This is a genomic window from Pseudomonas sp. RIT-PI-S (assembly GCF_025642975.1).
Taxonomy (GTDB): domain Bacteria; phylum Pseudomonadota; class Gammaproteobacteria; order Pseudomonadales; family Pseudomonadaceae; genus Aquipseudomonas.
Genome location: NZ_JANZKJ010000017.1, coordinates 1 through 57,671, shown reverse-complemented (window position 1 = coordinate 57,671; position 57,671 = coordinate 1). Strand labels below are relative to the sequence as shown.

45 protein-coding genes (1 of these 45 running past the window's edge) are annotated in these 57,671 nt (G+C 65.2%); 17 read left to right on the top strand and 28 right to left on the bottom strand.

Annotation, left to right across the window (positions count from 1 at the left end; genetic code table 11):
* Both OGL93_RS19690 and OGL93_RS19685 read left to right on the top strand, forming a co-directional pair.
* Positions 1 to 259, top strand: partial view of a hypothetical protein gene (locus tag OGL93_RS19690; protein WP_263264590.1) — the final stretch only. 479 nt of this gene lie to the left of the window's left edge; the window shows 259 of its 738 coding nt (coding positions 480-738); its start codon lies beyond the left edge, outside the window; the stop codon is at positions 257 to 259.
* A 99-nt stretch (positions 260 to 358) separates the two neighbouring features.
* On the top strand, positions 359 to 1,081 hold the full coding sequence (locus OGL93_RS19685) for a FadR/GntR family transcriptional regulator (RefSeq protein ID WP_263264589.1): 723 nt from the start codon (positions 359 to 361) through the stop codon (positions 1,079 to 1,081).
* A gap of 79 nt (positions 1,082 to 1,160) precedes the next feature.
* Here OGL93_RS19685 and OGL93_RS19680 read toward each other — a convergent pair whose 3' ends face one another.
* The 8 genes from OGL93_RS19680 to OGL93_RS19645 all read right to left on the bottom strand — a co-directional run bounded on the left by OGL93_RS19680 (position 1,161) and on the right by OGL93_RS19645 (position 11,191).
* Positions 1,161 to 3,521 carry an MMPL family transporter gene (locus OGL93_RS19680; protein WP_263264588.1) on the bottom strand — a complete coding sequence of 787 codons (2,361 nt, stop codon included), beginning with the start codon at positions 3,519 to 3,521 and terminating at the stop codon, positions 1,161 to 1,163.
* Entirely contained in the window at positions 3,518 to 4,507 is a 990-nt protein-coding gene (locus tag OGL93_RS19675) for a YCF48-related protein (RefSeq protein ID WP_263264587.1), read from the bottom strand. The genes OGL93_RS19680 and OGL93_RS19675 overlap by 4 nt, the downstream gene beginning before the upstream one ends.
* A gap of 143 nt (positions 4,508 to 4,650) precedes the next feature.
* Complete coding sequence (gene pepN, locus OGL93_RS19670; protein WP_263264586.1) at positions 4,651 to 7,323, bottom strand: aminopeptidase N; 2,673 nt, start codon at positions 7,321 to 7,323, stop codon at positions 4,651 to 4,653.
* Between the two features lie 12 nt (positions 7,324 to 7,335).
* On the bottom strand, positions 7,336 to 8,166 hold the full coding sequence (locus OGL93_RS19665; RefSeq protein WP_263264641.1) for a DUF2797 domain-containing protein: 831 nt from the start codon (positions 8,164 to 8,166) through the stop codon (positions 7,336 to 7,338).
* Positions 8,167 to 8,177: 11 nt separating this feature from the next.
* Entirely contained in the window at positions 8,178 to 8,438 is a 261-nt protein-coding gene (locus OGL93_RS19660) for a DUF1315 family protein (RefSeq protein ID WP_263264585.1), read from the bottom strand.
* Between the two features lie 22 nt (positions 8,439 to 8,460).
* Positions 8,461 to 9,333 (bottom strand): rhomboid family intramembrane serine protease, encoded by an 873-nt coding sequence (locus tag OGL93_RS19655; protein ID WP_263264583.1) that lies wholly within the window; start codon positions 9,331 to 9,333, stop codon positions 8,461 to 8,463.
* Positions 9,330 to 10,301, bottom strand: a complete 972-nt coding sequence (locus OGL93_RS19650) for a metallophosphoesterase (protein WP_263264581.1) — start codon at positions 10,299 to 10,301, stop codon at positions 9,330 to 9,332. The genes OGL93_RS19655 and OGL93_RS19650 overlap by 4 nt, the downstream gene beginning before the upstream one ends.
* Entirely contained in the window at positions 10,301 to 11,191 is an 891-nt protein-coding gene (locus OGL93_RS19645; RefSeq protein ID WP_263264579.1) for an NAD(+) kinase, read from the bottom strand. The genes OGL93_RS19650 and OGL93_RS19645 overlap by 1 nt, the downstream gene beginning before the upstream one ends.
* A 130-nt stretch (positions 11,192 to 11,321) precedes the next feature.
* Between OGL93_RS19645 and OGL93_RS19640 the strand changes: the two genes are divergently transcribed.
* Positions 11,322 to 12,251, top strand: coding sequence for a DUF1853 family protein (locus OGL93_RS19640; RefSeq protein ID WP_263264578.1), 930 nt, complete (start codon positions 11,322 to 11,324; stop codon positions 12,249 to 12,251).
* A gap of 92 nt (positions 12,252 to 12,343) precedes the next feature.
* Here the strand turns inward: OGL93_RS19640 and OGL93_RS19635 are convergent, their stop codons facing one another.
* Entirely contained in the window at positions 12,344 to 13,663 is a 1,320-nt protein-coding gene (locus tag OGL93_RS19635; protein ID WP_263264576.1) for an MFS transporter, read from the bottom strand.
* 164 nt (positions 13,664 to 13,827) lie between these two features.
* On the opposite strand from OGL93_RS19635, the gene OGL93_RS19630 reads away from it, so the two are divergent.
* Complete coding sequence (locus OGL93_RS19630; protein ID WP_263264574.1) at positions 13,828 to 14,364, top strand: PaaI family thioesterase; 537 nt, start codon at positions 13,828 to 13,830, stop codon at positions 14,362 to 14,364.
* A 219-nt stretch (positions 14,365 to 14,583) separates the two neighbouring features.
* Entirely contained in the window at positions 14,584 to 16,032 is a 1,449-nt protein-coding gene (locus OGL93_RS19625) for a sodium:solute symporter family protein (protein ID WP_263264573.1), read from the top strand.
* Between the two features lie 38 nt (positions 16,033 to 16,070).
* On the opposite strand, the gene OGL93_RS19620 is transcribed toward OGL93_RS19625, so the two are convergent.
* From OGL93_RS19620 to OGL93_RS19605, 4 genes are all read right to left on the bottom strand, one after another.
* Positions 16,071 to 16,820, bottom strand: a complete 750-nt coding sequence (locus tag OGL93_RS19620; RefSeq protein WP_263264571.1) for a class I SAM-dependent methyltransferase — start codon at positions 16,818 to 16,820, stop codon at positions 16,071 to 16,073.
* A 117-nt stretch (positions 16,821 to 16,937) separates the two neighbouring features.
* Entirely contained in the window at positions 16,938 to 17,663 is a 726-nt protein-coding gene (locus OGL93_RS19615; protein WP_263264570.1) for a gamma-glutamyl-gamma-aminobutyrate hydrolase family protein, read from the bottom strand.
* 273 nt (positions 17,664 to 17,936) lie between these two features.
* The gene (locus tag OGL93_RS19610; protein WP_263264569.1) at positions 17,937 to 19,259 is read right to left on the bottom strand and encodes an ATP-binding protein; all 1,323 of its coding nucleotides are present in this window, start codon (positions 19,257 to 19,259) and stop codon (positions 17,937 to 17,939) included.
* Entirely contained in the window at positions 19,256 to 19,939 is a 684-nt protein-coding gene (locus OGL93_RS19605) for a response regulator (protein WP_263264568.1), read from the bottom strand. Before OGL93_RS19605 ends, OGL93_RS19610 begins: the two co-directional genes overlap by 4 nt.
* A 134-nt stretch (positions 19,940 to 20,073) precedes the next feature.
* Between OGL93_RS19605 and OGL93_RS19600 the strand changes: the two genes are divergently transcribed.
* Positions 20,074 to 20,880, top strand: a complete 807-nt coding sequence (locus tag OGL93_RS19600; protein ID WP_263264566.1) for a TlpA disulfide reductase family protein — start codon at positions 20,074 to 20,076, stop codon at positions 20,878 to 20,880.
* A gap of 25 nt (positions 20,881 to 20,905) precedes the next feature.
* Here the strand turns inward: OGL93_RS19600 and OGL93_RS19595 are convergent, their stop codons facing one another.
* The 6 genes from OGL93_RS19595 to OGL93_RS19570 all read right to left on the bottom strand — a co-directional run bounded on the left by OGL93_RS19595 (position 20,906) and on the right by OGL93_RS19570 (position 26,973).
* Complete coding sequence (locus OGL93_RS19595) at positions 20,906 to 22,435, bottom strand: DHA2 family efflux MFS transporter permease subunit (RefSeq protein ID WP_263264565.1); 1,530 nt, start codon at positions 22,433 to 22,435, stop codon at positions 20,906 to 20,908.
* 52 nt (positions 22,436 to 22,487) lie between these two features.
* Positions 22,488 to 23,732, bottom strand: coding sequence for an HlyD family efflux transporter periplasmic adaptor subunit (locus OGL93_RS19590; RefSeq protein ID WP_276583612.1), 1,245 nt, complete (start codon positions 23,730 to 23,732; stop codon positions 22,488 to 22,490).
* Between the two features lie 16 nt (positions 23,733 to 23,748).
* Positions 23,749 to 25,194: an efflux transporter outer membrane subunit gene (locus OGL93_RS19585; RefSeq protein ID WP_263264564.1), complete on the bottom strand. Its 1,446-nt coding sequence runs from the start codon at positions 25,192 to 25,194 to the stop codon at positions 23,749 to 23,751.
* Between the two features lie 8 nt (positions 25,195 to 25,202).
* Entirely contained in the window at positions 25,203 to 25,676 is a 474-nt protein-coding gene (locus OGL93_RS19580) for a MarR family transcriptional regulator (protein ID WP_263264563.1), read from the bottom strand.
* 176 nt (positions 25,677 to 25,852) lie between these two features.
* Positions 25,853 to 26,452: a tRNA isopentenyl-2-thiomethyl-A-37 hydroxylase MiaE gene (gene miaE, locus OGL93_RS19575; RefSeq protein WP_263264561.1), complete on the bottom strand. Its 600-nt coding sequence runs from the start codon at positions 26,450 to 26,452 to the stop codon at positions 25,853 to 25,855.
* Positions 26,453 to 26,505: 53 nt separating this feature from the next.
* On the bottom strand, positions 26,506 to 26,973 hold the full coding sequence (locus tag OGL93_RS19570; protein WP_263264560.1) for a DUF1289 domain-containing protein: 468 nt from the start codon (positions 26,971 to 26,973) through the stop codon (positions 26,506 to 26,508).
* A gap of 390 nt (positions 26,974 to 27,363) precedes the next feature.
* On the opposite strand from OGL93_RS19570, the gene acnB reads away from it, so the two are divergent.
* Both acnB and OGL93_RS19560 read left to right on the top strand, forming a co-directional pair.
* Positions 27,364 to 29,973: a bifunctional aconitate hydratase 2/2-methylisocitrate dehydratase gene (acnB, locus tag OGL93_RS19565; RefSeq protein WP_263264638.1), complete on the top strand. Its 2,610-nt coding sequence runs from the start codon at positions 27,364 to 27,366 to the stop codon at positions 29,971 to 29,973.
* 133 nt (positions 29,974 to 30,106) lie between these two features.
* The gene (locus tag OGL93_RS19560) at positions 30,107 to 31,099 is read left to right on the top strand and encodes an aldo/keto reductase (RefSeq protein WP_263264559.1); all 993 of its coding nucleotides are present in this window, start codon (positions 30,107 to 30,109) and stop codon (positions 31,097 to 31,099) included.
* A 129-nt stretch (positions 31,100 to 31,228) separates the two neighbouring features.
* Here OGL93_RS19560 and OGL93_RS19555 read toward each other — a convergent pair whose 3' ends face one another.
* A complete protein-coding gene (locus OGL93_RS19555) occupies positions 31,229 to 36,088 on the bottom strand; it encodes an NAD-glutamate dehydrogenase (protein ID WP_263264558.1) in 4,860 nt (1,619 codons plus the stop codon).
* Between the two features lie 534 nt (positions 36,089 to 36,622).
* Between OGL93_RS19555 and OGL93_RS19550 the strand changes: the two genes are divergently transcribed.
* The 3 genes from OGL93_RS19550 to OGL93_RS19540 all read left to right on the top strand — a co-directional run bounded on the left by OGL93_RS19550 (position 36,623) and on the right by OGL93_RS19540 (position 38,812).
* Complete coding sequence (locus OGL93_RS19550) at positions 36,623 to 37,645, top strand: GlxA family transcriptional regulator (protein ID WP_263264557.1); 1,023 nt, start codon at positions 36,623 to 36,625, stop codon at positions 37,643 to 37,645.
* Positions 37,646 to 37,714: 69 nt separating this feature from the next.
* Positions 37,715 to 38,062: a hypothetical protein gene (locus tag OGL93_RS19545; RefSeq protein WP_263264556.1), complete on the top strand. Its 348-nt coding sequence runs from the start codon at positions 37,715 to 37,717 to the stop codon at positions 38,060 to 38,062.
* A gap of 6 nt (positions 38,063 to 38,068) precedes the next feature.
* On the top strand, positions 38,069 to 38,812 hold the full coding sequence (locus OGL93_RS19540; RefSeq protein ID WP_263264555.1) for an amidohydrolase family protein: 744 nt from the start codon (positions 38,069 to 38,071) through the stop codon (positions 38,810 to 38,812).
* Positions 38,813 to 39,434: 622 nt separating this feature from the next.
* On the opposite strand, the gene OGL93_RS19535 is transcribed toward OGL93_RS19540, so the two are convergent.
* On the bottom strand, positions 39,435 to 39,902 hold the full coding sequence (locus tag OGL93_RS19535) for a hypothetical protein (protein WP_263264636.1): 468 nt from the start codon (positions 39,900 to 39,902) through the stop codon (positions 39,435 to 39,437).
* Between the two features lie 119 nt (positions 39,903 to 40,021).
* A complete protein-coding gene (ligD, locus tag OGL93_RS19530) occupies positions 40,022 to 42,682 on the bottom strand; it encodes a DNA ligase D (RefSeq protein WP_263264554.1) in 2,661 nt (886 codons plus the stop codon).
* Between the two features lie 175 nt (positions 42,683 to 42,857).
* On the opposite strand from ligD, the gene OGL93_RS19525 reads away from it, so the two are divergent.
* From OGL93_RS19525 to OGL93_RS19515, 3 genes are read left to right on the top strand one after another with little or no spacing between them, the layout of a single operon-like run.
* Positions 42,858 to 43,490, top strand: coding sequence for a 2Fe-2S iron-sulfur cluster-binding protein (locus tag OGL93_RS19525; RefSeq protein ID WP_263264552.1), 633 nt, complete (start codon positions 42,858 to 42,860; stop codon positions 43,488 to 43,490).
* 10 nt (positions 43,491 to 43,500) lie between these two features.
* The gene (locus OGL93_RS19520; protein ID WP_263264551.1) at positions 43,501 to 44,514 is read left to right on the top strand and encodes a xanthine dehydrogenase family protein subunit M; all 1,014 of its coding nucleotides are present in this window, start codon (positions 43,501 to 43,503) and stop codon (positions 44,512 to 44,514) included.
* A gap of 14 nt (positions 44,515 to 44,528) precedes the next feature.
* Complete coding sequence (locus tag OGL93_RS19515) at positions 44,529 to 46,748, top strand: xanthine dehydrogenase family protein molybdopterin-binding subunit (protein ID WP_263264550.1); 2,220 nt, start codon at positions 44,529 to 44,531, stop codon at positions 46,746 to 46,748.
* A 333-nt stretch (positions 46,749 to 47,081) separates the two neighbouring features.
* Here OGL93_RS19515 and OGL93_RS19510 read toward each other — a convergent pair whose 3' ends face one another.
* From OGL93_RS19510 to OGL93_RS19500, 3 genes are all read right to left on the bottom strand, one after another.
* A complete protein-coding gene (locus OGL93_RS19510) occupies positions 47,082 to 47,537 on the bottom strand; it encodes a transposase (protein WP_263264548.1) in 456 nt (151 codons plus the stop codon).
* Positions 47,538 to 48,410: 873 nt separating this feature from the next.
* A complete protein-coding gene (gene aroA, locus OGL93_RS19505) occupies positions 48,411 to 49,667 on the bottom strand; it encodes a 3-phosphoshikimate 1-carboxyvinyltransferase (protein WP_263264546.1) in 1,257 nt (418 codons plus the stop codon).
* Positions 49,668 to 49,824: 157 nt separating this feature from the next.
* Positions 49,825 to 50,730 (bottom strand): EamA family transporter, encoded by a 906-nt coding sequence (locus OGL93_RS19500; protein WP_263264545.1) that lies wholly within the window; start codon positions 50,728 to 50,730, stop codon positions 49,825 to 49,827.
* Between the two features lie 177 nt (positions 50,731 to 50,907).
* Between OGL93_RS19500 and OGL93_RS19495 the strand changes: the two genes are divergently transcribed.
* Positions 50,908 to 51,813: a glycosyltransferase family 2 protein gene (locus OGL93_RS19495; RefSeq protein ID WP_263264543.1), complete on the top strand. Its 906-nt coding sequence runs from the start codon at positions 50,908 to 50,910 to the stop codon at positions 51,811 to 51,813.
* On the opposite strand, the gene OGL93_RS19490 is transcribed toward OGL93_RS19495, so the two are convergent.
* The 3 genes from OGL93_RS19490 to OGL93_RS19480 all read right to left on the bottom strand — a co-directional run bounded on the left by OGL93_RS19490 (position 51,788) and on the right by OGL93_RS19480 (position 55,279).
* A complete protein-coding gene (locus OGL93_RS19490) occupies positions 51,788 to 52,840 on the bottom strand; it encodes a hypothetical protein (protein ID WP_263264541.1) in 1,053 nt (350 codons plus the stop codon). The two genes, OGL93_RS19495 and OGL93_RS19490, sit on opposite strands and share 26 nt — an antisense overlap.
* Positions 52,833 to 53,927, bottom strand: a complete 1,095-nt coding sequence (locus tag OGL93_RS19485) for a glycosyltransferase (RefSeq protein WP_263264536.1) — start codon at positions 53,925 to 53,927, stop codon at positions 52,833 to 52,835. Before OGL93_RS19485 ends, OGL93_RS19490 begins: the two co-directional genes overlap by 8 nt.
* Positions 53,928 to 54,058: 131 nt before the next feature.
* Positions 54,059 to 55,279 (bottom strand): zinc-dependent alcohol dehydrogenase, encoded by a 1,221-nt coding sequence (locus OGL93_RS19480; RefSeq protein WP_263264533.1) that lies wholly within the window; start codon positions 55,277 to 55,279, stop codon positions 54,059 to 54,061.
* Positions 55,280 to 55,439: 160 nt separating this feature from the next.
* Between OGL93_RS19480 and OGL93_RS19475 the strand changes: the two genes are divergently transcribed.
* Positions 55,440 to 55,655, top strand: a complete 216-nt coding sequence (locus OGL93_RS19475; protein WP_263264532.1) for a hypothetical protein — start codon at positions 55,440 to 55,442, stop codon at positions 55,653 to 55,655.
* 158 nt (positions 55,656 to 55,813) lie between these two features.
* The coding region (locus tag OGL93_RS19470) for a hypothetical protein (protein ID WP_263264531.1) at positions 55,814 to 57,671 on the top strand (1,858 nt) is incomplete at its 3' end.

Sequence of the window (57,671 nt, the reverse complement as noted above, 5' to 3'; positions counted from 1 at the left end):
GGTGCTAACCATGTTGAGATCAGATATCGAAGACCGTGGCTTCGACATACCCCTTAGGCACTGCAACAAGATCCGTTACCGATGGCTTGGTAGGGAAAAAAACACTGCTTACGGCGCGATCTGTGAGATCGACGAGGCAGGTAAAAAAGCTTTGATCTGCTTTGATCATCTGGTCGGGCACTTAGGCTTGTTTACCCGCTATGAAGATACCTCCAAGTGGGTGGAATACACGATCTACAGGCACTGTTGGGGCGGCTAGTTTAGCCTCTCAGGGTGAGCCCCTACCAACGCCACCCTTCGGCATGCAACCCGCTTTGCGCTATCATTGCCGCTTCGCCCGCGCAGATGCCGATACCCCATGGATTACCGCAAACCCTCCGAACGCAAGAGCATGCACGCAAGGATCGTTCAGGAGCTGGGCATGCAGATCGTTTCTGGCCGGTTTCTACCGGATCAAAAACTCCCGCCCGAGGCATCGTTGTGTGAAGACTACGCCGTCAGCCGCCCGGTGTTGCGCGAGGCTACCCGGGTGCTGGTCGCCAAGGGGCTGGTGTATTCGCGCCCGCGGGTGGGCACGGTGGTCAAGCAACGACGTGAATGGCATCTGCTCGACCCAGACGTGCTCAATTGGGTGATGCAGACCACCCCGCAGACTGAATTCTTCGCCTTGCTGACCAGCGTGCGGGCAATCATCGAGCCGGCGGCTGCTGCCCTGGCCGCCCAGCACGCCACCGCCGAAGACGTCGCCGCCATTGGCGAGGCATACCAACGGATGGAACAGGCGCAAACGCCGGACGCGTTGCTGCAGCCGGACCTGGACTTCCATAGCCGCATCTTCGACGCCACCCACAACGACCTGCTCGCGCATTTGTGCAACATGTTGGCCGTGGCCCTGCGCGAAGCCTTGCGCCATTCCAACCAGCGGCCGAATTCGCACGAGTTCGCCATGCCGCGGCACAGGGCGATCCTTACCGCCATCGAAAGCCGCGATCCGCTGGCCGCGCATCATGCCGCCCTGGTGCAGCTGGACGACGCCCGCCATGCGTTGAGCGTGGTGTTGGGGCAGAAGCTCGGCCTGTAGGGTAGCCTTGCCGGCGATCGCATTGTGAATGGGGCGAAGGCGCCAGCCGGCGAACCCGGCTGGCGCCTTCGCGAACGGGTCAGTTCCCCGCCCGCCTCACCACCAGGAACCGCGCCAGTGCCGGCAGCAGCCAGAGCGCCCCGAACATGTTCCATAGCAGCATGAAAGTGAGCATCAGGCCCATGTCCGCCTGGAACTTGATGGCGGAGAACATCCAGGTAGCCACACCGATCGCCAGGCACAGGCCGGTGAACAATACGGCTTTGCCGGTGGAGCGCAGGGTTTGGTAATACGCCTCCTGCAGCGGCATGCCGGCGCGCAGGAAGCTCGATAGGCGGCTGTAGATATAAATACCGTAGTCCACGCCAATGCCCACCCCGAGGGCAATCACCGGCAGGGTGGCTACCTTTACCCCTATCCCCATGGCGGCCATCAAGGCATTGCCCAACACCGAGGTCAGCACCAGCGGCAGGATGATGCATAAGGTGGCAGCCAGGGAACGGAAGGTGATGAAGCACATGATCGCGACGCACAGGTACACCAGGCCGAGGATGATCATTTCCGCCTGGGCAATCACTTCGTTGGTGGCCGCTTCCACCCCGGCGTTGCCCGCCGCCAGCAGGAAACTCAAGCCCTCGCGGTCGTGCTCGGCGGCGAAGGCCTTGACCGTGGCCGTCACGGCCTTGAGGGTCTGGGCTTTGTGGTCGTTGAGGAACACCAGCAGCGGGGCCAGCGAGCAGTTGGCGTTATACAGGCTATCGGCACGGGCGATGGAGTTGTTCAACACATCCTGGTTGCGCGAAAGGCTCTCCCATTTCAGGCTGCCTTCGTTCATGCCCTTGATGACCTGCTTGGACACCGTGACCAGCGACACCGCGGACTGCACCCCGGGGGTGCCTTGCAACGCCCAGCTCAGGTCGTCGATCGCCGCCATCACCGGGTAGCTGGAACACTGTTCGGCGCCGGTTTTCACCATCACCACCAGCACGTCGGAGCTGGTGGAGTAATGCTCGATGATAAAGCCGTTGTCGCGGTTGTAACGCGAATCCGCCCGCAGCTCGGGGGCACCTTGGTCAAGGTCGCCGATCTGCAGGCGCTGGCTGTACCAAAGCCCGGCGCCGAAGGCGAGCAGCGCCAGCAGCAACGAGATTGGCGCCACCTTCGGGCTGGCAAAGCCGGACAACACCCGCCAGAAACGATGATCGCGATGCGCATCGCGCCGGCTGCGCTCGATCGCCTTGCCACTGATGCCGGCGTAGGAAATCGCCACCGGAAGCAGAATGAGGTTGGTGAAGACGATGACCGCTACGCCCACCGACGCCCCTATGGCCAGCTCGCGGATCACCCCGATGTCGATCACCAGCAGGGTGATGAAGCCCACGGCGTCAGCCAGAATGGCGATCATGCCCGGTAAAAAAAGCTGCCTGAAGGTTCGCCGAGCCGCGATCAACGCGTTGTCCGCGTTGCCGGATTGCAAGGCGATGCCGTTGATTTTCTGCACCCCGTGGGAAATGCCGATGGCAAAAATCAAGAACGGCACCAGCATCGAATACGGGTCCAGCCCGAAGCCCAGGGCATGCATCAGCCCAAGCTGCCATACCACCGCCACCAGGGTCGCCAACAGCACCGCCACCGTACTGCGCACGCAGCGGGTGAAGGCCAGCAGCAGCACCAGGGTCACGGCCAACACCACGGCAAAGAACGCTACCACCATCACCAGCCCATCGATCAGGTCGCCAACCTTTTTGGCGAACCCAACGATATGAATCCGTACATGGGGGTTCTGCGCTTGGTACTTGTCGCGCACCTTGGCTTCGAGTTCATGGGACAGCTGGCGATAGTCGAGCTGCAACCGCTTGCTGGGGTCTTGCGGGTCGGCATATTGCTCCAGCAGCGGCACTTCTACGATGGTCGAGCGAAAATCGTTCGCGACCATACGCCCCACTTGCCCGGACTTGAGCACGTTGTCGCGCAGGCGGTCGAGGCTGGCGGGGGACCCGTCATAGCTGGGCGGGATGATTTCGCCGCCGGCGAAGCCCTCTTCGGTGACTTCGGTCCAGCGCACGCTCGGGCTCCACAAGGACTTAAGCCCTGCGCGGTCCACGCCAGTGAGGTAGAACAGCTCATCGTTGACCTCACGCAGCGTTTCCATGTAGCCGGCCTGGAAGATATCCCCGTCGGTGGTTTCCACCGAAACCCGCAGGGTATTGCCCAGGTTGGCCAGGTCGTTACGGTGGGCCATCATGTTCTGGATGTACGGGTGCCCCAGGGGGATCATCTTCTCGAAGCTGGTTGAGGGGCGAATCTGCAGGGCCTGCCAGAACAGCACCACGCTCGTCAGCAGGCATAACCCGATCACCACCAGGCGATGGTCGAAGATCAGCCGCTCCAGCAGCCCTGGCTTGGCCTCGATCGGTGGCGGAACAGTCGCTTGGTTCATTGCATGCCCTCCCCTTTACCGCTGCTGTCGGCCCGCCTGGCGCCACCCTGCCCTACCAGCCAGAGTTCACCCTTGGGGGCCTGCACGACTGCCGCCAGCGCTTGCCGGTCGGGGCGGATGAAGGCGCTGAAACTGCGCCCGTCATCCTCACTGTGCAGCACAGTGCCGGCGTTGCCGACGATCACCAGGCTGCCGTCGGCGAGCAAGGCGCCGCCGGCCAGGCCGCTGTCCACTCGCGTTTCAGCGCCGCCCAGCGGTACCAGCTGCCAGCTGTCGCCGCTGTCGGTGGAGCGCAGAAGGTTACCGCGCAAGCCATAGATCAACAGCGTTCCGGGCTCTCGAGTGGCCAGCACGCCGAACAACGAACCCTGGTAGGGGCTGTCCAGGTGCTCCCAATGTTCGCCGGCGTCTCGCGACCGGAACAGGGTGCCCTGCTCGCCGACGATGAACAGGCTGCCGTCGCCGCTGGCGCCTATGGCGTTGAGGTGCAGCTGGTCGGGGTTGTCCAGCCGCTCGCTGGCATCGTCCCAGTGGGCGCCACCGTCGGTGGTCACCAGCAGCTGGCCGTAGGCGCCAATGGCCAACCCGCGGTCGGCATCGGCGAACCATAGGTCCAGCAGCGGCGCCTCTCTGGCGGGGTCGTCATGCTGCACTTGCCAATGTTCTCCGCCGTCGGTGCTGGCGAGCACCTGCGAGTCATGGCCCACCGCCCAGCCGTGCTGGGCATCGGTGAAGAACACCGCGGTCAGCAGGGCATGGCTGGGCACTTGCCCCAGGCGCCAGTGCTGGCCCTGGTCATCGGACAACAACACTTGGCCGCGGTCGCCCACGGCGACCAGCCGTTCACCGGCGGTGGCGATGTCCAGCAGCAAGCCATGGAGGGCCCGTTCAGGGGTATCGGAAGCGGCTACAGGCTCGGCGGCAGGTGCCGCACCAGCCAGCAGTGGGAACAGTAGCGAAAACGCGAGCAGAAGGGTTTTCCCCATGAAGCCATTCCTGTTTTATTTTTTGTTAGTTGGCAGGCTGGGGAATGTATAGCGCAAAGTGGCCGCCAAACGGCGGCCATTCATGTTGGCAATGGGGCGGGTATGGCCCGCCACATGGTGCGCGGGCGCTGTTCGCCTGGCGGCTAGGCCAGGCTCTTGCTCACTACTTCGAACACATCGCTGGACAGCTGGCCGCTGGCCTTGATCCGCTCCAGCTCGCCCTTCATCAGCGCCTGGCGGGCACCACCGAACTTGCGCCAGCGGGTCAACGGGGTCAACTGGCGCGAAGCGATCTGCGGGTTGAGCGCATTAAGCTGGATGACCAGGTCTGCCAGGAAGCGATAGCCGCTGCCGTCGGGGGCGTGGAAGTTGATGTGGTTCTGCCCGGCGAAGGCACCGATCAGCGCACGGACCTTGTTGGGGTTGCGCAGGCTGAAGGCTGGATGCTCCATCAGCGCCTTGACCCGCTCCAGCCCGCCCGGCAGGGTGCTGGCGGCCTGCACGCTGAACCACTGGTCCATCACCAGCGGGTTGTCCTTGAAGTGCTCCGCGAAGCTTGCCAGTGCCTTGGCTTTTTCGTGCTCGAACGGCGAATTGACCAGCACGGCAAGGGCCGTGAGCCGTTCGGTCATGTTGTCGCAGTGCTCGAACTGTTCCAGGGTGGCGTCCAGCACTTCCTGGCGCTCGCTGAGTATCAGGTAGCTCAGCGCGATGTTTTGCAGGCTACGACGGGCGAAGTGCTCGGCGCTGGCTTCATAGGCGGTGTTGCGCGAGCGCTCGCGGTTGGCCTGGTAGCGCGCCCACAGGGGCCCGAACAACTCGTCGGCGATGTGCTTGCGCACGAACTCTCGGGCCGCATGGATCGCCTCCACGTCGGCGACCTCGCTCAGTTCCACCAGATAGGCCTCGCCCGGCAGCGAGAGCATCTCGGCGACCATCGCCTGATCAAGGCTGTGGTCGCTGAGCAAGGTGCCAAACGCGGTGATCAGGCGGGCGTCTACCTGGAGCGGTTGGCCGGCCTGATGTTGGCCGATCAGCTCTTGCAACACCTGCACTGCCAGTTGCTGGCCGGCGTCCCAGCGGTTGAAGCCGTCGCTGTCGTGCTGCATCAGGAACATCAGCTGGTCGCGGTCGTAGGGGAACTGCAGCTTCACCGGCGCGCTGAAGCCGCGCAGCAATGAAGGCAGCGGCTTGGCGTTCACCCCGGCGAAGGTAAAGGTTTGCTCGGCTTCGGTGACCGAAAGCACGCGGCTGGTGCCACCGGCCACGGCCTCGCCTTGCAGCTGCAGAGGGATGTCGCGGCCCTGGGCGTCGAGCAAGCCCAGCTCCACCGGGATCACGAACGGCAGTTTTTCGGCGCTCTCCGGGGTTGCCGGGCAGCTTTGGCGGAAGGTCAGGCTGTAGGTTTGCGCCGCCGCGTCAAAGGCTTCACTGACCGCCAGCCGCGGCGTGCCCGCCTGGCTGTACCACCGCTTGAACTGGGTAAGGTCCACGCCGTTGGCGTCTTCCATGGCCTTGACGAAGTCATCGCAGGTCACGGCCTGGCCATCGTGGCGCTCGAAGAACAGGTCGCTGCCCTTGCGGAAGCCCTCCGCGCCCAGCAGGGTGCGGATCATCCCAACCACTTCGGAGCCCTTCTCATACACCGTCAGGGTGTAGAAGTTGGAGATTTCCATGAAGCTCGCAGGGCGCACCGGATGAGCCATGGGGCCGGCGTCCTCGGCGAACTGGTGGGTGCGCAGGTAGGCTACGTCTTCCACGCGCTTGACCGTGGCCGAGTTCATGTCCGCGGAGAACCCGGCGTCGCGATACACCGTGAAGCCTTCCTTGAGCGACAGCTGGAACCAGTCGCGGCAGGTCACCCGGTTGCCGGTCCAGTTATGGAAGTATTCATGGGCGACTACCGCCTCGACCCGCTGGTGGGCGGCGTCGGTAGCGGTCTCGGCCTTGGCCAGCACGCAACTGGAGTTGAAGATGTTGAGCCCCTTGTTTTCCATGGCGCCCATGTTGAAGTCGTTGACCGCCACGATCATGAAGATGTCCAGGTCGTACTCGCGGCCGTAGACTTCTTCGTCCCAGCGCATGGACTTCTTCAGGCTGTTCATGGCGTGCTGGCATTTGTCGATGTTTTCCGGCTCGACATAAATGCGCAGGGCTACGTCTTTCCCCGAGGCGCGGGTGAAGGTGTCTTCGATGCACCACAGGTCCCCTGCCACCAGGGCGAACAGGTACGCCGGCTTCTTGAACGGATCTTCCCAGGTTGCCCAGTGGCGGCCACCCTCGGCTTCGCCGCTGGCGATGGGGTTGCCGTTGGACAGCAGGATCGGGTAACGCTGCTTGTCGGCGCTCAGGCTGGTGGTGAACTTGCTCATCACGTCCGGGCGGTCCAGGTACCAGGTGATCTTGCGGAAGCCCTCGGCCTCGCACTGGGTGCAGAACATCTTGCCGGACTTGTACAGCCCCTCTAGCGCGGTGTTGGTTTCGGGGTGAATACGCACGCTGCTGTCCAGCACGAAGGCCGCGGCCTTGGGCTGCAGGGTCAGGTGCATGTCATCCAACAGGTAGTCGGTGGCGCCCAGCTCCTGGTCGTCGAGCTTGAGCGACAGCAGCTCCAGTTCCTGGCCGTCGAGCACCAGTGGCGGCAGCCCCTCCCCGGCATCGCCGGTTGCGGCCTCGGGGTTGCGCCGCATCACCAGTTGGGCGTGCACCAGCGTGTGGTCTTCGTGCAGCTCGAAGGTCAGGTGGGTTTCGTCGATCAGGTAGTCGGGGGCGCGGTAGTCCTTCAGGTAGATCGTTTTCGGCTGTTCTGTGCGCATGGCCTTGTCCTTCTACTGGTGCACGGCGAGCTGGTAGGCCGTGTATTTGCGAATGTTGATCACGCCGGTGTCGAATATCAGGTATTGACCCTTGATGCCGGTCAGTGTGCCTTCGACGAGGGGGTCCTTGTCCAGGTTGAAGCTGGTGATCTTGCCCGGGTACGCCGTTACCGGATAGCTGATGCGCACCACTTCGGCGTTCGGCAGCGGCTGGATGGCCTGCAGGCCGAAACGCTCCTGCAGCAGGCTGATGCCCGCGGCGCAGCTATCGAACAGTTGCTCACGCACCGCCAGCAGGTCCACCTCGGCGGCTTCGCCCTTGAGCAGCGCGCGCCAGTTGGTGCGGTCTGGCACCTGGGAACGGAACAGATCCTCGACCAACCCGGACTGCTGGCGCGTGGCGACCCGCAGGATCGGCAGCGCCTGGCTGGCGCCCTGGTCCAGCCAGCGAGTGGGCAGCTGGGTGGCGCGGGTGATCCCGACCTTGATACCGGAGCTGTTGGCCAGGTACACGATGTGGTCGGTCATGCAGAACTGCTCGCCCCAGCTCGGCTCACGGCAGGTGCCGTGTTCGTAGTGGCAGCGTTCGGGGCTCATGATGCACAGGTCACAGGCGGCCAACCGGGTCATGCAAGGGTAGCAGTAGCCTTGGCTATAGCTGCTTTTAGTGCGCTTGCCGCAATTGACGCAATGAATGGCGCCGAGGTACTCGAGCCGAAGGCGCTGGCCCACCAAGGGGTTGAGTGGCACGCGCGCTTCGCCCAGGCGCAGGTCGTAGCACGCCTGGCTACCTTCGATACGAATGGCCATTTTGCTGACAGCACCACGGCCGAGCTCGATCAATGGCTGACCGGTCAATGGATGGCGTCCGACTTGAACAGGATGTTGGCGATCGGTGCGCTCTTGGAGCTGCACTCCTGCAGGCCCATGTAACCGGTGCGTTGCTCTTCGGGCATGTTTTGCAGCTCCCAGGCGATGACCGCCTGCAGCGACAGCTCCTTCTGCTCCTGGGTAAGCTTGCGGCCATCGGACCATTTGCCAATCTCCACCGCCAGCTTCAGGCTTTCGTAGATCTCGGGGGTGATGTTTTCGATCATCTCGGCGAAGGTGGTCATCAGGGCATCCAGAGGTAAATAACTAGCGCATTTTACGGCGTGCGAGCGCGCCGCCCAATAGGCCGGTGATACAACCGACCAACAAGCCTCCCACATGGGCGCCGTTGGCGATCTCGCCGAAGCCCAGCACACTCGCCGCGCCCAGAAGGCACAGGCCAAGCCAGGCCAGCATCATGATCAGCACGCCCTTGGGCAGGCGGTACAGCGGCGACGGCGCCAGCCAGTTGAACAGCCACACATGCCCCAGCAATGCATAGAGCACGCCGGAGAGCCCACCGAACAGCGCAGGGCCGCTCCACAAGTATTGGGTCAGGTTCGAAACCCCCGCATACAGCAGGGTTAGCCCGGCCAGCGCCAAGGATCCCTGCCGCCACTCGATGCGCCGGCCCAGTTCCCAATACCACAGGCCATTCATGGTCAGGTGGAGGATGCCGAAGTGGATGAACATCGGCGTTACCAGCCGCCACCACTGCCCGGCCTCGAGGGTTTCGATCCACGGCTTGAACCAGGCGTAGTCGCCTTCCTGGTGGAAGTCCACGAAGGTCAGCCAGTGCAAGGGTTCCAGGTTCTCGCCCAGCAGGCTGATGGCGCCCACCAGCAGGCACAGCAGCAACACCACGGTAGTGACCGGGCTGGCGCGCAGCTGCCGCCAGGCGCTGATCCCCCGGCCGGGGCCAGGCAGCGCGGGCTGAGCCACCATGGGCGCGCTGTCGCCATCGGGATAGCGGGCGTGCAGTTCGCGCACCTGTTCGGCCATGTCGTCGGTAGGCACCCACAGCACCTGCTCTGGCCCCTCCTCGGTGACCCGATGCGGTACCTGCAGGCGCCGCAGCAGCCGAACGAAGCCGCCAAGGTTTTTCGCCACCGGCAGGCGTAATGCGGCGATAGGCTTCAAGGGCGATGCTCCGGCCGCGTGACATCCACCCACACGAACTTGCGCGGGTCCAGCACCTGCTCGTCGTCCAGCCGGTAAGCCACCAGCTTGCCGTAGAGCACCGCGCTGTAATCCAGGCAGGCCAGGTTCGGGCGGATCGGCGCTGGCCGGCCGCTACGCCAGTAATGACCGACGAACAGCAGCGGCTCGTCGGCGCCATAGCGCAGCAGCGACTGTTTTTCCCGTGCGCTGAGTGGGGTGCGCGCCACGGCGTCGGGCAGGGCATCGGGTTGGAACACCACATCGCCATAGGTTTGTGGGTCGTCTTCCCAGAACTTGGTGCGGAAGAAGGCGCGGGTCAGGCCATCGCCACCGGTGATCGCCATGCCATCGGGCAGGCGCATGTCGGTGCCGCGCAGCAGGCGATCGAACACGTTGGCGGCAAAGCTGTTGGGCACGCTGGAAGCTTGCACGAAGTGCTGGTCCACCCGGCCGTCGGGGAAGGCCTGGCGCAGCGGGCCGATCAGGGTGCTGTCCCAGCAGGCATGCACCAGGCGGAAGCGCCCGGCATCGACGAACAACGGCAGTTGGTAGAACCAGCCGAGAAAATCCTGCCAGTCTTTCGGGTGCTGGGCGACCTGGTCCAGGGTCGCCTCGATCAGCCGCAGGTGGCGCGGCGTATGCTCGCGCACATGCGCCTTGCCACTGCCGGGAAGCGCCGGGGTGACCCAGCCCAGGGCGTTGAACTCGTGATTGCCCATGATGCACCAGGCTTCACCCGCCTCGACCATGTCGTGCACGATGTGCAGCGCCTCACGGATGCGCGGGCCGCGGTCGATGATGTCGCCCAGGAACACCGCCTGGCGCTGAGGGTGGCGCCACACCCCGCCCTGGCGCCTATAGCCAAGCGTATCCAGCAAGTGCTCCAGGGTATGGGCGCAACCATGCACATCGCCGATCAGGTCGTACCTTCGGGAAGGATCGAGCATCACTCGCCTCCGCCGCCGAGCTTGCTGCCCCAGCCAAGCTTGGTGCGGCAGACCTCGTAGTAGTTATGGTCCAGGGGATGGATAAGCCGCAGCTTCTGCGGCTTTTTCTTCACCGTGATGGTGTCCCCAGGGGCACAGGTGAAGTGGTTCTGGCCGTCACAGGACACCTGTGGATAGATGGTCATGTCCTTGGCCACCACGATTTTCAGCTCGCTGTTGCCGTCGACCACGATCGGCCGGCCGCTCAGCGTATGCGGGTACATGGGCACGATCACGATGGCATCGAGCTTGGGGTGCATGATCGGCCCGCCGGCCGAGAGCGCATAGGCGGTAGAGCCGGTAGGCGTGGCGACGATCAGGCCGTCGGCCTTCTGGCTGCACACGAACTGCCCGTCGATGTAGATCTCGAACTCGATCATCCGGGTGGACTTGCCCGGGTGCAGCACCACGTCGTTGAGGGCATCGCCCTGGCCAATGGCCTCGCCATGGCGGCGCACTTCGGCCTCCAGCAGGAACCGGCTTTCTACCAGGTAATGGCCATCGAGTACCTCGGCGACCTTGTGCTCGAGTTCGTCGGGGCGGATGTCCGTGAGAAAGCCCAGGCTGCCGCGGTTCACGCCGAGCACCGGGATATGGTGGCGGGCCAGGGCGCGGGCGGCGCCGAGCAGGCTGCCGTCGCCGCCCACCACGATCACCAGGTCGCACACTTCGCCGAGCAACTTGCGCGTGGAAGTTTGCAGGCCATGGCCGGGGAGCACTTCGGCGATAGTGTCTTCGAGGATCACGTGCAGGTGCCGTTCCACCAGGAACCTTTTCAGCCGGCGGATGGTGTCCAGCACCTGGGTGCTGCCGAGACGGCCGATGATACCGATATTACGAAACTGCTCCATGGGGCTCCCGGGCGTTCTGGTGAGGCAAAGCCACGATTATGAGCCAAAGCGGCGGCCCAGACAAAAACACCACCCCGGGGAACGTAGCTTTGATGCGGATGAAGTACCCAGCAGCAGCTATGCTGCGCAAATGAACCCTTTTGCCTCCCTCTGCGAACTTCCCCGCCTGCTGCGCCGCCCTGCGGTGCGGGACCTGGCGTGGGTGCTGACTTCACCGGCAATGCTCGACCAGGCGCCGTGGGCGCAGCGCCACCCCTTGCAGGGCAGCGACTGGGCGAAGGCGCCCGAAGCCATGGCACGCTGGTTACGCCTGCTCGACGAAGACGACAGCCATTTGAGTGAGTGGCTGGCCACGAGTTCGACCCATCGCCTGGGCCTTTATTACGAACGGCTATGGCAGTTCGCGCTGCGCCAGGCGCCGGGGGTCGAGCTGCTGGCCGCCAACCTGCCGATCCGCGAGAACGGCCACACGTTGGGGGAGATGGACGCGGTGCTGCGCGACCATGACGGGCTGCACCATGTGGAGCTGGCGGTGAAGTTCTACCTGGGCAGGGACGACGCCACAGGAGACAGCACCGCCGACTGGCTAGGCCCCGGCCGGGACGACCGGCTGGACCGCAAGTTGTTTCACCTGGCCGGCCACCAGCTGCCGCTGTCTGGCCATCCGGCGGCGCGGCAGCGGCTGCTCAGCCTGGGGCTGACGGACCCGCAACCCTGGCTGTGGCTAGGCGGTTATCTCTTTTACCCGTGGCATGCCCATGGCCAAGCCCCTGCCGGTGCCAGCGACGATCACCTGCGCGGCGACTGGCTGCACCGCTGCCAATGGCCAGCGATGGCCGCCAACGCCCGGGGCTACTGGCAACCGCTGCCCAGGGCCCGCTGGCTGGGGCCGGCACGCTGCCCCACCGCCGAGCTGTGGGACACCTTCACCTTGCAGCACTGGCTCGACGAATTGCCCGCCGACGCCCCGGCACAGCTGCTGGTTCGCATGGTGCCCCATGGCGAATTCGCCGACGAAGCGCAGCGGCTGTTCCTCGTGAGTGATGGCTGGCCTTCCTAGCGGGCCGTGTGCGTTTCGCAGGCAGGGGCCAGCTTTGCCTGCGCTGGCGATGACCGCAGGCACGTAGAGCGCTGCGCCTACAGGTGCGTGGTTCACGCTCGCCGATAGCTCCCGGCCTCTTCCACCAACCCCGGCCAGCGCAAACGGTGCCGGGCCAGGCAACAGCCCACGCCTACTCCCCCCATGAGCAGGCTGTAGCCCACCAGCACCCATGGGCTCCACGGCACCAGCGCCAGCAGGCCGAGCGGCGTCAGGCTGGCCCACAGCGCGTAGGCGATGTTATAGGTGAGGGAGATGCCCGATACACGGACCGCCGGCGGGAAGAGCGCGACCATCACCGCCGGCACCACCCCCACTACCCCGCTGCACAAGCCGGCCAAGGCATAGGCCACGCCCGCCGTGCCCAGGTCGAGAATCAAGCTCGCATACAGCACGAAGGTCCCTATCGGCAGCAGCAGGCTGTACACCAGCAGCGCGCGCCAGGGGCCGATCCGGTCCGCCAGCAGCCCGGCGAGCACGCAGCCGATGTTGAGAAAAACGATCCCCAGGCTACTCAAGGCAAAGGCTTCGGCGGCCGCCAGGCCGAACCGCTGCTGCATCAAGGTGGGGGTCAGTACCACCAGCACCACCACCGCCGTGGTCAACACGCAGGTGAGCAACACCGCTGGCAACAAGGCGCGGCGGTGCGCCCGCAGCACTTGGGCCAACGGCAGCGGCGCCCCGGCCTCGCGACGTTCGCGCATCGCGAGGAACACGGGGGTCTCGCTCAGCCAGCGACGCAGCCATACCCCGAGCACGCCGAACACGCCACCCAACAGGAACGGCAAGCGCCAGCCAAAGTCCAGCATCTGTTCGGGGGTGAGCAGCCGCGCCAGCGCCGTGGCGATCAGTGCCCCCAGCAGATAACCGAAGGTCAACCCGGCTTGCAGGAAGCCTAGGGCGTAGCCGCGCCGAGGCGCCGGCACGTGCTCGGCAACGAACACCCAGGCGCTCGGTACCTCGCCGCCCACCGCGGCGCCTTGCAGCACCCGCAGCGCCAGCAGTGTCAGCGGTGCCAGGTAGCCGACATCGGCGTACACGGGCATCAGGCCGATAAGCAGGCAAGGCAGCGCCATCATCAGGATGCTCAGGCTGAACACTCGCTTGCGCCCCAGCCGGTCGGCGTAGTGCGCCATCACCAGGCCGCCCAGCGGCCGCGCCAGGTAACCGGTCACGAAAATGCCGAAGCTCTGCAACAGGCGCAGCCACTCGGGCATGTCTGGCGGGAAGAACAGCTTGGCCAGGGTGAGGGCGAAGAACACGAAGATGATGAAATCGTAGATTTCCAGCGCGCCGCCCAGCGCGGCCAAGGCGAGGGTCTTGTGGTCCGCGCGGGACAGCACGACGGGGCGTTCGGTGGCGTGGGCAGGCATAAGGCTCTCGTACTGCGCCACATCCGTGTGGCATTTGTGGAAATGATCCGGCGCCAGGTGCGCGCCAGCGGCACGGAGGATAGCAAACCCTGAGGGCGGTATACGGCTTGCGTAATATTTGGCCTGTAATACTATCAAGGCTCCCTTCCTGCTTGGATCACCCGATGAACGATCAGCTGCTGGAGCAAACCCTGGAACAATGGCGCGCCCAAGCGCAGGCCGCACGTGAGCGGCTAGGCCCACCGGGCACCCTGACCCTGGCGCAGGTAAGCGCGCTCACGCCCCAGGCGTTTTTCGAAAAGATCGCCCAAGGGGAGTTACCCTCCCCGCCCATTGGCGCACTGCTGGACTTCCTGCCCGTGGAATGGGGCGAGGGCCACTTCGTGTTCCAGGGCACCCCCGACGAACGCCACTACAACCCCCTGGGCAGCGTGCATGGAGGCTATGCCGCGACCCTGCTCGACTCCTGCATGGGCTGCGCCATTCATACCCGCCTGCAACAGGGCCAGGGGTATACGACCATGGAGCTGCGAGTGAGCTATGTGCGCGCGCTGACCGCTGACACCGGGCCGGTACGCGCCATCGGCAGCGTGGTCCACCTGGGGCGTTCCTCCGCCCTCGCCGAGGGCCGCATCGTCGACGCCGCGGGCCGCCTGTATGCGACGGCAAGCACGACCTGCATGATTCTCCAACCGCGCTAGGCCCCTGCAGAGGGGCCGTGCCCCGCTTTCCGTCTGTCTATTTTTTTAAGCTGTAACTGCCAATATCGTTTGACATATTTTACAGGCTTGGCAGACTTCCGCTCCGTGCCGCCAGAGGCCTTGCCGCCTCCGGCTGCGTGCCAAACAAAAATAAACAGCCATTCGCGGCAGTGCTTCCCAGCAGGGGTGCACTGCCGGCCGAAACCACGGAAAGAACACATGCTGATCTGGTTTGTTGCGATCTACCTGCTCATTACCGTTGCCGTAGGCTTCTACGCATCTACCCGGGTCAAGAACGCCGGGGACTTCGCATCCGGGGGGCGCAGCATGTCGTTCCCGCTCGTGGTCGCGATGGTGTTCTCCACCTGGTTCGGCTCCGAAGCCGTGCTGGGTATCCCCGCGACCTTCCTCCAGGAAGGCTTCTCCGGCATCATCGAGGACCCGTTCGGTTCCTTCGGCTGCCTGATGCTGGTAGGCCTGGTGTTCGCCCGGCCGCTGTACCGGCTGAACCTGCTCACTATCGGTGACTTCTTCCGCAAGCGCTTCGGCCCACAGGTAGAGCTGCTCACCAGCCTGGTCATCATCGCGTCCTACCTGGGCTGGGTGGCCGCGCAGTTGACCGCGCTCGGGGTGATCTTCAACGCGCTGTCCGATGGCGGTATCAGCCTGACCCAAGGCATGCTGCTGGGCACCTTGATCGTGCTGTTGCATACCTTGTTCGGCGGCATGTGGTCCGTGGCCATGACCGACTCGCTGCAGATGATCATCATCGTTGCCGGGTTGTTCTACCTGACCTGGCTGATCGGCGGCATGGCGGGTGGCCCGGAGGCAGTGATCAGCCAGGCGGCGGCGGAAGGCAAGTTCCATTTCCTGCAAGGTACCTCGGCCAAAGACATCGTTGCCTTCCTCGGCGCGGCCGTGACCATGATGTTCGGCTCCATCCCGCAGCAAGACGTGTATGCACGGGTGATGTCGGCCAAGACCGAAACCATCGCCTCGCGCGCTTCGATGACCGGCGCGGCCCTGTACCTGAGCTTCTGCATGCTGCCGATCTTCCTGATCTTCGCCGCCAAGATGATCGACCCGGCAATGGTCGAGCAACTACTGGGCGGCGACTCGCAGCTGATCCTGCCGCGGTTGATCCTGGAGCGGACCCCGCTGTTCGCCCAGGTGATGTTCTTCGGCGCGGTGCTCTCGGCGATCATGTCCACCGCGTCCGGCACCTTGCTGGCGCCCTCGGTGACCTTCACCGAGAACATCCTGCGCCCGCTGCTGCCGAACATGACCGACAAGCAAGCCCTGCTGGCCATGCGCTGCAGCGTGCTGGCGATGACCGCCGCGACCATCGCCTTCGCGCTGCATTCGGACTCGAGCATCTACGAGATGGTCGGCAACGCCTATAAGGTGACCCTGGTCGCGGCCGTGACGCCGCTGTTCTTCGGGCTGTTCTGGAAACGCGCCACCACCCAGGGCGCCTTCCTCGCCATGTTCACCGGCGTGGCGGTGTGGGGCTCGCTGGAATACACCCAGCAGCCGGATGCCTTTTGGCCACCGCAACTGGCAGGCCTGCTGTGCAGCGCGTTGGCAATGATCGTAGGTTCGCTGATGCCACAGCTCTCCGCCAACCGGGGTGAGAAGCTGGACTTCAACGCCGCCGTGAGCCGCTGATGATCACCTCTGCGCTGCCTGCGGGCAGCGCAGAGGTATCAGCGCCGTGCCTCGATCAAATGGCGGGTAGAGTGCGCAACAAAAGGGGTGCCTCCACGCATCTGGTTATCGAGAGCAAGCAACCGTGCGCGATACGTGCGCACGGAAAAACCCGGCACCCACCACACGCACTTACGCAGCAGCCACACCACTGCGCTTACATCCTCAAAAACCATGCGGCAGCGCGCGGTGCGCAAATCCGTCACAGTCAGCCCCGCGGCCTGCGCCGCTGCAACCTCTTCTTCCGGGTCGCGCAGGCGGCGCTCACGCGGCAGCGGGCCGAGGAAATGTTCGATCAGCTCGAACGCCGAAGCAGGCCCTACATGCTGAGCGAAATAGTGCCCGCCCGGCTTGAGCACACGACGGATTTGCGACCAATCCGGGCGCACCGGGTGCCTTGCGGTAATCAATTGGAAAGACGCATCGGCAAAAGGCAGCGGCGCACCCTCGGCGGTTTGCACAATCTGAACACCTCGCGGCGCCAGGCGCGCCTGGGCTTTACGCGCGTTGGGCGGCCACGCCTCCGTTGCACACATCAAAGGTGGCAACTGCTTCGCCTCGTCCAGTACTTCACCGCCGCCTGTGTCAAGGTCCAACGCGGAGCCCACCTGGGCGAGCCGCTCGGCAAGCAGTCCGGAATAGCCCCAAGCCGGGCGCTCCTCGGTGGCACGCCCCGCCAGCCAGTCAAAGCCCCAACCCGTCACCTCAGCGGCCTCGCCTTCAGCCAGCAAGACATCAAAGGGTTTCATCGCTACGCACCTCTTCAGCGGCCTTTCAAAACACAAACCCTATCGCATTCCTAGCTTCTTGAAACAAAAAACCGCGGGTAGCTCATGAGGCTACCCGCGGTTTTTTATGCCTGAACGTTACTGCGCGCTAAAGCGCCGGCAGGCATCACCGAAGGCTTCGAACAGCTTCACCGATACCGGGTTCTTCGCCGCTTGCCATTCCGGGTGCCACTGCACCCCCACCATGAAGGACGAGATCGCCGGAGCGTGGAACGCTTCGATAGTCCCGTCCGGAGCCCTGCCCAGCACTTCCAGGCCCTCGGCCAACCGATCGATGCCCTGGCCGTGCAGGGAGTTGACGCGGATGCTCGGGCCGCCAACGGCCTCTGCAAGCCAGCTGTCCGGCTTGAGGTCCACGCCATGGCTGTCGCCGTACTGCACCGCCACTGGGTCTTCCGGGTTTTCCCGGTGATCCATCACGCCAGGTACGGTGTAGAGCTTTTGATGGATGTTGCCACCCAAGGCCACGTTGATTTCTTGCATGCCACGGCAAATGGCAAAGATCGGCAGGCCACGATCCAGTGCAGCGCGGATCAGCGGCAGGTCGAAATGATCGCGGTCCGGGTCCTGGGTTTTCTCAGGCGTCAGGTTTTCCTGGCCATACAGCGCGGGGTCAATGTTCGAGCCCGCGCCCGTCAGGTACACCCCGTCGGCCATGTCCAGATAAGCCTCGAGGTCTTCGACGCCGCAGCAAGTGGGCACCAGCACCGGTACGCAACCGGCGATGTCTACGAGAGGAGTGATGTATTTGTGTGTCATCACCTGATACAGGTGACCTTTGCGCTCTTGCACGCCCATTGTCATGAGGACGACCGGTTTAGACCGGTTTTTTGTAGTTACGCTTTTCACGAAGCACCGCCAAGGCTGGTCAGTTGTAAAACATTTCAATCATCTCGCTTCAAGGGTGGCCGGATACAGGGCGCATCCGAAGAAGGGGGGCGATCAATGTCAAACATAATAGACGATCGCCCCATGAGGCGGCAACTTTGTAAAGGCAGGCGGTTGCAGGAGCCGGTAAACCGCGAACCATTGGCCGCGCATCATCGCGGCTCCGTTCGCCAGCTTCGCGGGCTCCTATCAGGCGCGCGACAGTGGCAGGCGCAGGTCTACCTGCAGGCCATCGGGCAGGGCGTGGAAGTCCAGCCGCCCCTGGCAGCGCTGAACGATCGCCTGCACGATGGCCAAGCCCAGCCCACAGCCCTGGCTGTGCGCGGAGCGCCAGAACCGCTCGGTCAGGTGGGCAAGCTCATCGCTGGTGATTCCAGGCCCACGATCACGAACCCGGAACAGCGCATGCTCACCTTCCTGGCTGACCTCCAGCCGCACCGGGCGCTCACTGCCACCATGGTGCAGGGCGTTGTCCAGCAGGTTGCGTAGCGCCGCCACCGCCAGGGTCAGCGGCACGCCGAGCGGCGCCTGGGCACTGCCGTCGGCCAGCTCGGCTTCGATCCGCTGCGAATCGCCGGCGGTGGTGTCATTGATCGCCAACCGCGCGACCTCGGCAATCGCGCAATGGCTGCCTTCCTCGAACGCCAACCGCCCCTCCACCCGGGCCAGCAACAACAGCTGTTCGAGCGTACGGTGCAGGCGGTCGGCACCCTCCTCTGCGTTGGCCAGCGCCGTTTCGCGCGCGCTGCCACCGGTCATGCGCGCGACCTGCAGATGGGTTTTGATCGCCGTCAGCGGGCTGCGCAGCTCATGGGCAGCGTCGTCGGTCAGGCGCCGCTCACGCTCGATCGCCTGGGCGATCCGTAGAAACAGCTGGTTCTGGGTATCCACCAGCGGGCGCAGTTCCGTGGGCAACGGCCGCACCCGCAAGGGTTCGAGGGAATCGGGGCTGCGCCGGGTCAAGGCGTCGCGGATGCGGTTGAGCGGGGCCAACCCCTGGCCGACGCCCAGCCACAGCACGCCGAGGCTGCCGAACAAGGCCATCAGCACCGGCACCGAGGCGGCCAATAACACCGAACGGTTGAGCGCCTCGCGCTCCTGCTGGCGGTCGGCGGTAGTGATGCGCACGTCCCCATGGCTAAGGGTGAAACTGCGCCAATGCTCGCCGTCGATCAGCTGATCGTGGAAGCCGCTGCCCTCCTCGCCCAGCGAGGCTTCGACGCCCTGCTGGCTGGTGGCAAGGATTTCTCCTCGCAGCGAACTGACCCGGCACGCCATGCCGTCAGGGATGCTGGCCTGGTCCGCGCTGATGCGTGCCCCTTGCATGGAGTTCAACGGCTGCGGCAACTGCTGCACCAACCCCGCGACCATCCGCGCCGAGGCGACCAGCCGTTGATCGAGGGAAAACATCATCTGGCCGCGCAGGTCGCGGAACATCCACGCCGCCGCCAGTGCCCAGATCAGCACGAAGGCGCCGCCGAGGATAAGGATCAAGCGCAAGCGCAGGCTCATGGTCGCTCCCGCCCGGGTGTGCTTGCCGGCCCTAGCCGATAGCCCAGCCCACGCACGGTCTCGACGATGCCGTTGCCCAGCTTGCGGCGCAAATAATGAATGTGCACGTTCAGGGCATTGCTCTCGACCTCGTCGCTAAAGCCATAGACGCTGTCCTTGAGCTGCTCGGCGCTGAGCACGCGCCCGCGCTGTTGCAGCAGCGCTTGCAACAGCGCCTGTTCGCGCCGGGAAAGGTCGACCGGTTCGCCGTCGAGCCAGGTTTCCCGGCTGCTGGGGTCATGGCAGAGGCTACCGTGCTCGATCCGGTTGACGGTCCGCCCGGCCATGCGCCGCAACAGGGTATGCAGGCGGGCGCTGAGCTCGCGCAGGTCGAAGGGCTTGAGCAGGTAATCGTCGGCGCCGGCTTCGAGCCCGGCCACCCGGTCGGTGACCGCGTCGCGGGCCGTCAGCACCAGCACGGGCAAGGCCAGGCCCCGTTGGCGCAGGCGCTTGAGCAATTTGAGGCCGTCTTCGTCGGGCAGGCCGAGGTCCAGGATCATCACATCGAACTCGGCCGCCTTGAGCAGGGCTTCGGCGGCGCTGGCGGTGGCTACGCGGTCCACCACCGCGCCTTGCGCGCCCAGGCCGGCGACGATGCCACTGGCGATGAGGTCGTGATCTTCACAAAGCAGTACGTGCATGGGGGTAACCTTTTAACAGGCGCACAGGGTACACCCCGGCTGATTAACCTTGCATTAGCGAACCGGCCAGTGGCTTAACGCCGATTTAACCGCGCGCCCGGACCATGCCCCCGCAACGGCTACTGGAGTCCCCCATGCTGAGCTTGTCGTTGGGCCCGTTGGCCCTGTCCGTGCCACACCTGGTACTGCTGCTGGCACTGGGTGCCGCCCTGCTGGTGGCACGGTGTTGCGCCCCGGTCGAAGGGAAACGTCAGGCTGACTCCAGCCTGTTCTGGTTGTTCGTGCTGGCGGTGGTCGTGGCGCGGCTTGGTTTCGTGGCGCTCTACCTTGAGCAGTACCGGGCCACCCCTTGGCAAGCCATCGACTTGCGCGACGGCGGCTTTATACCCTGGCTGGGCATCGTGGTGGCACTGGCCGCCGCCGGGGTACGCGGCTGGCGCCGGCCCTTGGAGCGGCGCGCATTGCGCTGGGGGCTGGCCACCGGCCTGGCGATCTGGCTCGCCGGCGGCGGGCTGTTGCTTTGGCAGCGCGACGGCAGCCGGCTGCCGCAGCAACCGCTTACCGATACCCAGGGCGTACCGGCGAGCCTGGAGCGCTATCGCGGCCAACCGTTAGTGGTCAATCTATGGGCCAGCTGGTGCCCACCGTGTCGCCGGGAAATGCCTGCGCTGGTAGCGGCGCAGGCGCAACGGCCAGACATACGCTTCGTTTATATCAACCAGCGGGAAAGCCCAGCCACGGCCGCCAGCTTTCTGGGCGCCGCCGGTGTCAGCCCCGACGATGTGCTCTACGACGGCGGCGCAAGCCTGGCGAAGCAGGTGGGCGCCATGGCCCTGCCGACCACCCTTTTCTACGACCGCGATGGCCGCTTGCTCGGCAGCCACCTGGGGGAGTTGTCGCCGGCCAGCCTGGCGCATGCGCTGGAAGTGTTCGGCCGCTGAGGCCAGGAATGGCGTTCCATTCCGATCAATGCCCGCCCGATGCTGGCCCCGCCTTGGCGGTGAATGGCGGCTTGGCCAGCCACACCAGCAGGATCAACCCGGCGAATATCCAGCCGAGCAGGGTGAAGTAATCCACCGTGGACAGCATGTATGCCTGGGCCGTGACCATCTGTTCGAGCTGCGCGTAACTGCGGTCGGTGGCCCCACCCAGCTGCTGCAAGGTCTGCTGGGTGGTGGGGTCGTACACGCTGATGTTTTCGCTCAAGTAAGCGTGGTGCTGGTTGGCCCGGCGAATCCAGATCCAGGTAGTCAGCGACGCTGCGAAGCTGCCGCCTAGCGTACGCAGGAAGGTCGCCAGCCCCGAGCCGTCGGCGATCTGCTGCGGCGGCAGGTCCGACAGCAAAATGCTCAACGTGGGCATGAAGAACAGCGCCACGCCGATGCCCATGAACAGCTGCACCAAGGCGATGTGGGTGAAATCCACTTCATTGGTGAAGTTTGCGCGCATGAAGCAGCTCAGGCCGATGGCGGTAAAGGCCAGCCCTGCCAGCACCCGCAGGTCGAACTTGTGCGCGTACTTGCCCACGAACGGCGACATCAGCACCGGCAATATGCCCAGGGGCGCGACCGCGAACCCGGCCCAAGTGGCGGTGTAGCCCAGCTGGGTCTGCAGCCACTGGGGCAGGATCAGGTTGATGCCAAAGAAGCCCGCGTAGCCGCCCACCAATACCGCGGTGCCTACCCGGAAGTTGCGGAATGCGAACAGCCGCAGGTTGACCACGGGGTGGGCGTCGGTCAGCTCCCAGATCACGAAGAAGGACAGGGATATCGCCGAGATCACCGTGCCGATGATGATGAATTGCGACTCGAACCAGTCCAGGTCATTGCCTTTATCGAGCACCACCTGCAACGCCCCGACGCCGACGATCAGGGTCAGCAGGCCGACGTAGTCCATCGGCTGGCGAGCGGTATGCACCGGCCGCGCGGCCAACTGCTGGCGCACCACCGCGGCGGCGAACAGCCCCACGGGCACGTTGATGAAGAAGATCCACGGCCAGCTATAGCTGTCGGTGATCCAGCCGCCGAGAATCGGCCCGGCAATAGGCGCGACCACCGTGACCATCGCCAGCAGCGCCAGCGCCATCCCCCGTTTCGCCGGCGGGTAGACCGCGATCAGCAACGTTTGGGTCATGGGGTACAAGGGCCCTGCGACCATGCCCTGGATCACCCGAAAGCCCACCAGCTCCGGCATCGAGGTGGAAATCCCGCACAGGAAAGACGCCAGCACGAACAGCAGCGTTGCCCAGATGAACAGTTTCACTTCGCCGAAGCGCCGGCTCAGCCAGCCGGTAAGGGGCAAGGCCACCGCGTTGCTCACGGCGAACGAGGTGATAACCCAGGTGCCTTGTTCGGAGCTGACCCCCAGGTTGCCAGAGATGGTCGGCAGGGCCACGTTGGCGATGGTGGTGTCCAGCACCTGCATGAAGGTCGCCAGCGACAGGCCGATGGTGCTGAGGACCAGGCTGGGGGGCGTAAAGGACGCATTGGAGCTCATCGCTGTATCCCGCAAACAAGAAGGGCGCCCCGGCTGGCGGGGCGCGACAGGGTCAGCGCTGGGCAGTCTTGCCCGCGGCGCTGTTTTCGTGAATCAGCCGAGCGATCAGGGTGTCCGCCTCGTCGAGCTGTTGGTCGTATACCTTGGTCGCGAAGGTCGCCTGCTGCGCGGGCTGCTGCGCCAGCACTGCGCCGCTTTGATCATGCAGGTCCACCGTGGCCACGGTGGACAGGCCGATGCGCAGCGGATGGTCCTTCAGTGGCTGCGGATCGAGCTTGATCCGCACCGGCACGCGCTGGACGATCTTGATCCAGTTACCGGTGGCGTTCTGCGCCGGCAGCAGGGAGAACGCGCTGCCAGTGCCGGCGCCGATGCTCTGCACGCTGCCGGTGTAGGCCACGTCGTCGCCATACAGGTCTGACTCCAGGGTGACCCGCTGGCCGATGCGCATGTCGTGCAGCTGGGTTTCCTTGAAGTTGGCGTCCACCCACACCTGCTCTAGCGGGATCACCGCCATGGTCGGGGTGCCGGGCTGCACCCGCTGGCCCAGTTGCACGGTCCGCTTGGCCACGTAACCGGTCACCGGCGCGACCAGGGTGGTCCGCGCGCGGGCCAGGTAGGCATCGCGCAGCCGGGCGGCCGCGGCCTGCACGTCGGGGTGCGAGGAAATCACCGTGTCATCCACCAGGGCGACGGTGCCCGCCAGTTGCTGCTGGGCGGTCCCCAAGGCGCTCTGCGTGGCGGCCAGGTCGTCGCGGGCATGGGCCAGCTCCTCCTGGGAGATCGCCCCGCCGGCGGCCAGGGTCTTGCGTCGGTTAAAGTTTTCCTGCGCCTTTTGCAACTCGACCCGGCGGGCATTGACCTGGGCACGCATGCTGTCCACGTTGCTGTACAGGCCGCGCACCTGGCGCACGGTCTTGGCCAGGTTGGCCTGTGCGTTGTCCAGGCCGATGCGTGCATCGGCGGGATCGAAGCTGATCAGCGTCTGGCCTTCATGCACCAGGTCGCCGTCGTCCGCGCCGATGCTGACCACGGTGCCGGCGATCAGCGGGGTCACCTCGACCACGTTGCCATTGACGTAGGCATCGTCGGTCTCTTCATAAAAGCGCCCGTGCAGCTCATGCCAGGCAAATACCGCGATGCCGGCGATCAGCACCACCAGCAGCAGAAGGAACAGCATCAGCCGGCGCTTGCGCGGGCTGGCCTGGGGTTGTGCATTGCCCTGGGCCTGTTGTTTGTCCTGGGGTTGCGCGTTACCGGCCTGGTCGCCGTTAGCGGGGGGGTTGGCAGTGGCCATGGGAAAGTACCTTGGATTATTCGCGTGGAGCCTGGGCGCTGGCCAGGGCGTCACCCTGATAGCCGCCACCGAGGGCCTGCATGAGTTGGATCGAAACGTCGATACGCTCGGCGGTCAGGTTGGCTAGCTGTTGTTGCGTGGCCAGCAGTTGCTGCTCGATGGTCAGCACATCCAGATAGTTGCCGATGCCCGAGCCGTAGCGCTGGGTCACGGTGTCATAGGACTGCCGCGCCACATCCACCGCATGCTGCTTGGCGGCCACCTGCCGGCCGAGTGCATCCAGGCGGTTGATCGCGTCGGCCACGCTACCCAGCGCCGCGACCAGCGTTTTGTTGTACTGCGCCACCGCCAGCTCGTAGTCGGCATCGCTGGCGTCCAGCCCGGCACGCAAGCGGCCGCCGTCGAACAGCGGCAGCGACACCGCCGGCGCGATGTTGAAGAAGCGGCTCGGCGCGCCGAACAGCGCATCGCCCAGCATGGCCTGGGTACCGGCGGCGGCGGTCAGGTTGAGGTTGGGATAGAACCGGGTTTTGCTGACGTCGATATTGCGGCTGGCCGCCTCGACCCGCCAACGCGCCGCGACCAGGTCCGGGCGGCGGCCAAGCAGGTCCGCGGGCAGCTGCGACGGTAGCTCCACCGCCGCGGGCTTGAGTATCTGCGGGCGAGCGATTTCGCCGGCGCGCTCCGGGCCCTTGCCCAGCAGCACCGCCAGGGCAATCCGCGCGCTGCGCAGCTGCTTGCCGGCATTGACCGCCTGCTCCTCGGCGCTGGCTTCCAGGCTCTCGGTTTGTTGCAGCTGATACTGGCTGTCGATGCCCGCGGCCAACCGCTGCCGGCCGAGGTCGAGCAACTGCCGGGTGCGCTTGAGGTCTTCGTCGGCAAGGTCAGCGGCGATGAAGGCATGCCCCAGATCGCTATAGGCCCGCGCCACGTCCACCGCCAGGGTCAGCCGGGCTGCCTGCCGGTCGACTTGTGCGGCCCGGGCCTGGCCGAGGGCCGCTTCCCAGGCGGCGCGCTCACCGCCCCACAGGTCGAGGGTGTAATCGAAAGTGACCTCGGCCGTGCGCAGGGTGGAATACCGCCCGCCCTCGAGGAGCGGGTCCTGCACTTTCGACAGGCGCGAGCGCGACACGTTGGCGTCGGCGCCGATATAAGGCGCGCGGTCAGCGTCGTACTGGTCGGCGACCGCCATGGCTTGGTGGGCGCGCGCCGCGGCGACTTGCAAGTCCGGGCTGTCGCGCAAAGCTTCATCGATCAGCGCATCCAGCTGGCGATCGCCCAGGCCGGTCCACCAGGTGGCCGAGGGCCAGGCCGCGGGGCTGACCGTTACCGGCACGAGGCTGGCAGCAGCGCCGAGGTCCTTGGCTTCGCTGAGCTTGCCATTGGGTGCCAGCCCATGGTCGTTGGCGCATCCGGCCAAGGCCACGGCCAGGGCGACGGGCAGTAACTTTAAGGTGAACATTCGGGGCTTCATTTTTTACCCATGCGCCAGCAAGCCACAGGGTCGCCGGCATCGATCAGAATTTTTTTGAGCAAGCGTTCCAGCTCCGCCAGTTCAGCCGCTTCGAGCGCCCCGGCGAGCTGGTTCATCGCCTGCGCGCCGATGTGCGGCAGCCGCGCCGCCAGTTGCTGGCCCTCGGCGGTGAGCGCGATGCGAATCTGCCGGCGGTCCTCTTCGCTGCGGGCTCGGCGGATCAGCTGCTTCTGCTCCAGGCGGTCGAGCATGCGGGTCATCGAACCGCTATCCAGCGACAGGTGCCGGCACAGGTCGCCCGGGCTGTCCAAGCCCCATTCGGCGACGATGATCAACACCTTGAACTGCGCTGAAGTCACACCGTGGACCTCGAGGTGTTGATCGAGGATGCGGTCCTTCAGGCTGTTGGCGCGACCCAGCAACATGCCGATCTGGCTGTCGTAGAAGTTATCCGGGGTGAAATGACTCATAGCAGGACAATAGCTGCTCAGGCAGAGAATGTTGCCAAATATTACTGCCTAGGCAGCTAATGTCAAGGCAGTCACCGCTCGAGACATGCTTTAGGGGCAATGTAGGGTCGGGCGATGGCAAGCGAACCCGCGACCTGTTCAGGCGCGGGGCTCAGCTCGCGAAAGGGCCCTCGGGCTCAGGCAGGCACGCCGCTATGGAAGCGCAGTTCCACGTCAGGGCTTTCGATCAAGGCCACTTCTGCCTCCCTGACCTTCGCGATGGTCCGCTCGATATCCGCGGCCTCGCCGTATTGATAGGCCAGCTTCAGGTAACCCTGGAAGTGCCGGGCCTCGCTTTTGAGCAGGCCGTGATAGAAGCCGCCCAGGTCGGCGTCCAGGTGCGGTGCCAGCGCCTCGAAGCGCTCGCAGCTGCGCGCTTCGATGAAGGCACCTACCACCAGGGTATCCACCAGCTTCACCGGCTCATGGGCCCGCACCAGCTTGCGCAGCCCCGAGGCGTAGCGCCCAGCATTCACTGGCCGCAGCGGCACGCCACGCTTTTTCATCCAGCGCAATACCTGCTCGTGGTGCACCAGCTCCTCACGAGCCAGGCGCGACATCATGTGGATCAGGTCGATATGGGTGTTGTACTTGGCGATCAGGCTCAGCGCGGTGGACGCGGCCTTGAACTCACAATTCTTGTGGTCGATCAGCAGGGTTTCCTGGTCCGCCAGGGCGGCGGTTACCCAGGCCTGGGGCGTGCGGCAGCCAAGGAAATCGTGGATGTCAGGCAGCATGCGCCGTCTCGTGAAAAAAAGGGTGGGCGAGTATACCGGACGTGGGCGCCGGGTTACCCCAACGCCTCACGCAAAAACGCCGGGGCGATGTAGCGCTGGTAGTGAGCTTCGGAAAGAAGAAAGAATTCGCGGTCGATGGCGTCGCGCAGGGCGGGCAGGTCCCAGTCGCGGAACTCCGGCAGCAGCACGATGCCGTAGGCGTCCAGGTGGTTGATCACCCGGGCGCCACGGGCGATCAACTGATAGGCCCAGCAGTATTCGGACTGCTGCGGCTGGAAGCGCACCTGCCGCTGCTCCAGTTGCAGGCGCAGGCGACCGGGGTCGAACACTTCGAGCTTGGCTTCCATCACCTGCCCCAGCAGCTGCTCCAGGCGCAGCCAGACCGCTCGCTTCTGCTCGTCGTCGTAGCTGTTCCAGTGGATCACTTCATGGTGGAAACGCTTGCAGCCACGGCACACCAGGTCCCCGTAAACCGTGGAGCAGAGGCCAACGCAGGGGGTTTTGATAGTCGACTTGGGCATGGTCACAGGCACATCGGCGAAGCGGCGGGCCGCCTATCTTAGCCCTTAGTCGTAGTGCTTTCACCCCCACAGGCTGAATGGGCAACTTACCTTCCGGGAAATTTTGCCGTAGAATCACCCAGCCTGCTTGAAGGCACCAATGTCCAATTGGAAGCTGTTTTCAAAGCGTCACGAGCACAGTCGATCCGTCAGAATGCAGTGGCACGGTCCCCCTCTACCGTGCCTGCCCTCATCAGCTCAGCATTCTGCCGGCGTAAAACTTTGAAAGCAGCTTCTGCCTGGCACTCATCGTCACTCCGGCCAGACGGCTCATGAAGCCGCACGGCGTCGGCGTGCGAGAGCGCCGCTGGATAAGCGTCCCCCGCGGGACCACTGATGAGGGTAATAACTGTGCTTGAAGCCTACCGCAAACACTCCCAAGAGCGTGCCGCCCAGGGTATCGTGCCCCAGCCGCTGAACGCCGAACAAACCGCAGGCCTGGTCGAGCTGCTGAAGAACCCGCCCGCAGGCGAAGAAGCCTTCCTCGTCGACCTGATCACCAATCGCGTTCCGCCAGGGGTGGACGAAGCCGCCTACGTCAAGGCCGGCTTCCTGTCCGCGCTGGCGAAAGGCGAAGCCACCTCGCCGCTGATCGACAAGAAGCGCGCTACCGAACTGCTGGGCACCATGCAGGGCGGCTACAACATCCACACCCTGGTAGACCTGCTGGACAGCGCCGAGCTGGCTCCTGTAGCCGCCGCGCAGCTCAAGCACACCCTGCTGATGTTCGACGCCTTCCACGACGTGGCTGAAAAAGCCAAGGCCGGCAATGTGCACGCCAAGGCCGTGCTGCAATCCTGGGCCGATGGCGAGTGGTTCACCAACAAGCCCGCGATCGCCGACAAGTACACCCTGACCGTATTCAAGGTGCCGGGCGAAACCAACACCGACGACCTCTCCCCTGCTCCGGATGCCTGGTCCCGCCCTGACATCCCGCTGCACGCCCTGGCTATGCTGAAAATGGCCCGCGACGGCATCGTGCCCGAGCAGCAAGGCGCCATCGGCCCGCTCAAGCAGATCGAAGAAGTGAAGGCCAAGGGCTTCCCGGTCGCCTACGTCGGCGACGTGGTCGGTACCGGTTCCTCGCGCAAGTCCGCCACCAACTCGGTGCTGTGGTTCTTCGGCGACGACATCCCCTACGTGCCGAACAAGCGCGCCGGTGGCTTCTGCTTCGGCACCAAAATCGCCCCGATCTTCTACAACACCATGGAAGATGCCGGCGCCCTGCCGATCGAGTTCGACGTGTCGAACCTGAACATGGGCGACGTGATCGACGTGTACCCGCACGCTGGCAAGGTGTGCAAGCACGGCAGCGATGAAGTGCTGGCGACCTTCGAATTGAAAACCCCGGTGCTGCTGGATGAAGTCCGCGCCGGCGGCCGTATTCCGCTGATCGTCGGCCGTGGCCTGACCGACAAAGCGCGCGCCGAGCTGGGCCTGCCCGCGGCCAACCTGTTCAAGCTGCCAGAGGCTCCGGTCGACACCGGCAAGGGCTTCACCCTGGCGCAGAAGATGGTCGGCAAGGCCTGTGGCCTGGGCGAAGGCAAGGGCGTACGCCCTGGCACCTACTGCGAACCGAAGATGACCACCGTCGGTTCCCAGGACACCACCGGCCCGATGACCCGCGACGAGCTCAAAGACCTTGCCTGCCTGGGCTTCTCGGCAGACCTGGTCATGCAGTCGTTCTGCCACACCGCGGCGTATCCGAAGCCGATCGACGTCACCACCCACCACACCCTGCCAGACTTCATCCGCACCCGTGGCGGCGTGTCCCTGCGCCCGGGCGACGGCATCATCCACAGCTGGCTGAACCGCATGCTGCTGCCGGACACCGTCGGCACCGGCGGTGACTCGCACACCCGCTTCCCGATCGGCATTTCCTTCCCGGCCGGTTCCGGCCTGGTCGCCTTCGCCGCCGCTACCGGCGTGATGCCGCTGGACATGCCGGAATCGGTGCTGGTGCGCTTCAAGGGCAAGATGCAACCGGGCATCACCCTGCGCGACCTGGTCCATGCGATCCCTTACCACGCCATCCAGAAGGGCCTGCTGACCGTCGAGAAGAAGGGCAAGAAGAACATCTTCTCTGGCCGCATCCTGGAAATCGAAGGCCTCAACGAGCTGACCGTCGAACAAGCCTTCGAGCTGTCCGACGCTTCGGCCGAGCGCTCCGCCGCCGGTTGCACCATCAAGCTGCCGGAAGCGGCCATCGCCGAGTACCTCAAATCCAACATCACCCTGCTGCGCTGGATGATCAGCGAAGGCTACGGTGACGCTCGCACCCTCGAGCGCCGTGCCCAGGCGATGGAAGCCTGGCTGGCCAACCCGGTGCTGCTGGCTGCCGACGCCGACGCCGAATACGCCGAAGTGATCGAGATCGACCTGGCCGAAGTGAAAGAGCCCGTGCTCTGCGCACCGAACGACCCGGACGACGCCCGCCTGCTGTCCACCGTGGCGGGCGAGAAGATCGACGAAGTGTTCATCGGCTCGTGCATGACCAACATCGGCCACTTCCGCGCCGCCGGCAAGCTGCTGGACAAGGTCAAGGGCGCCATCCCGACTCGCCTGTGGCTGTCCCCGCCGACCAAGATGGACGCGCACCAGCTCACCGAGGAAGGCTACTACGGCATCTACGGCAAGGCCGGCGCACGCATGGAGATGCCAGGCTGCTCGCTGTGCATGGGTAACCAGGCTCGCGTGGCTGCCAACTCCACCGTGGTGTCCACCTCCACCCGTAACTTCCCCAACCGCTTGGGCGACGGTGCCAACGTGTACCTGGCTTCCGCGGAACTGGCGGCAGTGGCGTCGATCATCGGCAAGCTGCCAACGGTCGAGGAGTACATGCAGTACGCGCAAAACATCGACAGCATGGCGGCCGACGTTTACCGCTACCTGAGCTTCGACCAGATCGCCGACTTCCGCGATGCCGCGGAAAAGGCCAAGATCCCGGTGGTTCAGGCGTAAGGGTAGCTGTAAGCGGCAGGTTTCAAGCCGCAGGAAAACCCGCCCTCGTGGCGGGTTTTTTTATGCTTCGCTTATTGTTCGCGGGCTTCGCCCGCTCTTGCATGATGAACGACCAACCGATAAGGAACGCACAATGAAAACCCGCACATTGGGTCAGGGCTTCGATGTCTCGGCCATCGGCCTGGGCTGCATGGGCATGAGCTTCGCCTATGGCGGGGCGCCGGAGGCTGAGTCCATCGCCACGTTGCACAAGGCGCTGGACCTGGGCGTAACCTTCTGGGATACCGCCGAAGTCTATGGCCCCTTCGATAACGAACTGCTTTTGGGCAAAGCGCTCAAAGGCCGCCGCGACCAAGTGCAGATCGCGACAAAGTTTGGCTTCAAGATTTCCGATCAGGGCGTGGGCGGTGAGCGCATTACCGGGGTCGATAGCCGGCCCGAGCATATCCGCGAAGCCGTGGAGGGCTCCCTCAAGCGCCTGGGCATCGAAACCATCGACCTGCTGTACCAGCACCGCGTGGACCCGAACGTGCCCATCGAGGACACCGTCGGCGCCATGGCCGAGCTGGTTCAGGCCGGCAAGGTACGTTTCCTGGGGCTCTCCGAAGCCTCGGCGGCAACGCTCAGGCGTGCCCATGCGGTGCATCCGATCAGCGCGCTGCAGTCGGAATACTCGTTGTGGTACCGGGAGGTGGAAGAAGAAATACTCCCCACCTGCGAGGCCCTGGGCATTGGTTTCGTGCCGTTCAGCCCGCTGGGGCGCGGCTTTCTGACGGGCAAGCTGAAAGTCGAGGAGTTGGGTGAGAAGGATATGCGGCGCAACCTGCCGCGCTTCCAGGAAGAAGCCCGCGCGCAGAATACAAAACTGGTGAATGCCTTGAACGGCTTGGCCGCGGAACGCGGCTGCACGGCGGCTCAATTGGCACTGGCCTGGCTGCTGGCGCAGAAGCCCTGGATCGTGCCCATTCCCGGCGCGAGAAAAATCCCCCACCTGGCCGATAACGCCGGCGCCGTCAGCCTGGAGCTGGACAGCGCGGCGCTGGAAGCCATTACGGCGGCTTTACCGGCCGCCGAAGTGGTGGGGGATCGCTATGACGAAAAGAGCCAGCGGATGGTGGATCGTTAACGGCCAACCGCTGTAGGAGGAACTGGCGCCACTTGCGAACCCGGCGCCAGTTCCCGGGCTGGCGCCCGGGCCCACATCAGTTCCAGCCTCAACCCTGGGGGGCCAGGCGAAGCCCGACCCCCAAACGGTTTACACGCTTTGCTTGCTCCCGCTCAACGCCAGGTCCGCCAGTTCCCGGTTAGCCACGGCATACATGGCGTAATCGGTGCCGCTGGCGGCGCGCAGGTCGTCGAGGATGGCGCGCCACCGCTCCACATTCACGCGATGCTGTTCCAGCCATACGCTGACCCGCTCATCCACGTCCTCCGGCGCGTCCTGCATCTGCAGCACGGAGATGGTGATCGCCCGCTGCTGCAGGTCCAGGTCGTCGCGGAAGGCTTCCCGCGCCAACGCTTGCCAATTGCTTTCCACCGGCAGGCTGCTGATCTGCTGCAGGTACCAGTTCAGGTCCAGGGCGCTGCCGCTGGCGAAGAACGCCTTGGCCACGCTCGCCGCGCTCTGGCCGGTCAGGTCCGACGCCTCGATGATCGGCAGCAGGTTGTACAGGTAGGTGGTCCCGGCAACCATGCGAGCCAGCAGCTCCGGCACGCCCGCGTCCATGTAGGCCTGGTAGCGGGTTTCCCAAAGGCTTTGGGTCGGGCCTTGCAGCAACTCGTTGAGCTTGAGGCCCAGCGCGGTGATGTGCGGGCCGAAGTGGGCGACGTCACGGCCAGCGTCCAGCTCGTTGCGACGGTTGCGCAGGAACCAGCGCGTGGCGCGGCGGCCCAGGCGCATCAGCTCTTCCATCAGGCTCAGCTGGATGTCTGCGGGCACCTGGTAGTCCAGCGCCTCGATCTGGCGGAACCAGTGCGGCAGATGGAAGATGTCGCGCACCACCACGTAGGCTCCGGCGACGTCCGCAGCGCTCATTCCGGTGGACTCCTTCAAGCGCTGCACGAAGGTGATGCCCATGTGGTTGACCAGGTCGTTGGCGATCTGGGTGCTGACGATTTCGCGCTTGAGGCGATGACGGCGCATGGCCGGGCCATACTTGGCCACCAGCGTCGGCGGGAACGCGGTTTCCATGTCCCGGGTGAGGTAGTCGTCGTCCGGCACGCGAGAGTTGAGGAGAGTCTCCTTGAGGTCGATCTTGCTGTAGGAGATCAGCACGCACAGCTCGGCGCGGGTCAGGCCCTGGCGGGCGGCGGCACGCTCGGCCAGTTGCTCCTCGCTAGGCAGGAACTCGATGGCGCGATCCAACTTGCCGCGGCCTTCCAGGTCCGTCATCAACCGCTTGTACTCGGCCAGCCGTTCGTTGGCGCGGCGGGCGGCGATAGACAGCGCCTGGGTCTGCTTGTAGTTGTTGCCCAGCACCAGGTGCGCGACCTCGTCGGTCATGCTACCCAGCAGCTCGTTACGCTGCTTCTCGGTAAGGTCGCCCGCGGCCACTGCCTCGTTGATGAGGATCTTGATGTTCACTTCATGGTCGGAGCAGTCCACGCCACCGGCGTTGTCGATGAAGTCGGTGTTGGCGCCGCCGCCATTGAGGCCGAACTCCACCCGGCCCAGCTGGGTCATGCCCAGGTTGCCGCCCTCGCCCACCACCTTGCAGCGCAACTCGTCGCCGTTGACGCGCAGCGCGTCGTTGGCCTTGTCGCCCACGTCGGCGTGGCTTTCCTCGCTGGATTTGACATAGGTGCCGATGCCGCCATTCCACAGCAGGTCCACCGGCGCCTTGAGCAGCGCATGCAGCAGTTCGGTCGGGGTCAGGCGGTCCGCCTGGATGTCGAACCGGGCTTTCATCTGGGCACTGATGGCGATGCTTTTCGCGCTGCGCAGGAAGATCCCGCCGCCTTCGGAAATCAGCGAAGCGTTGTAGTCGCTCCACGCCGACCGCGGCAGGTTGAACAGGCGCTGGCGCTCGGCAAAGCTGCTGGCGGCATCCGGGTTGGGGTCGATGAAGATATGCAGGTGGTTGAACGCCGCCACCAGTTGCAGTTTGTCCGACATCAGCATGCCGTTGCCGAACACGTCACCGGCCATGTCGCCGATGCCGATCACGGTGATGTTGTCTTTCTGCACATCGATGCCGCGCTCGCGGAAGTGACGCTGCACCCCCACCCAGGCACCGCGGGCAGTGATGCCCATGCCTTTGTGGTCATAGCCGGCCGAGCCGCCGGAGGCGAAGGCGTCACCCAGCCAGAAGCCGTAGCTCAGGGCGATGCCGTTGGCGATGTCGGAGAAGGTCGCGGTGCCTTTGTCCGCCGCCACCACCAGGTACGGGTCGTCGTTATCGTGGCGCACCACGTTGGCCGGCGGCACCACTTCGCCTTCCTTGAGGTTGTCGGTGATGTCCAGCAGGCCAGAGATGAAGATCTTGTAGCAGGCGATGGCTTCGTTCTGGACCTCGTCGCGGCTGCCGCCAATGGGCAACCGGCGTGGAATGAAACCACCCTTGGCGCCCAGCGGCACGATGACCGAGTTCTTCACTTGCTGGGCTTTCACCAGGCCCAGCACTTCGGTGCGGTAGTCTTCTTCACGGTCCGACCAGCGCAGGCCGCCGCGGGCCACGTTGCCGAAGCGCAGGTGAACGCCCTCGATCCGAGGCGAGTACACGAAGATCTCGAACTTCGGCACCGGCTTGGGCAGCTCCGGGATCAGCGCCGGGTTGAGCTTGAAGCTGAAGTACTGCTTGGGCTGGCCGTTGGCGTCGGGCTGGTAGAAGTTGGTGCGCTGGGTCGCCTTGATCAGGTCCAGGTAGCGCCGCAGGATGCGATCCTCGTTGAGCACCTGCACGTCGTCCAGGGCGGTGAGGATGGCTTGTTCCAGGCGTTGCTGCTTGTCGTCCAGGTCGTCGCCGGTCAGCTTGCGCGCCAGGTAGAAGCGCGTTTTGAACAGCCGGGTCAACTCACGGGCGATGTCGGTGTGGTTGTTCAGGGCGGCGGCGATGTAGCCCAGGTCGAAGCCCAGGCGGATCTGCTTGAGGTAGCGCGCATAGGCCCGCAGCAGCGCCACGTCGCGCCAGGGCAGGCCGGCGGTCAGCACCAGGCGGTTGAACGCATCGTTTTCGGCTTCGCCGTTGACGATGTGCACGAACGCATCCTGCAAGGTGTCGTTGAGCTGTTGCAGGTCCAGCTTCAGGCCTTCGGCGTAGGTGAAGGCGAAGTCGTGAATCCAGAACTCCCGGCCGTTGCGGTTACGCAGGCGGTAGGGGAACTCGCCCAGCACGCGCAAGCCGAGGTTTTCCAGGATCGGCAGCACGTCGGACAGCGCCAGCGGCACGTCGGCGTGGTACAGCTTGCAGTGCAGCTGGCGCTCGCCACCCTGGGCGAGCGGCTGGTAGAAGCTCATCACCAGCGGGCGGGCCTCGGTCAGCGCTTGCAGGTGCTGCATGTCCACCACGGCCGAATGCGCGGCGAAGCGCTCGCGATAGCCGGCGGGGAAGCCTTTGGGGAATTCGGCCAGCAGGTTCGTGCCCTGGGCTTCGCCAAAGTTCTCGATGGTGAGAGCGTGGTAGTCGTCCTGCCAGGAACGGCAGGCCTGGATCACTTCGTTTTCCAGCTGCTGGGGGTCGATCTCCAGGCGGTTCTTCGGGTCCACCCGCAGAATCAGCTGCACACGCGCCAGCACCGACTCGGAGAAGAAGGTCCAGAACTCGCAGTCGCTGGCCTTGAGGCGATCCATCAGCACTTGCTGGATCTTCTGCCGCACCTCGGTGGAGTAGACGTCACGAGGTACGTAGGCCAGGCAGTAGCAGAAGCGGCCGTAGGGGTCCTTGCGCAGGAACACGCGGATTTTTGCCCGCTCCTGGATCTGCACGATGGACATCACGGTGCTGAACAGCTCGTCCACTGGGGTCTGGAACAGGTCGTCACGGGGCAGCACTTCGATGACCTGGGCCAGCTCCTTGCCCAGGTGGGCGCGCATGTCGAAGCCCGAGCGGCGTTCGATTTCCGCGACCTTGCTACGCACGTAGGGGATCTGCTGCACACTGGTGCCGTACACGGCCGAGGTGTAAAGGCCCATGAAGCGGCATTCCTTGACCACCCGCCCCTCGGCGTCGATCTGCCGGATGGAGACGTAGTCTGGGTAGGCCGGGCGGTGCACGCGGCTCGGCTGCGCCGCCTTGGCGAACGACAGCAGCACTGGCTCGCGCAGGTACTTGAGCGCGAAATCTTCAATACGCAGGTCTTCGGCGCTCAGGCCGGGCCGCAGCAAGCGCGGCAAGCCGAGGAAGGACTGCTCGTCGTACACCAGGTGGCCGCCCTGGGCGTCCTCGTGCACTTCGAACTCTTCATAGCCCAGGAAGGTGAAATGGTTGTCCACCAGCCATTCGAGGAAGATCTTCACCTCGGCCTTTTCGGCGCCGTCGACCGGCCATTGGCTGTTGTCCACCAGCGCCAGCATGTCGTGCACGCGGGCCTTCATCGGCTCGAAATCGGCCACCGTGGCGCGCACTTCACCCAGCACCTCGAGCAAGGCGCTCGCCAGGCCGGCGAGACCTGCGGCAGTGGCGCAGCGGTTGATCTCCAGGTACATCAGGGACTCTTGCGCCACACCCTCGCCGTGGCTGTTCTTGGGCAGCACTTCAAGCAGCTCGCCAGAAGGCCCGCGCCGCACGCTGAGCACGGCGGTTTGCAGGGTGTGGATGCTATAGCCACGGCGGTTGAGTTCGGTGCGTACCGAGTCCACCAGGAAGGGCAGGTCCTGGTGCAGCACTTCGACCACGCTGTGGGTCGACTGCCAGCCATGCCGCTCGTAATCGGGGTTGTAGACCCGCACCTGGGGCTGGGCGGGCTCGAACCGCTGCATCAGCCGCCAGGCCGACAAGGTGCAGCCGGCGAGGTCCGATAGCCGCCGCTGGGTGAGTTCGTCCAGGGAAATGATGCCGAAGAACTGATCGGCGAACAGGGCTACTTGTGGCAGGGCATGTTCGTCAACGTGCTGGGCCAGGACCGCCTGCAGTTGTTGCTGGAAGTCGGCTTTGCTGGCCGCGGTGAAAAACGCCATCTGTGGTACTCCGCTCGGGCTTTGTATTTGGTGGAAGCGTAGCGTGTATCCCTCGCCTGGCCGCTCCAGCGGTAAATAGGCGGGCGCGGTGACAAGGGGTGATGAAGCTTTTGGGTCACAACAACGGCGGAGGGTTCCGCGGGCAGCGCCATTGTAGGACAGTTCAGCTTAGCGACACCGGGTGGGCCGGTCTTGCCACGGCGCGACATATTCGGTCAGCCTCGGGTTGCACTTGGCGCAACCTCACAACCCCGCCGTTTGTGCCCCACTCTGCGTCACTGTGCACCATGCTGGCGCATTAGCATTGCTGGACGCAACCGTCCCGCTTAACTTCCTTCGCCTTCACGGCCTCGCTGTAACAGGGCTTTCACCGAGGCTCAGGACACTATGCCAGTACCGATAGTGGCCCTTGCCTGATTCTTGCTTGGCACAGCGGCGACTCCGAATACCGAACGACGGCGAGTTCCGCGCATTTCCCGTCCAAGCCCGGCCAGCGCCGCTGTGCGCTGGCCCCTCCCGGCGAGACGCCTTCCCATGCGCAAGATCCTCATTGGCATCCTGTTGTTTCCCGGCTTTCAGTTGTTGGACATCGCCGGCCCGCGCGACGCCTTCGGCGAGGTCCGTGCCTTGGGCGAGGGCCAATACGACATCGTTACCGTGAGCACCACCCGCAACCCTCTGCGGTCGGCCTGCGGGCTGACGGTGATCGCCGACCGTAGCATCTTCGAGCCCTGCCCATTCTTCGACACGTTGATCGTCCCCGGTGGCGTAGGCGTGTTCGACGTGTATGAAGACCCGCGCCTGGTGGCCTGGCTGGGCCGCCAGTTCAAGCGCTGCCGGCGGCTCGCCGCGGTGTGCAACGGGGTGTTCGCCTTGGGCGGCGCTGGGCTGCTGGACCACCGCCGGGTGACCAGCCATTGGGCCGACGCCGCCCGCCTGCGCGCGGCCTTCCCGCAGGTGCGGGTGTGTGCCGAAAGCATCCGGCTCAAGGACGGCCCGCTGTACACCAGCGCCGGGGTAAGCGCGTCGATCGACCTGGCGCTGTTGCTGATCGAGGAAGACTTCGGCCGCAAGATGGCGCTCAGGGTCGCCAAGTACCTGCTGGTGTACCTGGAGCGCCCCGGCGGCCAATCGCAGTTCCGACCGCTGGTGGACCGCCAGGCCCACGGCGATGCCCACGTGCAGGCGGTGCGCGAATACGTGGCGGCCAACCTGCAACAGCCGCATAGCCTGGCTTCCCTGGCCGAGCGGGTGCACATGAGCCCGCGCAACCTGACCCGGCTGTTCAGCAAGCAGACCGGCATCACGCCCATGGCCTTCGTCAACGACGCCCGCATCGATGCCGCACGCGAGCTGCTGGAGACTACCGAGCTGCCGGTTGGCGCTGTCGCTGCCCGCTGCGGTATCGACAGCGCCGACAACCTGCGCCGGGTGTTCAGCAAGCGGCTGGGCCTCAGCCCGCTGGAATACCGCCAGCGCTTCCAGGCCGTCAGGGCGCACCCGGGCCACCCGGCCGGCGCCGGCGAGCTACCGGCGCCGTTGCTGTCCGATGCCTGAGCCCGCAGGCGCCGGCTGTGCAAAGCCTTGGGGCGTGCGACAATGCGGTACCTTTCCCGGGATACCGCCATGCACATGAAAGCCGCCCTGTTGATGGGCAACCCCTGTGACGAAGAAGAAGACAACCTGGCCCTGCTGTGCTGCCAGGGCACCGAGGGCGAGCTGCTGTTGCTCTCTCGCCTGCCCGGCGAGGATGAGGTCGAGCTGGTTTGGGACGAGCAGTCCACGCACCTGCGCGACCTCAAGGTGACCCTGGGCGCCAGCCGCCTGCGCGTGGAGCTGCCCGCCGACGCCGAAGAGCCCTTCTCCGCCGCGCTGCTGAGCGCGGATCTCGCCGATGCACTGGCCGACCTGGACGACGCCGAGGCGGCATTGCGGATCATCCTGGAAGGCACCGGCACCTTGGTCATGGAGTAAGCGAGGGTGATCTTCGACGCGCACTGCCACATCATCGACCCGCGCTTTGCCCTGATCCCCAACCAGGGCTACCTGCCGCCAGCCTTCGACGTGCCGGCCTACTTGGCACAGGCGCAGCCCCTGGGCATCACCGGCGGCGCGGTGGTGTCCGGCTCGTTTCAGGGCTTCGACCAGCAGTACCTGATCGACGCCCTCACCCGCCTGGGGCAGGGCTTCGTGGGGGTGACCCAGGTGCCGGCGAGCATCACCGACGATGCCCTGGCCAAACTGCATCAGCACGGCGTGCGCGCCTTGCGCTTCAACCTTAAACGCGGCGGCTCCGCGCCCCTGGAGCAACTCGAACAGCTCGCCCGGCGCGTTCATGGCGGGTTCGGCTGGCACGTGGAGCTTTATGTGGACAGCCGCGACCTGGCCGACCTCACGCCGCGCCTGTTGAACCTGCCAGCGGTGAGCATCGACCATCTGGGCCTCAGTGCTGAAGGCTTGCCGGCCCTGTTGCGGCTAGCCGAGCAGGGCGTACGAGTAAAGGCTTGCGGCTTCGGCCGGGTAGACTTCCCCATCGGCCCCGCCCTTGCCCAGCTGCACGCAGCCAACCCCGAGGCGCTGATGTTCGGCAGCGACCTGCCCTCCACCCGCGCGCCCAGGCCATTCGAGCCGGCGGACATCGAGCTGATCCGGCAAGCGTTGGGTGAAGACGGCGCCCACGCAGTGCTGTGGAGCAACGCGCAGCGCTTTTATCGGCTGCGCTGATCCTGTGGGACCGGGCAAAGCCCGGGAATCTTCGCGCCGCCTACCGCTCCTTCACAGGCCCCTGCCCGCGCCTCCCAAACACGCAGCAGCTTTATCGAAGGCCCCCACCCTGTGGGACCGGGCAACGCCCGGGAATAACCACGCCGCCTACGCCTCGTTCACGGCCCCTGCCCGCACCTACCAAAGAAGCAGCGCCTCTATCGAAAAGGCCCTCCCTGTGGGGCCGGGCAACGCCCGGGAATAGCCACGCCGCCTACCGCTCCTTCACAGGCCCCTGCCCGCACCTACCAAAGAAGCAGCGCCTCTATCGAAAAGGCCCACCCTGTGGGACCGGGCAACGCCCGGGAATAGCCACGCCGCCTACCGCTCCTTCACAGGCTCCTGCCCGCACCTACCAAAGAAGCAGCGCCTCTATCGAAAAGGCCCACCCTGTGGGACCGGGCAACGCCCGGGAATAGCCATGCCGCCTACGTCTCGTTCACAGGCCCCTGCCCGCACCTACCAAAGAAGCAGCGCCTCTATCGAAAAGGCCCACCCTGTGGGACCGGGCAACGCCCGGGAATCTCTGCGCCGCCTGCCCTCCCGTACGGGTTGTTGCCTGTTGCCACTAGGAACGGGGCGCTCAGCCGAAATACTGCAACCACACCGAAAACACGCCCAGCACTACCCAGAAACCGGTGAAGATCCACGGCGTGCGCATGGAAAACAGCAAAGCCTGCCGAAAGCCTTTCTCCTGGGCTTCGTGTTTGCTGAACAAAGGCGAATCGTCGTAGGCCAGGCCCATGGTCGGCTCGGCGCGCAGCAGCTGGCATTGCTTGAAATGCCAGTGATCGATGATGTCATAGGCCGCGCGTATCCCTGGCCAGGCATGCAGCGAACTAACGATCCCCAGCAGCGCCAGAATCGGCGGCACCACCAGGGTAAACACCTTGCCCCACTCCGGGTTCAGGTTGGCCATGGACGATGCGTAGGCGATCACCAGGAACGACTGCGCCGACAGATAGGCGTTGGTGCGGTTGGACAACAGGGTGGTTTCGTACTGGATCTCGTGGCGGTAGAAGTCCAGGCGCGCCTTGGGCGTGCCGAACATCGCGTTCTCGTTCTCTTGCTGGATGCTGCCCGTGGATTCCAGCAGGTCGGTGATGATCTTGCTCATGCGTCTCCGGCAGATGGCAGCCGAGCCCTGACCGCGAACGGCCACGGCACCGGTCAGGGTTTCATGTTCAGCTTCTTGCGCATGGTCGCGGTGATGGTCTGGCGCACCTTGGCGTAGTCCGCCCAAGGGTCGTTGCCTTCCATTTCCCCCAGGCGCTCATGCACGTTGTGAATGTTCCACTGGTTGCCGCCCTTGAGCTCGGCCACTTCCTCGCGGAACACCGGCACGGACACCGGCAGTCCCTCGCGGGTACGGGCGGCGAAGGCGCAGATGGTGGTGGCGCCCTGCGAGTTGCGTAGGTAGTCCACGAAGATCTTGCCCACTCGGTTCTTCGGCCCCGCCACCGCCGAGAATCGGTCCGGCAACAGCTTGGCCAAGTGCTTGACGATGGCCTGGGAAAAATCTTTCACGCTGTCCCAATTGTCCTTGGGCTTGAGCGGCACCACGATATGAATGCCCTTGCCGCCGCTGGTCTTCAGAAAGGTCTTCAGGCCCAGCTCGTCCAGCACGGTCAGGGTCAGCTGGGTGGCCTCGACCATGGCCTTCCACGGCAGGGCGGGGTCTGGGTCCAGGTCCAGCACGAAGCGGTCCGGGTGCTGGCCGTCCTTGCCGGTGGCGTTCCACGTGTGAAACTCCACAGTGCTCATCTGCACCGCGCCCACCAGCGCCTGCGGGTTGTCGACGATCATCACCGGCTGCCCGGAAAACTCAGAGCCCAACGAGGTAATGCCAGGGATTTTCAGCCGCTCGGCGTGCTTCTGGAAGAACAGCTCGCCGGCCACGCCCTCCGGCGCCCGCACCAGCGCAACGGGGCGCTGCTTGAGGTGCGGCAGTATCCAGGGCGTGATCTGGGCGTAGTACTGGGCCAACTGCAACTTGGTGGTACCGCTGCTGGCGTCGATCACCCGATCAGGGTGGGTGATGCGTATCTCGCCCGCCATCGCGTCATGCTTTCCTGCCGCGGTGCGCTTGGGCTTGGCCTTGGGCGCGGCAGCCTTGGCCGGCGGTGCAGCGCCTTCGACGGCGGAAGGCTTCAACTCGCTCGGGGCCACGGGTTTCTCCTCGGTAATCTCGGTCGCCGGCTTGTCCTGGCGCATGCCATGGAACACCGCGTGGCGAACGGCACCTTCACGGGTCATTTCCGCATAGGCCACTTCTGCCAGCAGGCGGGGTTGCAGCCAGTGCACGCCGCGCACTTCGGCACCTGTGGGCGGGTTGGCCACGGCGGTTTTCTTCACTTCCAGAGGTTTGAGCTGGGCAAGGATGGTCCGCAGGGTGGTTTCGTTGAAACCGGTGCCCACCTTGCCGGCATAGCGCAGCTGGCCGCTGTCCGCGTCGTGCAGCCCCAGCAGCAAGGCGCCGAAACCACTGCGGCTGCCCTTGGGCTCGGTGTAGCCCACGACCACGAATTCCTGCCGATGCTTGCACTTGAGCTTGATCCAGTCATTGCTGCGCCGGTTCACATAGGGGCTGCCCAGGCGCTTGCCGATCAGCCCTTCCATTTTCATCTGGCAGGCCGTGTCGAGCAGCGCCGCGGCAGACTCATCGAAGCTGGCGGAAAACCTCAGCCCGTCATCGTCGCTTGCCTGGAGTATCGCCTCCAGCGCCGCCCGCCGCTGCTCCACCGGCACTCGGGTGACGTCCATGCCGTTGAGGTACATCACGTCGAACAGATAAAACACGATGCGCTCGGCATGAGCGCTTTCGAAGGCGTTCTGCAAGGCCTGGAAGTCCGGCACGCCTTCGTCATTGTTGACCACCACCTCGCCGTCCAGCCAGGCGGACTCCAGCCCCAGCGCCGCCAGCGCCCGCGCCTGGCGCGGCAGCTTGGCGGTCCAGTCGTGACCATTGCGGGTGAACAGGCGCGCCTCGCCGTTTTCGATGCGGGCAAGAATACGGTAGCCATCGAACTTGATCTCGTAGGTCCAGTCCCCGGCAGGGGTGGACTCCACCAGCGTGGCCAATTCAGGCTTGAGGCTGTTGGGCATGGCCGCGGCCACCGCGCCTTCGAGTACCTTGGCGCCAGCGGCCTTGCGCGAGGGTTTGGACGGCGCCTTGGCCTTTGCGGCAGGTTTGCCGGCGGCGGGCTTGCTGGCGGCGGGCACGGGCGCAGCAGCCTTGGCGCCCTTGGCCTTGCCGCGCACCTTCGGGACCAACGTGCGGTCGCTGAGCACGCTGTCTGGCGCGGCGGCGAGCACGTCGTACTCGTCATGGTCGCGGGCAGCATCGTCGTGAGACTTGATCAGGAACCACTGCTGCTTGTTGCCGCTCATGTGGGTGCGCACCAGGTTCCATACGCCGCTGAGCTTCTCGCCCTGCAGGCGGAACTTGAGCTTGCCCTTCTCGAAAGCCTTGTGCGGTTCTTCCTCGGGCTCCCACACGCCACGGTCCCAGACGATGACATCGCCCGCGCCGTAGTGCCCCTCGGGGATGTGCCCTTCGAAGCTGGCGTAGTCGATGGGATGGTCCTCGACCTGGATCGCCAGCCGCCGGTCGCGGGGGTCCAGCGAAGGGCCCTTGGGCACCGCCCAGCTCTTCAGGGTGCCATCGAGTTCCAGGCGAAAATCGTAGTGCAAGTGGCTGGCATCATGCTTCTGGATACAGAACTGCAAGGCGTGCTCGGCCGCCGAGCCGTTGCGCCCGGCGCCGCCGGAAGGCTCGGGTGTGGCTTCGAAATCGCGCTTGCGGTTGTACTCCTGCAGGGCATCGCTCATGACGGGGCTCCTTCGCTGCCTAGGGTTCTGAAGCGGTGCGCCCGCCGGAGTTCCCTGCTCCAGCCGACCGGCGGGCTGAAACGGTTGAACGCCGGCGCCTAACGGTGGACCAATCCCTAAACCCTGCCAGCGCCCGCAGAGGCGTGACGCCGACCGCCCTGATGGAGACCCGATCATGCCGAACAAGCCAGTGCCCTCCCCGGAGGGCAGCACCGCTTATCTGCCCCTCTCCCGCCGCTCATTGCTCCAGGTATTGGGGGTTGGCGGCACTGCCGCAGCCTTGGGCGCGGGCCTTGCCAGCGCCGCCCACGCCGCCGATACACCGCCGGCGACGGCCGATGAACCTGGCGAGCAGCCGCTGACGCTAAAGGTCAATGGCCAGGCGCAGACCCTCCAGGTGGACCCGCGCACGACCCTGCTCGATGCCCTGCGCGAGCGCCTGCACCTGACCGGTACCAAGAAAGGCTGCGATCACGGCCAGTGCGGCGCCTGCACCGTGCATGTGAATGGCCGCCGGGTGAACAGCTGCCTGAGCTTGGCACTGATGCATGAGGGCGATGAGATCACCACCATCGAAGGGCTGGGCACCCCAGACCGGCTGCATCCGATGCAGGTGGCCTTCGTCGAGCACGATGCCTATCAGTGCGGCTATTGCACCAGCGGGCAGATCATGTCGGCGGTGGCGTTGGCCAAAGAGCCCTATGGCGCGTCGGCCATGGAGATCAAAGAAGCCATGAGCGGCAATATCTGCCGCTGCGGCGCTTACTCGCACATCCTGGCGGCCATCCAACAGACCCGCAAAGCCTGAGGGCACGACCATGCAGAACTTCAGCTTCGTGCGCGCCAGCAGCGCGGAACAGGCCGTGCGCCTGGCCACGGCGGCGCACACCGCTCAACAGGGTGCCGAGGTGCGCTTCATCGCCGGCGGCACCACCCTTACCGACCTGATGAAACTGGGCGTGGAGCACCCGCTACAGGTGATCGACATCAACCGCCTGCCGCTGGCGCAAGTCAGCGACACCGCCGACGGCGGGCTGCGGATCGGAGCCCTGGTGCGCAACAGCGACCTGGCCTGGCACCCCCGGGTGCAACAGGCTTATCCGGTGCTGTCCCAGGCGCTGCTGTCCGGCGCCTCGGCGCAGCTGCGCAATATGGCCACCACCGGCGGCAACCTGCTGCAACGCACCCGCTGCATGTACTTTCGGGACAACCTCAGCGCTTGCAACAAGCGCGAACCCGGCAGTGGCTGTGCCGCCATCGGTGGTGCCAACCGTAACCTGGCGATCCTCGGCACCAGCGAACACTGCATTGCCAGCAACCCGTCGGACATGAACGTCGCCCTTACCACCCTCGATGCCCAAGTGCAGATCCAAGGGCGCGCGGGCGAGCGCAGCGTGCCCATTGCGGACTTCTTCCTGGTGCCAGGGAACACGCCACATATCGAGAACGTGCTGCAACCCGGCGACCTGATCACCGCGGTCACCCTGCCCCCGCCCGTGGCCGGCGCGCGATCGGCGTACCTCAAGCTGCGCGATCGCGCCTCCTATGAGTTTGCCCTGGCGTCCGCTGCCGTACTGCTGCGCCTGGAAAACGGCCGAGTGGCCGAAGCGCGGGTGGCCCTGGGTGGCGTTGGCAGCAAGCCCTGGCGTGCGACCGCTGCCGAACAGGCCGTGCTGGGCCAACCGGCGAGCAGCGCGACCTGGCAGCTCGCCGCCGAGGCAGCACTGCGCGATGCCCGCCCGCAGAGCGAAAACGGCTTTAAGGTCGAGCTGGCCAAGCGCTGCGTGGCGCAGTGCCTGGCCACCGTGGCGCACACCGCGCAAACCGCATGAGCGAGGACATTGCCATGGCACAGACTTCCGTACGCTTCATCGGCCAGGGCCTGCCGCGCATCGACGGCCCAAAGAAGGTCAGCGGCCTCGCCCGCTACACCTCCGACCATCACTTCCCCGGCCTTGTGTATGCGGTGCCAGTGACCGCCACCATCGCGCGTGGGCGCCTCACCGCGCTTAACACCCACGGCGCGGAAACGGCGCCTGGAGTGATCGCGGTGTTCCACCAGGGCAACCTCGCCGGCAAGCTGTTCCGCCGTCAGCCCAACAAGGGCAAGAACGATGAGGCCCGCCCGCCGCTGTCGGACGACAAGATCAGCTATTACGGGCAATACGTCGCCCTGGTGGTGGCGCGCACCTATGAACAGGCGGTGGCCGGCGCCGCCGCGGTCAAGGCCAGCTATGCCGCCGAGCCGCCTGATGTAGGTACTCGGCTGACGGCCGAAGCGCCGGAGAAGATCGACACGCAGCGTGGCGATGTGGAGGCCGCGTTCGCCGCGGCACAGGTGACTGTCGACCAGACCTACAGCACGCCGCCGCAAACCCACAACCCGATCGAGTTGCATGCCAGCGTGGCGCTCTGGGACGGCCAGGGGTTCACCCTGTATGAGACCTCGCAAGCGGTGATGAACCATCAACTGGTCATGGCGCAGATGCTAGGCGTCAGCCTGCAACAGGTGCGGGTGATCACCGAGTACCTGGGCTCCGGTTTCGGCGGCAAGCTGTGGCCCTGGACCCACTCGCTGCTGGCGGCCGCCGCCGCGCGCGAACTGGGTAAGCCGGTGAAGCTGGTGGTGGATCGGCGCATGATGTTCCAGAGCGTGGGGCACCGTGCCAACACCCAGCAGCGCCTGCGCCTGGGCGCCAGTGCCGACGGCAAGCTGAGCTGCCTACGCCACGACTATCTGTTCCATAACGCGCGGCTGGACACCTACAAGGAAAACTGCGGCGAGGCGACCGGCTTTCTCTACAGCACACCCAACCTCAAGGCCGCCTGGTCATTGGCGCGCAGGGACGTCGCCCCGCCAACGTCAATGCGTGGCCCCGGCGCGGTGCCAGGGTTGTATGCGGTCGAGTCGGCGATGAACGAACTGGCCCTGGCGTTGAACATGGACCCATTGCAACTGCGCCTGCTCAACCAGCCGGACCACGATGAAAGCACCGGCCAGCCGTTCTCCTCGCGCCACCTGACGGAATGCCTGCAAACCGGCGCCCAGCGCTTCGGCTGGAGTGCCCGGGACCCACGCCCAGGCAGCATGCGCAATGACAGTGGAAACGTGATCGGCTGGGGCATGGCCGCCTGCTCATGGATGGCCAAGGCCCTGCCTGCCAAAGCCACCGTGCAACTGGGCGCCGATGGCCGCGCCAAGGTGCTGTGCGCTACCCAAGACATTGGCACCGGCACCTACACGGTGATCGCGCAAATGGTGGCGGAGCTGACCGGCTTGCCCATGGCCAACATCGAAGTGCTGCTGGGGGATACTCGCCTGCCGCCCGGCCCGCTGTCCGGAGGCTCCATGGCCACGGGCTCGCTGGTGCCAGCCATCCAGCAGGCCACCCGCGAGGCGATCGACGAAGCGTTGGACGCCGCGCTGCGCAGCCACCCGGCGTTCGAGGGCAAGCAGAAGGACGACCTGCAATTCGCCGACATGGCGGTGAGCCTCAAGGGCACTGCGGAGCAGGCCGTGCCCCTGCGGGCAATCCTCACGGCCGCCGGGATGGACCATGTCAGCGGCGATGGCGAAGGCAAGGGCAGTGAAGAAGCCGCCAAGAAGGTTTCGCTGCATTCCTACGGCGCGCACTTCGTAGAGGTGCTGTGGCAGCCGGAAATCGCCCGGCTTCGGGTGAACCGTATCGTCACGGTGATAGACGCCGGCACCATCCTTAACACCCGCACCGGCCGCAACCAGATCGAGGGCGCGCTGATGATGGGCGTGGGCATGGCCTTGTTCGAAGCCACGGAATACGACCAGCGCAGCGGCGCCCCGGTGAACGCCAACCTGGCCGATTACATCGTCACTACCCATGCCGATGCGCCGGAGGTGGACATCACGTTCCTCGACTACCCGGACTTCGCCCTCAACCCGCTAGGCGCCCGCGGCATCGGCGAAATCGGCCTGGCCGGCGTCGCCGCCGCCATCACCGACGCGGTGTACCACGCCACCGGTGTGCGCGTCAGGGACCTGCCCGTGCGGGTGGAGGATTTATTGGGTGCACCGCAAGTGGGGGTGTAGCGAACCGTTGGGGCAGTGAAGTGCCGGCTCTCAGCAGTGGGGCCAGGGGCGGTGATGACAGCTGTGGGACCGGGCAGGGCCCGGGAACCTCGGTGCCGGGCAGGCCGAGTACCAAGCCTTCACTTCAGTTCCCAGGCTTCGCCCGGTCCCACAGAGAAAGGCGGTGGAGGACAGCTGTGGGACCGGGCGAAGCCCGGGAACCTCGGTGCCAGGCCGGGCAAGCTCCCAAGCCTTCCTCAGTTCCCGGGCTCCGCCCAGTCCCACAAGGGAAAGCGGTGGAGAATAGCGGTGGGACCGGGCAAAGCCCGGGAACCTCGGTGCCAGGCCGGGCGATCACAACCACATGGCATCCCAAAGCGGATACAACCCTACGCTGGGCACCAACCCGGCGCGCACCGGGTTCATTATGATGTAGCGCGCCACCGACCTGAGGTCCTCCTCACGGCGTATTGCCCGGTCGTGAAAACCTTTTTGCCATAGCGCTCCTGTACGACCCAGCTGCTGATTGACGGCTTGTGCGGAGCGGGCTTTAACCCTGCGCACAACCGCCGAAAGATCGCCTTCACCTAGCTCGAATAGCCAATGCAAATGGTCGGGCATCACCACCCAGGCGATGCTTCGAGCATGCCCAGCGGCATGTTCATGGCATAACTCCCGCACCACCAGCCGGCCCGTTGCCCAATTGGCAAGCAGAGGCTGGCGCTCATTAGTGGCGGTAGTGATCACATAGGCGCGGCCCACCTCGGACCGGCGGCCAGTTCTCAGGCGTTTGCTTTGATAGATCCACATAGGAAAGCCCTCCTGGCTAAACGCCAGAAGGTACAGCGCTGTAGCTGGATCGGGCAGGTCCAGCCGTTGCCGGGTGTGTCTTCAGTTCCCGGGCTCCGCCCAGTCCCACGGGGGAAGGCGGTGATGACAGCTGTGGGACCGGGCAAGGCCCGGGAACCCGGGGTGCCAGGCTGGGCGAGCTCCCAAGCCTTCAATCCAGTTCCCGGGCTCCGCCCGGTCCCACAAAGGAAGGTGGTGATGACAGCTGTGGGACCGGGCAAGCCTGGGAACCTCGGTGCCGGGTCGGGCGAGTTACCAAGCCTTAGCCTCAGTTCCCGGGCTCCGCCCGGTCCCACGGGGAAAGGCGGTGGAGGACAGCTGTGGGACCGGGCAAAAGCCCGGGAACTCGGGGGAAGGCGGGGATGACAGCTGTGGGACCGGGCAAAAGCCCGGGAACTCGGGGTGCCAGGCTGGGCGAGCTCCCAAGCCTTCAATCCAGTTCCCGGGTCCGCCCGGTCCTACAGGGGAAGGCGGGGATGACAGCTGTGGGACCGGGCAAAGCCCGGGAACTCGGGGTGCCAGGCTGGGCGAGCTCCCAAGCCTTCAATCCAGTTCCCGGGGTGCCAGGCTGAACGGGCTTCCCAAGCCTTCACTCCAGTTCCCGGGCTCCGCCCGGTCCCACAGGGGAAGGCGGTGATGACAGCTGTGGGACCGGGCAAGGCCCGGGAACCTCGGTGCCGGGCCGGCCGAGTACCAAGCCTTCACTTCAGTTCCCGGGCTTCGCCCAGTCCCACAAAGGAAGGCGGTGATGGCAGCTGTGGGACGGGGGCAAAGTCCAAGAACTTCGGTGCCGGGCCGGGCGAGTTACCAAGCCTTCACTTCAGAACCGGGTGCTCAGGCAAATACCAGCTCGACGCCGAGCCCTTGCAACATATCCCAATACTCCGGGTAGGTCTTGGCCACGCAGGCCGGGTCCTGGATGCGGATACCGCTGACCTTCAACCCCGCCAGGGCGAAGCACATGGCCATGCGGTGGTCGGAGTGCGTGTCGATCAGCGCGCGGGTGACGGTACCGGCCAAGGCCGGGTCGGCCGCAACCAGCAGGTCGTCGCCCTCTACAGTCGCCAGCCCCGGGCAAATAGCATTGAGCCCGTCGTAGAGCGCTTGCACCCGATCACACTCTTTCACCCGCAGGTTGGCCAACTGAGTGAAGCGCACCGGGGTGTCATTGAACGCCGCCAACACCGCCAAGGTGGGGATTGCATCCTGCATCTGCGAACCGTCGATCACCGCCGCCATCTGCGGGAAGCGGGCGATCTCGGCTTGCGCCTGGGCGTCGGGCTGGGTGAAGGCGTCATTGGCCACGCCCAGGTCGATCCGCCCGGAGGTCAGCGCCTCGGCGGCCCACAGGTAGGTCGCAGCGGAGGCATCGGGCTCGATCGGGTAATCGCAGGCGCGGTAGCCAGTGGCAGCCACCCGCCAGGAGCTGTCGTCGAGGGTTTCCACCTGGGCGCCAAAGGCACGCATGCAGGCCAGGGTCAGGTCCACGTAGCCGCGCGCCCCGATGTCCTTGCCAGTCAAAGCCACCTCGATAGGCGCTTCACCCAGCGCAGCGAGCATCAGCAGGGCGGACACGTATTGGCTGGACAGGCCACCGTCGATTTCCAGGCGCGCCACCCGCAGCGGGCCGGTGCCGCGCACGGTCACGGGTGGGCAACCGGTTGGGCTGCTGGCCTCTACCCCTGCGGCGCGCAGGGCATCGAGCAGCGGGCCGATGGGGCGCTTTTGCATATAGGCGTCACCGTCGAGCACCACCTCACCCTCGACCGTAGCCACCGCCGCCGTGAGAAAACGCACCGCGGTACCGGCATTACCGAGAAACAGTGCGCCCGCGGGAGGCTGCAAACGCCCGCTGCCGGTGACCACGAAGGTGGTGGGGTCCGGTTCGTCGATGGTCACGCCCATTTGCCGCAGGGCTTGGCTCATGTGCCGGGTATCGTCGCTTTTCAGCGCGCCGGTCAGCCGGCTGGTGCCCTTGGCCAATGCGGCCAGCAACAGCGCGCGGTTGGTGATGGACTTGGACCCCGGCGGCGCCACCCGGCCCTGCAAAGGTTTGCCAGGCGGTACAACGGTGACGGTAGGCAGGCTCATGCGCTTCTCCAGGGGCGAACGGGGAAAAGCGCCGATGATGCCATAACCACCCGGCAGCTTGTAGGACCGATTCCGCCGGTGCCAGACGGTTCGGGCGCTTCGCCCGCAGCCCGAAGGGGCGCTGTGGACGCCGACGAAGCTGGCGAATGCTCCGTAATCAGCTGGACGGGCGAGGTTCGCGCGCCTTGCCTGCTCCCACCAACGCCCACAGGCGTGGACCGAACACGTTGATCAGCAACCCCACCATCACCAACGCACCGCCAACCCACTGCAACTGACCGAGGCGTTCACCCAGCAGCAGCGCCGAGGAGCTCAAACCCACCACCGGCACCAACAGCGAAAACGGCGCCACCTTGCCCGCCGGGTAACGCGAGAGCAAGGTGCTCCACAACCCATAGCCGAGCATGGTGGCGATGAACGCCAGGTAGGCCAGGCTCAACAGCGAGCTCACGTGGATATTGAGCAGCGAGTCGACGATCCGCGCTCGCCCTTCCAGCCACCAGGACAACCCCAGGAACGGCAGCGGCGGCACCATCGCGCCCCAGACCACCAGGCCCACCAGGTTCACATTGCCGAAGCGGCGGGTGATGATGTTGCCCATCGCCCACATGGACGCCGCGCACAGCGTGAGCAGCACCGCCATCAGGGGCATGGCATGGTCGCCCTCCAGGCCGATCAGCGCCAGCCCAGCGGCGGCCACCAGCAGCCCCAGCACGTTGGCCGGGCGCAGCCGCTCGCCCAGGAAGAGCGCGGCGAAAAACAGCGTGAAGAAGGCCTGGCTTTGCAGCACCAGCGAGGCCAACCCCGGCGGCATGCCGTTGGCCATGGCTTCGAACAGGAATGCGAACTGCCCCAGCGAGATAGTCGCGCCATAGGCCAACAGCCAGCGCCATGGCAGCTTGGGCCGCTTGATGAACAGCGCCGCCGGGAACGCCACCAGGGCAAAGCGCAACGCCCCGAGCAGCATTGGCGGCAAGCCATCGAGCCCAACCTTGATAACCACGAAGTTGAGGCCCCAGGCGATGATTACCACCAGCGCCAGTAAAAGATCCTTGGGTGACATTTCGATTCCTGAGCAGGCTGGCGGTTGGTCGGCGTGAAGAAACCTTTGCACTGGCGCCCGAGTCGACTGTTACAAGCGGGACGGACGGCTTTAACGAGCCGGTGCGCGGCTGATGTTACGTGCTGTGTCCCGCACCGCCAACGACTACATGGTTTTCTGTTTCGGGAGCCCCCTCGAATGACCGCTAGCCCGCCCCTTGTCGACCCACCTGCCCATTCCAACACGCCCAGCACCCATGGCCTGCATGTCATCACCCTGGTGCATGGCCGGCGGGCGCACCTGGATAATCTGATCCGCGCCCTGGAACATTCCACCCTGTTGCCGCTCGGCCTGTGGATCATCCACATGAACGAGCCGGCCGCGGGGCTGCACAGCGATCGCTTCGTGATCCATGAACAGGTGCTGGAGGATGCCCAGGGGTTGCCGCTGGCACGGGCGCGCAATGCCATTCTCACCGTTCCGGTTGGAGGGCCCTGGGTGTTCATCGACGTGGACTGCATCCCCTCCGAGCGCATGCTCGAGCATTACCAGGCCGCGTTGCAGGCACACCCGCATGACCTTCACCTAGGCGCCGTACGCTACCTGCCCGAAGGCGCCAACGCGCCGGGCTGGAACGAAGCCAGCCTGCTCGCGCAGAGCATCGCCCACCCCTTGAGCGTGTACCGGGGCGACCCCGGTGATGAGCTGGAGCATTCGCTGTTCTGGTCGCTCAACTTCGCCTGCACCCGCGAACTGTTCGAGCGCATCGGCGGCTTCGATGAGGGCTACACCGGCTACGGCGCCGAAGACACGGATTTCGCCTTCCGCGCCCAGGACCGCAAGGTCCCGCTACGGGTCACGGACGCCCTCGCCTTTCACCAGTACCACCCCACCTATAGCCCACCGCTGAACCACTTCGAAGACATCATCAGCAACGCCCGGCGCTTCCATCAGCGCTGGAAAGTCTGGCCCATGGAGGGCTGGCTGCGCAGCTTCGCCGAGCGCGGGCTGGTGCACTGGGAGGGCGAGGCACTGGAAGTGTTGCGCACACCTGGCACCGACGAAGTGCAGGCCTGCTTCAATACCGCCCGCCAGGGCTTTTGAACAAGGCTTGCGCCTGCTCCTGGATGATCGCCGCCGCCCGCGCACTGGCGGCGATGTCCGCCCACTGGCGCCAGCGGCTGCCATCGAGCGCCAGGGCGGCGTCCAGCACCGCGGGCCACTGCCAGGGCTGCGGCCAGCCCTTCAGGCCCACTGCCACCCCCATCGCTTGCAGCCGGCGGGCCTGGTGCACTTGCTCATCGAAGGGGCGCGCTTCGGCTACCGCCACGAACCGACAGCCCAACGAAGCGGCCTCGGCGACCAGGCTGTCGCTGGCGCTGCCCATCACCACTGCGGCGCGGCGCATCTCGTCCAGCGGTTCGGCCAAGTGCCCGAGCGCTACCAGGTTGGCTGGCCCGCCCTCCAAGTGCGTGGCGTCGAGCCCAGCCACCCGCAGCTGCATATCCGGGCAAGCGGCCGCCGCGGCGATGAGCAACTGCGGGGTCAACCCGCTGCCGCCTCGACCGCAGATCACCAGCACCCGGCCAGGCTCCGGCGCCGCCGGGGCCTGCTCGGCATAACGCGACAACCAACCGCTGTAATGGCTCTTGGCGCGCCACACCGGCGACAACGTCGGGTCCTCCATGTCTTCGGGATAAGGCGCCAGTAACGCGCTCGCGCTTTCATAAGCCAACTGATGGGCCGGGTCGTCGCGCTGGCCATGCTGGCGCACATAGAGCACGGGTACCGAACACAGCCGCGCGAACAGCGCCACTTCCACCGACACATCGACCACCAGCAGGCACGGCCAGTGTTCGGTGAACCACTGGGCCATGCGCGCCATGCGCAAGCGCAACCCTTCTACCCCTAACGGCGCGTAGTGCAGGCAGGCGAGTGCCCCCTCCTCTGCGCCTTCGGCGGTGTCCAGCGGCAGCGGCAGGCGCTCGATGTGAGGGGCGAGCGGCCCTTCGGGCAGGCGGCTGCCCATGAGCGTGACCGGGTAACCCAGCTGCTCGGCGATGGTCGCTGCCCGCACGCCGTGGCCGGCGCCGTGATGGTGAACGTAGTAGCCGATGTGAATTTCACGCATGGGCCGCGGCCACCTCGCCGAGCAGTCGTTCGTAGCGGGTGAGCATCAGCTCGTAGCCCCAATTGCGCTCGGCGTGGGCACGGCAGGCCTGGCGGTCCTTGTTCGCGGCCTCGCGCATGGCGGCCGCCAGCGCCCCGGTGTCGTTCGCCGGCACTACCACGCCGGTATCAGCGGTGACCAGGTCGGCGATAGCGCCGCGATCGAACCCCGCCACCGGGGTGCCGCAGGCCATGGCTTCAGCTACCACCAGGCCGAAGGGTTCGTCCCAGCAGGGGGTGACCAAGGCTACCCGGGCCTGGGCCAGTGCCTTGGCCAACTGATCGCGCGGCAGGTGCCCAAGGTGATGCACGCGGGGGCCCAGCAGCGGTTCGATATGGCTGCGGAAATAGTCATCGTCGGCCATGTTCCCGGCCAGATGGATCTCCATACCGGCCAGGCGCGCCGCCTCGATGGCCAGGTGCGCGCCTTTCTCCGGCACTAGCCGGCCGAACCACAGCGCATGGTCGCCCGGAGGCACGGACGCCGGGGCCCAGGCATCGAGGTCGATCCCATTGGGGATCACCGCGCATTCGGGGATCAGCTGGCGCCAGCTGCGCGCGTTGGCATCGGAAACCGTACAGAAGCGCCCCGCCGCGCGGCCGTTCGCGTAGGCGTTGATCAGCTCGAAGAACGGTGGGGTGTGCAGCACGGTGAGCATGGGGGTGCGCAACAGGCCCGCCATGGTAGCGGGCACGTAATGCAGGCAGTTATTGAAAATCACATCCAGGCCCAGGCTGTCGATGCGTTGCATCAGCCCCATGTAGGCGTGGTGCTCCGCCATGTAGGCGTCGTTCAGACTCAGCGGTTGGCAGCGGTGCTCGATGATCGGCACCACTTGCAACGCCTCGGCGCTGGCGTCGCGGGCGAACAGCGTGACCTCATGGCCCCGGGCACGCAGCCCAAGCACGATGTCATGGGTAAAGGCCTCCAGGCCGCCGGCGAAGGGTTGCCGGATCGGAAACTGGATGTGCGCGATCACCCCGATCCGCAGTGGCCGCGGGCGCGAGGAGGGCGAAGGGGAATGGGCGTTCGGGAAAGACGAGGGCATTGAAGTGTCCATTAGCGGCGACAACCCCCGGCGCCCCAGCTATCAACGTGGGCGCCGGGGCTGCCGGCGATGGCCGTGTCAGGCGGCCTTGGATAAGGTCCTTTGGGTGCTGCCGGGGTAGCGCTGCGGCTTTACACCAACACGCCCCCATTGCTCACGGGCTCCGGTATCACGCCGTCGGCCGTGCCCGGGGTCAGGATGATCTTGCGGCATTCCTCTTCTTTCTTGTCGAAGATCCGATACCCATCCGCGGCCTGCTCCAACGACAGGCGATGGGTCACGATGGCTTCGGGCGCCAGCTTGCCCTCTTGGATGTACCCCAGCAGTTCGGGCAGATAACGCTGCACGTGGGTTTGCCCCATGCGGAAGGTCAGGCCCTTGTCGAAGGCGTCGCCGAACAGGAAGCCATGGATGAACCCGGCATACACGCCTGGCACGCTCACCACCCCGCCGCGACGCACCGCTGCCATGCACTGGCGCAGGGCCTTGCCACTGCTGCCTTCGAGCTTGAGGGTGGTCAGCACGGTTTCGGTGGTGCTGCCCTTGGCCTCGAAGCCGACCGCATCCACCACACCATCCACGCCACGGTTGCCTGCGGTCTGGCTGATGATGGTCTGTGCAGGGTCGTCGTCTTCGTCGAAGTTGATCGGTATTACCCCATAGGCCTGTTGGGCATAGGCCAGCCGATAGGCATGATGGTCCACCATGAATATCTTCTCCGCGCCCAGCATCTTGGCGCAGGCGGCACTGAGCAGGCCCACCGGGCCGGCGCCGAAGATCGCCACGCTGGAGCCCTGGCCGATGCCAGCGTTGGTGACAGCCTGCCATGCGGTAGGAAGGATATCGCTGAGGAACAGGACTTTTTCGTCGGGCAACTCGCCTGGCACCTTGAACGGGCCCACGTTGGCATTGGGCACACGCACGTATTCGGCCTGGCCGCCCGGGATCCCGCCATAGAGATGGCTGAAACCGAACAACGCGGCCCCTGGCGGGATCGTCTTTTTGTTCATGATCGAGCCACGGCCAGTGTTGGTTTTTTCGCAGGCCGCGAACAGGTCGTGGTTGCAGAAGAAACAGCTGCCGCAGGCGATCACGAATGGCACTACGACCCGGTCGCCCTTCTGCACCGCAGTGACCGCCGGCCCGGCTTCTACCACGATGCCCATGAACTCGTGGCCGAAGATGTCGCCGTCATGGGTTTCAGGGATCTTGCCGCGATACAGGTGAAGGTCCGAGCCGCAGATAGCGGTGGCAGTCACTTGCAGGATGATGTCATCGGGTTGCTGGATAACCGGGTCTGCTACTGTCTCGACCTTGACGTTGTGGGAACCCTGGTAGGTCAGTGCGCGCATGATGGTAGGCCTCGTGGTGGTCTCTAATGCTGAGCGAGGCGGTACGGCAATGGTTCCGAAATCCGTCGCTGGCGGCGGATGAGCGGCCGCGCCCTTGGCCGTTCGAACGAAGCGCGGCGGGCAGTATCCAATGCCATACAGAACCTGCCTGGAGTTACCTATGAATACCGAACATGATCGCCAGCAACCCGATGCGCCCGTGACCGACAGCGAGGGCAAGCCGGTTGATGTGGTCGAGCGCGACATCGCAGAGCCCAACGCGCACACCGAAGACGTCGATAAGGTGATCACTCCCACCTCCATCAAACGCATGGAGCAAGACGCCGAAACCCTTGAAAATGCCGACGAGGCCGTGGAACGCCAACTGCGCCGTTGACAGCGCATCCGCCCGCTGGCGCAAGGCGCTGCCTGCGCCCGGGCTTGTAAAGTGTCCCCCCCGGCTCGCTTTGTATTACTCCCGATACACGGCTTTGACAGTGCGAATCCGCAAATCTATACCCAAGGCTCCTCATCCCTAGCAGGCAGGGTAGCCTCATGGACAATCGCAACCCTGGTCAGCACTGGCAGTCGACCACACCCCCTCATCGCCCCACCCCCTTCAAACAATCCAGCCACGCTCCGCATTGCCTCGCGGTGGCGGTGGTGCTGGCGCTCGGCACCTTGGTGGCGGAGCGCGCCGAAGCCGGCGGTAGTTGCCCCGGCACCCATACGGTGATCAACGGCGCAACCACCTCGGCGTGCACCCTGGGCAGCGCCGCGAGCGTCAACGTGACCGAGCAAGGCGCCATCGAGCCCACCAGCGGCACCGCCATCGGCGTGGTTGGCACGGCCGCGGGCCAGGTGCGCAACGCCGGAACCCTCAAAGGCAACACTGGCATTGGCCTGTCGGGCAACGACGCTGGCGGTGGCAGCCTGAGCGGCAAGCTGTACAACACCGCTACCGGCCACATCACCGCGGACTTCGGCGTCCATGTGGCCAACAGCCAGATTGCTGGCAGCGTGACCAATGCCGGATCGATCAGCTCGGGGGCGGAGGATGGCGCAGGCATGCTGTTCGAAAATGCCCGCGTCGGCGGCAACCTCAGCAACACGGGCAACATCTCGGTAGGGTTTGGCGCCCAAGGCCTGACGGTACTCGACAGCTCGCTCGACGGCGACCTGGTCAACAGTGGCGCCATCAGTGGCGGGGCCACAGGGCTGCGCGTGGCCAATGCGATCATCGACGGCTCGGTGCGCAATGCCGGTTCACTGGCGGGCGGGAGCAACCCTTTGCTGGTGACCGGGAGTTTTATCCGCGGCGATCTGGTCAACAGCGGGAGCACCGGTGGCACCGCGGCGCTGTTCGATAGCACCGTGCTCGGCCGCTTCGTCAACAGTGGCTCCATGTCCGACGGCGTCACCGCCCTGCGCATCCAGAACATGACCATCAGTGGCGGCATCGTGAACACCGGCGAGATCAATTCCGGCGAGGGCGTGTCGATCACCAACAGCCGCTTCAGCAGCCTGCACAACAGCGGCACTTTCTACGTGAGCAGCGGCAACCTGGGCCTGTCCAACAACACCATCACCGGCAGCATCGTCAACAGCGGGTGGCTCGGCTCCGGCACCGATGGCTACGGCGCCTTGGCGCTCTATGGCGGGGTGGTGGGTGGCGAGGTGAAAAACACTGGCACCCTGGACGGCGGCAACTTCGGCGTTGCCCTGCGCGGAGAGCAAGATGCCTTTGTCTTCGGCAGCATCATCAATAGCGGCAGCATGCTGGCGCAAACCGCGGTGAAACTGACCGCTACCCATATTGGCGGCAGCTTCATCAACACCGGTTCCATCGTCGGCAACCGGGACTTCATCGAGCGCCAAGGCAGCGGCGTGGTCCTGGCCCTGTCGGACATCCATGACGACTTCCTCAACCGTGGCAGCATCAGCGGCCTGACCCGCGCTGTGCAACTGAGCGAAGTGAAGATCAGCGGTAACTTCATCAACCGCGGCAGCCTGGTGGCGCCCCACGGGGCGGTGGCACTGAATAAAGCCAATGTGGTGGGTAGCTTCAGCAACTACGGGCATATCGGCACTGAGCTGACGCCCAACACCGACCCAGACGATTACGACCCCAACAGCCGTGGGCTGCAGATCAGCAGCTCCACGCTCGAAGGGCCGCTCACCAACCAAGGCAGCATCGTGGGCAGCAGCATTGGCGTGGAGGTCCTCGGCAGCACCTTGAGCCAGGGCCTGGTCAATGCCGGCCTGCTCAAGGGCGATGCCTATTCGCTCTACATCAGCCCAGGCAGCCAGGTGAATGGGCTGTATATCGCGGGCAACAACACTGCCCGCTTCGCCGGCGCCGTGTATGCGCCTGGCACCACCGCCTACCTTTACAGCAACGCCACCTACACCG

What these genes read in the sequence shown, in the direction of transcription:
- OGL93_RS19490 (WP_263264541.1), bottom strand. Translation starts at nt 52,840, where the DNA reads ATGCGTGAAATTCACATCGGCTACTACGTTCACCATCACGGCGCCGGC.
- OGL93_RS19570 (WP_263264560.1), bottom strand. Translation starts at nt 26,973, where the DNA reads ATGCCCAAGTCGACTATCAAAACCCCCTGCGTTGGCCTCTGCTCCACG.
- OGL93_RS19635 (WP_263264576.1), bottom strand. Translation starts at nt 13,663, where the DNA reads ATGCCTGCCCACGCCACCGAACGCCCCGTCGTGCTGTCCCGCGCGGAC.
- OGL93_RS19685 (WP_263264589.1), top strand. Translation starts at nt 359, where the DNA reads ATGGATTACCGCAAACCCTCCGAACGCAAGAGCATGCACGCAAGGATC.
- OGL93_RS19615 (WP_263264570.1), bottom strand. Translation starts at nt 17,663, where the DNA reads ATGACAATGGGCGTGCAAGAGCGCAAAGGTCACCTGTATCAGGTGATG.
- OGL93_RS19585 (WP_263264564.1), bottom strand. Translation starts at nt 25,194, where the DNA reads ATGTTCACCTTAAAGTTACTGCCCGTCGCCCTGGCCGTGGCCTTGGCC.
- OGL93_RS19680 (WP_263264588.1), bottom strand. Translation starts at nt 3,521, where the DNA reads ATGAACCAAGCGACTGTTCCGCCACCGATCGAGGCCAAGCCAGGGCTG.
- OGL93_RS19610 (WP_263264569.1), bottom strand. Translation starts at nt 19,259, where the DNA reads ATGAGCCTGCGCTTGCGCTTGATCCTTATCCTCGGCGGCGCCTTCGTG.
- OGL93_RS19560 (WP_263264559.1), top strand. Translation starts at nt 30,107, where the DNA reads ATGAAAACCCGCACATTGGGTCAGGGCTTCGATGTCTCGGCCATCGGC.
- OGL93_RS19675 (WP_263264587.1), bottom strand. Translation starts at nt 4,507, where the DNA reads ATGGGGAAAACCCTTCTGCTCGCGTTTTCGCTACTGTTCCCACTGCTG.
- OGL93_RS19515 (WP_263264550.1), top strand. Translation starts at nt 44,529, where the DNA reads ATGGCACAGACTTCCGTACGCTTCATCGGCCAGGGCCTGCCGCGCATC.
- OGL93_RS19630 (WP_263264574.1), top strand. Translation starts at nt 13,828, where the DNA reads ATGAACGATCAGCTGCTGGAGCAAACCCTGGAACAATGGCGCGCCCAA.
- OGL93_RS19480 (WP_263264533.1), bottom strand. Translation starts at nt 55,279, where the DNA reads ATGCGCGCACTGACCTACCAGGGTTCCCACAACGTCAAGGTCGAGACA.
- OGL93_RS19485 (WP_263264536.1), bottom strand. Translation starts at nt 53,927, where the DNA reads ATGCCCTCGTCTTTCCCGAACGCCCATTCCCCTTCGCCCTCCTCGCGC.
- OGL93_RS19640 (WP_263264578.1), top strand. Translation starts at nt 11,322, where the DNA reads ATGAACCCTTTTGCCTCCCTCTGCGAACTTCCCCGCCTGCTGCGCCGC.
- OGL93_RS19605 (WP_263264568.1), bottom strand. Translation starts at nt 19,939, where the DNA reads ATGCACGTACTGCTTTGTGAAGATCACGACCTCATCGCCAGTGGCATC.
- pepN (WP_263264586.1), bottom strand. Translation starts at nt 7,323, where the DNA reads ATGCGCACAGAACAGCCGAAAACGATCTACCTGAAGGACTACCGCGCC.
- OGL93_RS19525 (WP_263264552.1), top strand. Translation starts at nt 42,858, where the DNA reads ATGCCGAACAAGCCAGTGCCCTCCCCGGAGGGCAGCACCGCTTATCTG.
- OGL93_RS19535 (WP_263264636.1), bottom strand. Translation starts at nt 39,902, where the DNA reads ATGTTCGGCACGCCCAAGGCGCGCCTGGACTTCTACCGCCACGAGATC.
- aroA (WP_263264546.1), bottom strand. Translation starts at nt 49,667, where the DNA reads ATGAGCCTGCCTACCGTCACCGTTGTACCGCCTGGCAAACCTTTGCAG.
- OGL93_RS19545 (WP_263264556.1), top strand. Translation starts at nt 37,715, where the DNA reads ATGCACATGAAAGCCGCCCTGTTGATGGGCAACCCCTGTGACGAAGAA.
- OGL93_RS19625 (WP_263264573.1), top strand. Translation starts at nt 14,584, where the DNA reads ATGCTGATCTGGTTTGTTGCGATCTACCTGCTCATTACCGTTGCCGTA.
- OGL93_RS19500 (WP_263264545.1), bottom strand. Translation starts at nt 50,730, where the DNA reads ATGTCACCCAAGGATCTTTTACTGGCGCTGGTGGTAATCATCGCCTGG.
- OGL93_RS19650 (WP_263264581.1), bottom strand. Translation starts at nt 10,301, where the DNA reads ATGCTCGATCCTTCCCGAAGGTACGACCTGATCGGCGATGTGCATGGT.
- OGL93_RS19660 (WP_263264585.1), bottom strand. Translation starts at nt 8,438, where the DNA reads ATGACCACCTTCGCCGAGATGATCGAAAACATCACCCCCGAGATCTAC.
- OGL93_RS19550 (WP_263264557.1), top strand. Translation starts at nt 36,623, where the DNA reads ATGCGCAAGATCCTCATTGGCATCCTGTTGTTTCCCGGCTTTCAGTTG.
- OGL93_RS19580 (WP_263264563.1), bottom strand. Translation starts at nt 25,676, where the DNA reads ATGAGTCATTTCACCCCGGATAACTTCTACGACAGCCAGATCGGCATG.
- OGL93_RS19590 (WP_276583612.1), bottom strand. Translation starts at nt 23,732, where the DNA reads ATGGCCACTGCCAACCCCCCCGCTAACGGCGACCAGGCCGGTAACGCG.
- OGL93_RS19600 (WP_263264566.1), top strand. Translation starts at nt 20,074, where the DNA reads ATGCTGAGCTTGTCGTTGGGCCCGTTGGCCCTGTCCGTGCCACACCTG.
- miaE (WP_263264561.1), bottom strand. Translation starts at nt 26,452, where the DNA reads ATGCTGCCTGACATCCACGATTTCCTTGGCTGCCGCACGCCCCAGGCC.
- OGL93_RS19595 (WP_263264565.1), bottom strand. Translation starts at nt 22,435, where the DNA reads ATGAGCTCCAATGCGTCCTTTACGCCCCCCAGCCTGGTCCTCAGCACC.
- OGL93_RS19475 (WP_263264532.1), top strand. Translation starts at nt 55,440, where the DNA reads ATGAATACCGAACATGATCGCCAGCAACCCGATGCGCCCGTGACCGAC.
- OGL93_RS19495 (WP_263264543.1), top strand. Translation starts at nt 50,908, where the DNA reads ATGACCGCTAGCCCGCCCCTTGTCGACCCACCTGCCCATTCCAACACG.
- OGL93_RS19645 (WP_263264579.1), bottom strand. Translation starts at nt 11,191, where the DNA reads ATGGAGCAGTTTCGTAATATCGGTATCATCGGCCGTCTCGGCAGCACC.
- OGL93_RS19555 (WP_263264558.1), bottom strand. Translation starts at nt 36,088, where the DNA reads ATGGCGTTTTTCACCGCGGCCAGCAAAGCCGACTTCCAGCAACAACTG.
- OGL93_RS19620 (WP_263264571.1), bottom strand. Translation starts at nt 16,820, where the DNA reads ATGAAACCCTTTGATGTCTTGCTGGCTGAAGGCGAGGCCGCTGAGGTG.
- OGL93_RS19520 (WP_263264551.1), top strand. Translation starts at nt 43,501, where the DNA reads ATGCAGAACTTCAGCTTCGTGCGCGCCAGCAGCGCGGAACAGGCCGTG.
- ligD (WP_263264554.1), bottom strand. Translation starts at nt 42,682, where the DNA reads ATGAGCGATGCCCTGCAGGAGTACAACCGCAAGCGCGATTTCGAAGCC.
- OGL93_RS19510 (WP_263264548.1), bottom strand. Translation starts at nt 47,537, where the DNA reads ATGTGGATCTATCAAAGCAAACGCCTGAGAACTGGCCGCCGGTCCGAG.